Raw genomic sequence first — 56618 nt, 5'->3', positions numbered from 1 at the left:
GACCCGGGGACAGTACGCGGTGGGACGGGAAGGGGGACGGCATGGCTGGGGAGACAGCGCTGGTGGAGCGGATAGCTGACCAGCGGGCCGGGGTGAGCATTCCGCGGGCTGGAGAACATCCAGCCCGACCCAATTGGCCGCATCAACTCCGAGCCCAACCACAATCATTACTCGGCGGCACGACGGGAGGCCGCGGGTGAGGTGCTGGCCCGGAAGGCGGACGGAACGCCATTCGATGACATCAAGGACCTCGCTCAGGCACAGCAGACTGGAGAACGTCCGTAAGGTCCTCTGGAAGGATATGGAACGACCGCCAGAAGGGCTGACGGATCGAGGACTCGAAGTCCTCCTCTAGAAGCACGACGAAACGGTCTACCACCTGGGCCGTGTAAAGGGCTTCCTGCACCAGATCGAACAACAGTGACAACAGGGTCGGAACGCCAACCGCATGACCACTCCCCCCGGCATCCCGCACGAAGAGAGCCACGCAACCGAGTTGCGAAGGCGATGGACTCAGCCTTGGAACGCACCATTCCTGGTCGAGCTCCGGTCCGCCCTGACCAGGGGCACCGGCGACTGGCGCGCGATGGTGCGCTCATGGACGCAGCCGTGGGGCACCGAGAACGACCTGGGCGGCATCCCACTGGCCGGTGCGAATCTCTCGGGTCTGGACCTGGCAGGCGTCCACCTCGGCTACGCAGACCTGCGTGGCGCCACCCTCACCGGCTGCGACCTTACCGACGCCTTCCTGACCGGTGCCGACCTGCGCGAGGCGAGCCTCGCGGGCGCCGTACTCACCCGGGTGAACGCCGGCCTCTGCAACCTCGGTGACGCCGACCTGACGAGGGCTCGTGCCGACGACTCCGTCCTCTCCCGCGCCCGCCTGGCCGGTGCCGTCGCCTGCGGAGCCTCCCTGCGCGGCGCGAGGCTCGTCGGCGCGGACCTCACCGGCACCGACCTCACCGACGCCGACCTGACGGACGCTGTCCTCATCTCGGCGAAGACTGACGGGGCCGTGCTGACCGGCGCCCGCATGCAGGGCGTCCGCCGTGGATCCCTGCGTCCCTGACGCCCGAAAGCGGCGGTCATCCCCCTCTCGCTCACTCGCGACTACGTGGTGGAGGGCCCGGTCCTTGAGAACATCACGGGCGCACCGTCTCGGAGTTCTCCGCACAGGATTGCTCCCACTGATCGTGAGCGTGGGCGCGCACCGACATCCCCGCTGGCATGCCCATCGGTGCGCACCTCGACGTATATCCACAGCACCCCGCCACTCGTGCCCCATCCGTGCCCAGCCAGACGGACAACAGTGGTGAACACGGGGCCCGCGAGACCACACCAGGAGCACCTGCGCAGTGACGTATCAGCAGGTCAGGGCGCATGCGGCAACCGTAGGCACCGGTGATTCCCAAGCTCAGAGCGCGAGTTCGATTCTCGTTGCCCTCTCCACAGCTCGAAGGTGGAAGCCCCGGGCCAACGGGCAAGGGCTTCTCTGGTACCTGGACCACTCCCAGTCCGCCGTGCCCCTCGCGTGCCCCGAGTCACCCAAATCCGTAGCCGAAGGGGCAGATGACTGGCCGGTTCACGCGGCGACAGAAGCTGCCTGCGGACTCGTGTGGAAGGAGCAGGACAACTGCACGGCTCGGCCTCTTCAGCGGGCCACAGCAGACTGGTGCGGAGCGTGCGGTCTCCCGCGAGGCCGGTTCGGTGATCCGGCCCCGCGGGAGCGGGAGGTCAGAAGATGCCTCGGTAACCCTGCCAGCCCGTGGAGATCTGAGTACGGGAGCCGAAAGACCCCTTACCGTCACCGTTGTTCCTGTAGAGGCGGCCCGCGCTGTCGCGTTCGATCAGATCCGCCCTGCCGTCCCCAGTGAGGTCGCCGGGCCCGACGATGGTGTTGTAGGAGGAACCCCAGTCCTTGAAGACCAGGACGCGCTCCTTGAACTGGCCGCCGGCGGTGCCGTTGTAGCGCCACAGTTCGTTGGAGGAGTCCTTGGCCAGGAGGTCTCCGTATCCGTCGCCGTTGAGATCACCGACGCCCATCACCTTGGTGTAGGTCCAGTGGGTCCGGATCTTCTTCCCCGCTGACAGTGTTCCGTTGCCCGTCGACGCGAAGAGGTAGATGTCTCCCGTCGAGGTCTTCCAACCGAGCAGATCGGCGCGGCCGTCGCCGGTGAGGTCGCCGGGCGAGGTGAGGGTCTTGTACGCCTGGAAGCCCGTGCCGAGTTTCGTGTACGACGATGCGGGTGTCGGCGCGGCGCCGCAGCCGGGGCGGTATCCCCGCAGTGATCCGTCCGGCATGCGCACCAGAACGTCGTTGCAGCGGTCGCCGTCCAGGTCCCCGAACGGCACCGCGACCGAGGAGGTGGACCAGCCCCCGCTGTACGTCTTGCCCGACAGGACTCCCGTTCCGGTGCCGTGCTGGAAGGTGAACTCGCCCTTGGTGTTGAGGGTCAGCACATCGCCGACGCCATCCCCGGTGTGGTCACGGCGAACCGGCTGTGCCGGTACGCCCGCGTCCACCAGGTGGATCTGCTGTTCGGCATCGGCAAAGACGACGTGGCGTCCGTGCGGATCCAGGTTCCACAGGCTGCGGCGCTCCGACCCATTCGCTGCCGGAGCGAGGTTCTGTGCCAGGGGAAGGGATGCGAGGTCGTTGCTCACGGCCTTGCCGGAAGTGATGACGGTACGCACCAGCTTGCCGCGACCGGTGTCGTGGCGGACCAGATATCCGTCGGCGAGCAGTGCGTCACCGACCGGCACCGCGATCGAGATGCCCTTCGAGCGGTCGAACACCCCGGCCTTGTTCGCGGTGGCGCAGGACCAGTAGACCCAGCGGCCGACCGCTTGCAGTTCGTTCGGCAGGCAACCGGACCTGGTGTTGACGCTCACAGAAGCGGCGTCGCTGCCGAGAGTGGTCACGGACAGAACGCCCGCGGTTGAAGTAGTGGTCCACAGCCGGCCGTCGCCGACGGTGGCAGCCGCCGCGGTACGGGTGAGGACCACCTTGGACTGATTCCAGTCGATGACGTACTGATGGCGCTGTGGTCCGGAGAAGACGGCGTAACGCCCCGCCGCCGAAGTGAGGTCCCCACCCGGCTCCGGGTAGGTGAGGGTCTGACTCTGCCCGGCGGCCGTGCGCCGAACCAGCTCGGACCCATACCCCTTGTCGTAGACCACGGAACCGTCGCCGGCGCCGAAGGAGCGGGCGCAGACCTCGTTCACGACGCACATCTTGTTGTACCCCTCGCCCGGCAGTGCCTGTCCGACGACAGGCACTGCCGCCGAGGAGACGGTGCGGGTGTTGAACCTGACGTCGTAGCCGGGGTCGTCAGACGTCTGGTCCAGATAGGTCAGATTCCCGCCGGACAGGGCAATCCCGTCGACCGGTGCCGCGAGAGACGGAAGGTGTTGCAGCTTGTCGCTGATGACGCCGCCGGCTCCGGTGGCAGAGAGGCGCCAGGAGTCCCAGTCCTGAGGACCGCTGCCCCCGACGGCGAGCATGGATCCATCGGGGGCCGCGTACACGAAGCCGGACGTCCTGGGCAACAACTGACGCTTGGTGCCCCCGGACAGCGGAAAGGTGTACAGCCCTTCCGTGTCGGCATAGCCGGCCACGATGTTGTCACCGACGAGCCCGAACTCCGTCATGCCCTTGGTGACCTCGGGCGGCACGATCACCGGAGGAGCCCCCAGGTCGGCCCTGAGCAACAGCTGTGCACCCGTACCGGAGGACCACTCACCGACGTACTTGTCGCTCATGACGGCCTTGCGGCCCCAGGGGGCGGACAAAGGGGAAAGGATTTCGGAGAAGGTGCCGCTCCGGGCATCGACGAGTCCCCATTGGTAGAGGAACTTCTTCGGATCGTCGGTGGGCACGCGGTAACGCATCATCAGTGAGTCCGCGTCCCTGGGGCCATTCGCGTTCCACTGGGAGTTCTGGGGAAATCCCGTGACCGTCACATTCTCGGATCCCCCGCCCGCGACAGGCTTGAAGAGATGCACGACGCGCTCTCCACTGGCCCCTGGTGTGTAGGCGACCGCTGCCTCTCCCGCGGTCCCCGCCCAGCTGTAGCCCTTGGGGATCGTGACCGTTCCCCTGTCCGCGCCCGAAGGGTAGGCCCGGAACCGGATATCGAAGGGAGTGGTCGAACTCTGCCTCACGGCCACCGTGTCCGACTGGGCGAAGAACACCATGTCCGCCGCCGTGATGAACGCCGCGGCGTCCTGCGTCTCTCCCGTGGCGTACGAAGTCCACAGGTAGTGGTCGGAACCCTCCGGCCACGACAGATAGCCCGATGTGCCGGGGCTGACAGAGCCCGCGTTACGCGGCCAGTTGCGCACCGCCGCCGGCACGACCACCTCACCACCCGACGCCGCCTGCGCCGGCACCCCGCCGCCGAGCAGACTCCCGCCGAAAGCCAGTGCCGACACAGCCGCGAGAACTCCGCGCCACGAAGCACGTCTGGACATCACTGCATGACGGACCAAAAGAACCATTCCCCCAGGAAAGCGACTAAATTAGCCGATGCACATAAACGGCCGCATTCAACTGGCCTGCTCGATCGGATTCCGAACGATTGCCAGTACCCACCCCACGCGAGTCAGCGGATGCTAACAGCACCCATATGGGGGGCGGAAGCGATCTACGACAGAGCCGGTCAGTGCACCCGAAGTGGGTGCTGCAGTCTGAGTGGGTAACAGCACCTGTCCGGTTCGGCCGACCATGAGTTCTCTGCCTTTCCTGAATCGCCGAAGGACCGCGCCTGTCGTCCCGTCATGGATTGGGTGTCCACGGTCCGAACGCCTGCGACCGGGTAGCGGAGTTGCACGAGCCCACAGACAACATCTCCGGCTATGTGCTGGAAGCAGTGGCCCGCCACTTTCGGCGCCGACTGCTGGGCGACGACCTCCGACGCCACGAAGAGGAGCACAGCAGCCTCAGCGACGAGGAACTGGCAGAGGCCTGGTCGAAGATCATCGGTGCCCCCCGGGCCCGTAGGTCATGCACAGGTAAAGTGCTAAAGTCCGGCCATTCGCCTGGCGGGATGGCCGGACGTCATCTGTGCCACGCGTCCATGACCTGCGGCTCAACGGCGCACGCACAAGTCCCTCCAAGCCTTCGACTACCGTCCCCGGAGAGTCCTGCATGGGCAGACGTGCGCTCGTACGAGGCGCCACCGCCGCCACTGTTTCCTTCACGCTCGCCCTCGGGCTCGGCCCGCTCTCGGCCGGCAGTGCGCATGGGGAGACAGTCACCAATGAGGTGGTCGTGCCGGCCACCACGGCCATGGTTCCCCGGACGGGCCTGCTGGGCGCGGGGCCCTCGGGGTTCCTCCGGTACGAGGAGGGGCGGGGGCAGCTGTGGACGACGTACGACGGTGTCGACACCGTCGTCGATGCTTCGGGCACGGACGTGTACGGCGTCACGAGTGCCGGCGCGGGTTCGGACGTCGTCGCCCGCTACGACTACTCCGTCCGGACCGTGACGCTCCGGAACATGACGTCCGGCCAGGTCAGTACGGTCGCGCTCCCCGACGGACACTCGTACTTCAGCACCCTCGGGTCGACGGTCGTCACGACGGCGGGAGTCCCGGGTTCCGACTCCGTGTGGCATCTGTTGGACGCCCGGGCCGACGGCTCCGTCACCGACCGCACGGTGGAAGGCGTCCCCGCCGGCGTCTACCTGTGGTCCGCCGCCGGGCTGGGCGACGCGCACGGACAGGTCGTGCGGTACCGAAAGGGCGACGACGAAGTCACCGGATGGCTCGATGTCGAGCAGGGACGCTTCACCGCCCTGCCGTACACCGTGCAGTCGTGGTACTACCTGGTCGCGCTCAGCGCCACCCACCTGGTGTGGTTCTACGACGGCACCCTGCACGTCGCCTCCCGCCAGGACACGGCCGCCCCCGTACGGACCGTCCAGGTCGGCGACATCGCGCAGGTACTGGGCCTGGTCGGGGACACCGTCATCGTGTCCCGGTACGACTCCGCCCTGGGCCGCTACGAAACCGATCGCGCGGTCTCGCGGGTCGAGGCGGTACCTCTCAACGGCTCCGCGCCGCGGACGCTGCTGGCCAGGACGTCGCGGCAGGCCATGCCGACTCCGGGCGGCGGGCTGCTGGTCGCGGGCGGCGCCGACCCGGACCACTGGGGCGTCTCTCTCATCGAGGCCGCCGGGGGCGGCGGGGTCACCGTGCGGCGGATCGCGGACGCGTATCCCCGGAAGACCGCCCGCACGGTCTCCCAACTGACCCTCACCCAGGGGCGGTTGACCACCGTGGAGCAGGATCCGGTGGGTGACTGGACGTATCTCCACACCCGTGAGACCGGAGTGGCCGGCTCCCCCACGGCGGGGGCACGCACCACCCGGGGCCGTATCGCGCCGGAGAACTACTCGGAGGGCCGTCCGCGCCTCTTCGACACCGGTGACGGCCGGACGGTCATCTCCGGCTACGGCACGGGCGCCGCCCAGCAGCCCCAGCTCCTCGGGGCCGCCCAGGCGCTGCCCGGCACCCGGATCGACAGCTCCCGCAGCTACCTGACCGCAGCTGCCGCGGGCGGCCGCTTCGCCGCCCTGACCAGGCCGTACGACAGCACCGGCGCGGCGGAGACCCGGATCGTCGACCTCGACACCGGGCGCACGGTGTACACGACGACGGAGACCGTGCGGGCGATGTGGGGCACCACCGTGTGGGTGATGTCCGGCAACGACACCGTGGTCCCCTTCAACCTGCTGACCGGGCAGCAGGGCGAGCCGGTGTGGTTCGGGCGCGGCTGCCTGCTGAACGACTTCCAAGCGGTCGGCCGGTGGCTGCTGTGGAACTGCGTGCTCAACTCGGAGGGCCAGGGCGTCTACGACACCGTCACCAAGCGGAACCTGACCCTCGTCTCCGGCTCCGCCTGGGAGCAGGCACAGCTCGGCGACGGCTTTGTCGCGACAGTCGAGGCCGGCCGGCTGAAGGTGATCGACGTCCGCAGCGGGACGCCCGTGTCGCACACCGCCGGGGAGTTCGAGGGGAACGCCTGGGACGTCGACCCGTACACGGGCGTGATCGCCCAGCTCCGCTCCGACAACACCATCCGTCTGACCTCAAGCGATGTCCCCGTATCCGCACTCGTCCAGCGCGATGCCACCGTCGCCGCCTCGGTGGACTTCAAGGGTGGCGCCGCGCAGTGGAGCCCGAAGTGGTGGCTGAACAAGCCCGCGGCCTCCTGGAAGCTCGTGATCAACAACAGGGCCGGTACGGCCGTGCGCACCCTCTCCGGCGGCCTGGCACGCGGTGTGGTGTTCCCGGCCTGGAACGGCAAGGACGGCTCCGGCCGGCTGGTGCCCAACGGCACCTATACCTGGAAGCTGACCGTCACCCCCGCGGACGGGCAGGGCGCGGCGCTGACGAAGACGGGCACGGTCAAGGGCACCGGAGCCGCAGCGGCCCGCCGCGACTTCGTCGGATCGGACGGCTTCGGCGAGCTGCTGACGCTGAACGGCTCGGGCGGGCTGACGTACCAGTACGGGACGGGGAAGGGAACGTTCACCGGGAAGCGAACGGGCTCCGGGTGGCCGACCACGGTGAAGGCGGTGCCCTTCGGCGACCTGAGCGGTGACCGGTGCAACGACGTGCTCGTCCGGCTCAGCAGCGGGGCGTTGCGCGCCTACCGGCCCGCGTGCGGGGCGGCGGCGACGCCTTCCACCGCGTACACCTCGCTGGGCACGGGCTGGAACCAGTACGACGTGCTGACCTCGCCCGGGGACGTCAGCGGTGACGGCCGGGCCGACCTGATCGCCCGCCGGGCCTCGACCGGCGACGTCTACCTCTACAAGTCGACGAGCACGGGCAAGCTCTCCGCCGGTGTGAAGATCGCGTCCAAGTGGACGGGTTACAAGAAGATCCTGGGGGCGGGCGACCTCAACGCCGACGGTCACGGCGACCTGCTGGTGCAGGACAGGTCGAACGAGCTGTGGCGCTACGACGGCACCGCGACCGGCAAGTTCAAGAGCCGCGTGAAGGTCTTCGACAACTGGGGCTCGTCGTACAACGTGATCGTGGGCGTCGGCGACATCACCGGCGACGGCAAAGCCGACATCGTCTCCCGCGACACGTCCGGCACCGCCTGGCGCAACAACGGCAACGGCAAGGGCTCCTTCGGCAGCCGTACGAAGATCGCCACCGGATGGCAGGGGTACAAGGGCCTGTTCTGAGCCGGCCTTCGCCACTGCCCCGCGGGCCCGGACGACGTGATTCGTCCGGGCCCGTTCCATGCCGCATGCCCAAGACACTCCGGTTCCGGTCACCACTGCCCGGCGAACGAACCACGGGCGAATTCCGGCTCCGCCCCCGGTCCGGAACTCGAACTGCTCACCTGCGCGACGGGCAACGATCTGAAGAGCGCGCGCCTCCCCGCTGATCAGCCACACTCAAGCCCTTAGCCCGCAGGCCAATGCGGGTTCGGCATGCCGTCATCGCTCATGTGCGCTCGCTGCCAGAGCCCTTTCCAGTTGAACGGGGTCTCCGGGACGAACCGGTGCCGCTGCCCGCACGGACATGGCGCCAGCACCCACGCGCACCCACGGCACAGCTCCACCCAGCCGTGCCCGGTCGAGTTCGACACCAGCGGTCTCTCGTCCCCGCAGGCGGGACAGCCGGGGAGATCGGCGCCGTCCAGAATCGCGTTCTGTCGCCGGACGTACTCGGGCAACCGCAGCGACGGATGGCGAAACGGGTCTTCGTACCAGGCGCGGTCCGGGCCCTCCCACCAGCTCCGCAGCCACCACGGTCGCGGATTCACTACAGCCCGCCGCCCGGCCCGCTTCTCTGCCCGGCGGTGCGCGGCGTACTCCTCCGCCCGCGCGAGCCACAGGACCCGCGCCTCATGCAGTTCCTCCACCGCCCGCACAAGTGCGTCCGGGTCCGCCTCCAGATGCCGGGGGATCGCGGCGCTGAGCGTGAGGTGGTGGTACGTCGCCCGGAGGCCGTACGGAGCAAAGAGGGTGATGCAGGTCCGCAGCGCGCTGTGCCGGCGAAGGAGGGGAAGGCGGGCGTCGTGCACGTGCGCCCGGTGGGTCAGGAAACTGGTCATTGCGCGGGTGCCAGGTCCAGTGCCCGTGCCAGGGCGGCGGTGACGGCGGCAGCGTGTGCCGACAGGTGTCGTTCAGCCCAGGTTCCGGCAAGACCGAGGAAGTCCTGCAAACCCTGCTGGGCGCCGGCGACGAGCGTGCGTACCTGGTCTACCGACAGCTCGATCACCGGGCTGCCGTCCGTCCCGTGGGCGTCGAGCGTCAGCCGGACGATGTCGCCGACGCGTTCGGCCATCGACGACGGATCGTGGCCGAAGGAGGAGCAGCCGGTGCCGTCGAGCACCTCCAGCCAGTCCCGCCAGGTCTCCAGGCCGTTGCAGCACCCCGGCTCGACGAGGACGGTGTCGGTGGCGTTGTCGGTCACCCGGAAGCCACCGGCGGCGAACAGGTCGGGCATGGTGCGCAGCCCGTGCAGGAAGATGCCGAGTGGGTCGGTCGGGCACGGCCCGTGCTCCTCCTCCGGCTCGAAGTCGTTGCAGTCGGCGATCCGCATAACGGCCGTGCCGACCTCCGCCGGAGTCAGCTCCCCGTTCAGCACGAGGTAGCCATACGATTCCTGCTCGCCAATCGGCCAGAGCGCGAAGTCGTCGGCGGCGGAGATCTCCAGAACGGGTTGCATCACAATCACTTGGGGATGATGCCGGACCCACTGCTACACCGCCACGGGCTTTCAGCTGCTGCATCGGACTCGGAGGAGCGGGCCCCGCTCCCTGGGTAGTTGCGCGGTGCTCTCCGGGCAGGCTCGTGGCTCACCCCTTGAAACGCCATCGGCCCGCCCGGTGCAAATACCACGGGAGAATCCGGTCATCGTCAGCGGACAGTGGCGACCGGCACCTCTTGAGGCCCCGTCCATGAAGGGCTGTGGTCCACGTACGGATGTGGCCCGCGCGAAAGGAAGCTTCAGTTACCCGCGCTCTCCGCCCGGGGCGCCTGAAAGACGACCGAACCGGCTCCGGGCCGTCTGGCTTCCCCCAGCGCAGCAATCACGAGACCCGTCACGCATACTCCGGCATGCTTGCCGCAAGCTCTGCGGTAGCCAGGTCCGCATCATTCCTCTCTGACCCACCAACCCACCGATTATGCGGTTCGCTGTCCGTCGGTGGCGGGCCCTCTCCGGCTCACCGCCGCCGTCACGGTCCGGGCGCTAGCTAAGGGTGGATTCAAGCAGCAGTTCACTCAGGCCCGACGGCATGGTGATCATGCAGTCGTGTCCGGTCGGCAGTTCCCGTATCCGTGCCGGGGAGCCGTTGGGCTGTACCGCGGGGACGGGCCGCCGCACGATGCCTTCCGGCTCTGCGCCGACACAGTGAATGTGCGTGCGCGGAACCGAGTCCAGGGCGGGGTTGTCCAGCCGGACCGGTTGCTGCAGGCAGCGCACCGGCTGATCGGAGAGCGTCGCACGCAGCCATGCGATGTCCGCCGGGTCGGTGACCCCGAAAAGACCGAGGGGCGGAGGCATCTCGGGCAGTGGCGGGATGCGCCAGCCGTGGTCGGACCTGGCGGCCAGGTCGATCAGGTTCTGGGTCATGGGCTGCACGTCGACGGCGGTCTCGCCGTGCTCCGGGACCATCGCGTCCAGGTACACCAGATGCGCGATCCGTTCCGGCACCTCGTTGGCCACGGACGAGACGACCAGCCCCGCGTAGCTGTGACCCACGAGCACCACCTCGGTCAGGTCCTCCTCGTGAATCAGCTTCACGAGGTCCTCGACGTGCGTGTCGAGCCCCACCTCGGGGCCGAGCAGGTGCGCCTTGTCGCCGTAGCCGGTCAGCGAGGGCGCGAACACGCGGTGTCCGGCCGACTCCAGCAGCGGGACCACCCGCTCCCAGCACCGGCCGTTGTGCCAGGCACCGTGTACCAGCAGAAAAGTAGACATGAGGGCAATCCCCTTCGGGGCATGGAGGCACGGCGGTATTACGGTTCCTGTTGGTGCCTCAGTACTCTTCAGGAACCGAAATCATCGTGCTGCACCTGCCGCACTTCGATCAATAAGGCACATTTGGGTGCCTCGGTTCTCTGGAGGTAACCATGAGCGGCACAGTGGGCGGCGAGTCGCGGCCGGCACTGCCGGAGGACCCGTGCCAGGTCCGTGAAGTGCTCGGCATCGTCGGAGACAAGTGGTCGCTGCTGATCGTGCGCAACCTCAGCCAGGGGCCCCGCCGCTTCACCGAACTCAAGCGGGCCGTCGACGGAATCAGCCAGCGCATGCTCACCGTCACCCTGCGCGGCCTGGAACGCGATGGGATCCTCACACGGACCGTGCGCAATGTCATGCCGCCGCACGTCAGTTATGAACTCACTCCGATGGGCCGGGCCCTCCGCGGGGCCACCGCACCCCTGTTGGAGTGGAGCATCACGCACCTGACGGACATCGGCGCCGCCCGTGCCGTGTACGACGCTCGCCCCGACACCCCGCCCGCCTGAACACGCCCCGGCTGCACTCACCGGTCGGCAGGTACGGCTCGACGGGCTTCTCCTCTCGGCCTTCTCCGACGACTGGCCGGCCCGGACCGTCGTGTCCTCCGGGGTCGGCCCGGATCGGCACGCATCGCGCCACGTACCACCTCTGGTTCACGGACCCCCTGCCTGTGGCACCGGTGCGATCGCCCGCCTTGCGGCACGCGGTCCGAGCCCGCCGAGTGCAGGCGGCTGAAGGCCGAACTCGGCCGAGATCGCTGACCGGCTCTCTCCCGACCGGGCGTTCTCTGCGCATTTCGACGAATACGCCGCGCCGTTCAGGTGACAACCGTTCGCGCCGCCCCCGTCCGGCGCCCACCGGGGTCCATACCTGACCCCATGGACAGGAAACCGCCGAGACGAACGGTGCGTATTGCAATGCGAGGAAAAGATTTCGGATCCCTTCGGCATCGCGTTGTCGCCGGATGCGGTGCCCTGCTGCTCCTGGCCCTGACTTCGGGTGCGGCAGCCCAGGCGGCCTCGTCGCCCGACGGCCACGGTTCCGACCGGCTCGACCGGCTCGACCCGCGGATCACGGAGATCATGCGGAAGCCGGACTACCCCAACGCCCAGTGGGGTCTGCTCCAGCAGGACCCGGACAGCGGGCGGGTCGTCCACAGCCGGTTCGCCGAGCAGTTCTTCATCCCGGGGTCGGTGGCCAAACTGTTCGGCACCTCCGGGGCGTGGAACACCCTCGGCGGCGACCACCGCTTCAGGACGCCGGTCTACGCGGTCGGCGAGCGCCGCGGAAGCACGCTGGACGGCGATCTCGGCCTTGTCGCCCAAGGCGACCTCACCATGGGCGGCAGGACCCGTCCCGACGGCACGGTCGACTACACGGACCTCGACCACACGTACGCCAATGACTTCCCCGGCGCCACGCTCACTCCGGAGAACCCGCTCGCCGGGATCAACCAGATCGCGCAGCAGGTGCGGCGTTCCGGTATCACCCGCGTCGACGGGAACGTGATCGTCGACAACCGGCTCTTCCAGCCCGAGCCGGTCTTCGTCCCCGTTCCGACGCCGCTGATCATCAACGACAATCTCATCGACCTGCTGACCACCCCCGGCGCCCGCCCCGGCGCGCCCGCACAACTGGACTGGCGGCCGAAGGTCGCCCCGTACCGCGTCACGTCGACGGTGAAGACCGTGGCGGCGGGGAAGCCGACGAACATCGAGGTGACGACCTCCGACAACGGCACGCGGATCCGGCTTTCCGGCACCATCGCGGCCGGCTCCGAACCGGCTCTGAAGGTGTCGCCCATCGCCGATCCGGCGGCCTTCGGACGCACCGCGCTGATCGAGGCGCTGGGGCGGGCCGGCGTGAAGGTGACGGCGAAGCCGACCGGCGCCAACCCGGTCGGGCAGCTCCCCGGCTCGTACGAGGGCCGGCCGCGTGTGGCCCTGTACACCTCGCCGCCGTTCGCCCAGTACGCCAAGCTCATCTTCAAGGTCAGCCACAACCTGGGCGGCAACCTCGCCATCTGTCTGATGGCGGTCGCGGCCGGCAGCAAGGACTGCATGGACGGTTTCCCGGTGCTGGCCGGCTTCCTGGACCGCGCGGGCGTCGACCGCAAGCAGGTCCAGCTCCTGGACGGCCGCGGCGGCAACCCCGTCGACCGCACCACTCCCAAGGCCGTCGTGCAGTTGCTGACGTACTGGCAGCACACACCCGAGGCGAAGCGCTTCCGGAACTCACTGCCCATCCTCGGCGTCGACGGCCTGCTGGCCGACAACTGCACCGACTGCCCCGCCCGCGGGAAGGTGTTCGCCAAGACCGGTGCCGCCGTGGGACTGGACGCGCTCAACAACCGGCTGGCCGTCGGCGCCATCACGATCGCCGGGTACCTGGACAAGGGCAACGGCCGATTCGACGTCTTCTTCGCCGGCGTGAACGGCGCCTCCACCCCGACAACCGACGTCAACGGTGTGCTGGACATCGCCGATGACCTCGCCATGATCTCCGCGTACTTGCAGGAGGCGGCGGCGCGGCGAGAGAGCTGAGAACCGAGAGCCGCATGGTCAACAGTGGTGAACAAGTGCGCCGCGAGACCGGACCCGTCACGAGTTGAGGTGACGTAACACCAGGTCAGGGCAGAACAGCAGTGATTCCCGTGCCCGGAGCGCGAGTTCGACCCTCGCCACCCGCTCCGCCAGAAAGCCCCCGGCCGGTGGCCGTGTGGTGAGCTGTGCTGTCGGGCTGATCGTCGTGCTGATCGCGGTCCTGTTCTTCTTCGTGTGACGCGACGCGACGGAGCGGCAGAGGCCCACCGCCCGGTGGGCCTCTGTCCTGAGCCGGAGGCGCTCCGGGCTCAGTCCTCCCCCTCCAGATCGCCTTCCGTCTCCAGGTACGCCTGGCGCAGGGCGTCGAGCACGGCGGGGTCGGGCTTGGCCCACATGCCGCGGGACTCGGCCTCCAGGAGGCGTTCAGCGATGCCGTGGAGGGCCCAGGGGTTGGCCTGTTGGAGGAATGCGCGGTTGACCGGGTCCAGGACGTACGTTTCGGTGAGCTTGTCGTACATCCAGTCGGCGACCACGCCCGTCGTGGCGTCGTAGCCGAAGAGGTAGTCGACGGTGGCGGCGAGTTCGAAGGCGCCCTTGTACCCGTGGCGGCGCATCGCCTCGATCCACTTGGGGTTGACGACACGGGCGCGGAAGACGCGGGACGTCTCCTCGACCAGGGTGCGGGTGCGGACGGTCTCGGGGCGGGTGGAGTCACCGATGTACGCCTCGGGGGCACTGCCCTTGAGAGCGCGGACCGTCGCCACCATGCCGCCGTGGTACTGGAAGTAGTCGTCCGAGTCGGCGATGTCGTGCTCGCGGGTGTCCGTGTTCTTCGCCGCGACCGCGATGCGCTTGTACGCGGTCTCCATCTCCTCGCGGGCCGGCCGGCCGTCGAGTTCGCGGCCGTAGGCGTAGCCGCCCCAGACCGTGTAGACCTCGGCGAGATCGGCATCGGTGCGCCAGTCGCGGGAGTCGATGAGCTGGAGGAGTCCCGCTCCGTACGTTCCGGGGCGGGAGCCGAAGATGCGGGTGGTGGCCCGGCGTTCGTCGCCGTGGGCCGCCAGGTCGGCCTGGGTGTGGGCGCGTACGTGGTTCTGCTCGGCGGGCTCGTCCAGCGAGGCCGCCAGGCGGACCGCGTCGTCGAGGAGGCCGATGGTGTGCGGGAAGGCGTCGCGGAAGAAGCCGCTGATGCGGAGGGTGACGTCGATGCGCGGGCGGCCGAGTTCGGCTGCGGGGATCGCCTCCAGGCCGGTGACGCGGCGCGAGGCGTCGTCCCAGACCGGGCGGACTCCGAGGAGTGCGAAGGCTTCGGCGACGTCGTCACCGGCGGTGCGCATCGCGCTCGTGCCCCACAGGGACAGGCCGACCGAGGTGGGCCAGTCGCCGTTGTCGGTGCGGTAGCGCTCCAGGAGCGAGTCGGCCAGGGCCTGGCCGGTTTCCCAGGCAAGCCGGGAGGGGACTGCCTTGGGGTCGACGGAGTAGAAGTTCCGGCCGGTCGGCAGGACGTTGACCAGGCCGCGCAGCGGGGAGCCGGAGGGGCCGGCGGGGACGAAGCCGCCGTTCAGCGCGTGGACGCAGTGGTCGAGTTCGTCCGTGGTGCCGGCCAGACGCGGTACGACCTCGCGGGCGGCGAAGCCGAGGATGTCGGCGACGGACTTCGGGTGTCCGGCGGCGACCCCGGCGACGGCGTCCGCCGCCCAGCCGGCGTCCTCCATCGCCTGGACCAGGACGCGGGCCTGCTCCTCGATGTCGTCGGCCGCGGTGCGGGTGGCCGCCGACTCGTCCAGGCCCAGCGCCTCGCGCAGGCCGGGCAGGGAGGTGGTACCGCCCCAGATCTGGCGGGCCCGGAGGATCGCGAGGACGAGGTTGACCCGGGCGGCACCGGTGGGTGCGCCGCCCAGGACGTGCAGGCCGTCGCGGATCTGGACGTCCTTGATCTCACAGAGCCAGCCGTCGAGATGCATGATGAACTCGTCGAAGCCCTCGTCCTCGGGGCGGTCTTCGAGCCCGAGGTCGTGGTCGAGCCTGGCCGCCTGGATCAGGGTCCAGATCTGGGCGCGGACCGCCGGAAGCTTCGCGGGGTCCATCGCGGCGATCTGGGCGTGCTCGTCCAGGAGTTGTTCCAGCCGGGCGATGTCGCCGTAGCTGTCGGCTCGGGCCATCGGCGGTACGAGATGGTCCACGAGCGTGGCGTGCACGCGGCGCTTGGCCTGGGTCCCCTCCCCCGGGTCGTTGACCAGGAACGGGTAGACGAGGGGGAGATCGCCGAGCGCGGCGTCGGGGCCGCAGGCGGCGGACAGGCCGGCGTTCTTGCCGGGCAGCCACTCCAGGTTGCCGTGCTTGCCGAGGTGGATCATCGCGTCGGCGCCGAAGCCGCCGTCCTCGGCACCGGCGGCGATCCAGCGGTAGGCGGCCAGGTAGTGGTGCGACGGCGGCAGATCGGGGTCGTGGTAGATCGCGATCGGGTTCTCGCCGAAGCCGCGCGGCGGCTGGATGAGGATGAGCAGATTGCCGCGGCGCAGGGCGGCGAGGACGATGTCGCCCTCCGGGTTGCGCGAGCGGTCCAGGAACATCTCGCCGGGGGCCGGGCCCCAGTGCTGCTCGACGGCTTCGCGGAGTTCGGCCGGCAGTGTCGCGTACCAGCGCCGGTAGTCGGCCGCCGGGATGCGGACCGGGTTGCGGGCCAGCTGCTCCTCGGTGAGCCACTCCTGGTCGTGGCCGCCCGCCTCGATCAGCGCGTAGATCAGCTCGTCGCCGTCGCCGGAGGCCAGGCCGGGCACTTCCTCCGTACCGAAGTCGTATCCCTCTGAGCGGAGCCGGCGCAGCAGGGCGACCGCGCTCGCGGGGGTGTCGAGGCCCACCGCGTTGCCGATCCGGGAGTGCTTGGTCGGGTAGGCGGACAGGACGAGCGCGAGGCGCTTCGCGTCGTTCGGGATGTGACGGAGCCGGGCGTGCCGTACGGCGATTCCGGCGACCCTGGCCGCCCTCTCGGTGTCGGCGACGTACGCCGGGAGGCCGTCCTCGTCGATCTCCTTGAAGGAGAACGGGACGGTGATGAGCCGGCCGTCGAACTCGGGGACGGCGATCTGGCTCGCGGCGTCCAGCGGCGAGACGCCCTCGTCGTTGCTCTCCCAGTCGGTGTGGGAGCTGGTGAGGCAGAGCGCCTGGAGGATCGGTACGTCGAGGCCGCTGAGAGCGCCGGCGTCCCAGGACTCGTCGTCACCGCCGGCCGATGCCTCGGCGGGCCGGGTACCGCCCGCCGCGAGGACGGTGGTCACGATCGCGTCGGCGGCGCGCAGGGCGTCGATGAGCTCGGGCTCGGGGGTGCGCAGCGACGCGACGTACAGCGGCAGGACGCGGGCGCCCTTGTCCTCCACGGCCCGGCACAGGGTCTCGATGAACGCGGTGTTGCCGCTCATGTGGTGGGCGCGGTAGTAGAGCACCGCGACGGTGGGGCCGTCCTCCGCCTCACGGGGCGTGCGCTCCAGCGGCCCCCAGGAGGGTGCGGGCGCGGGCGGTTCGAAGCCGTGGCCGGTGAGCAGCGCGGTGTCGGACAGGAAGCGGGCGAGCTGCTCCAGGTTGGCGGGTCCGCCGTGGGCCAGGTAGGCGTGTGCCTCGGCCGCGATCCCGATCGGGACGGTGGAGGCGGCCATCAGCTGGGCGTCGGGGGCCTGTTCTCCCGTGAGGACCACGACGGGGCGCCCGGTGGCGAGGACTTGGTCGAGGCCGTCCTGCCAGGCACGGACACCGCCGAGAAGACGTACGACGACCAGGTCGGCGCCGTCCAGTAGCTGCGGAAGGTCCTGGAGCGGGAGCCGGGAGGGGTTCGCGTAGCGGTAGGCGACCGGGCCGCTGGAGGCGCGGGCGCTGAGCAGGTCGGTGTCGGACGTCGACAGGAGCAGAATCATGCGGCGTCTGGCCTTCCTCGGGGTGTCCACGCCCCGGGCGGTGTCGAAAGGGTCTCCCCTGCTCGACCTGCGCCGAGAGTGCGGGGAAGGGAGTTCCTGACTCGCCCGGCCGGTGGGACCAAGCTCACAGTGGCGGGACCGCGCCGGAATCGCACCGGGCTTCCTCCCCTGTCGCCGTGTGTGGCGACGACGTGCCGGATGGCGCGTCACTAGGCATAGTAAGGGTCCCTTGCCAACTGTGGGTCATACGGATCTGATGAGATGGTCGGTATGCTCGCCGCCATGCCCCCGCCAGCCACCACACCTGCACCGCCCGGAGACGCTTCCGTGCGGGCGCGTGGTGATGCCTGCCCCGGGACGCTGCGGCTGCACCGGGCGGACGACGGTGCGCTCGCGCGCATCCGCGTTCCCGGCGGCGTACTGACCGCGGACCAGGCGGACGTGCTGCGGGAGTTGGCCGGCCGCCTGGGCGACGGTGAGCTGCATCTCACTTCGCGCGGCAATGTGCAGCTGCGCGGTCTGGGTCAGGAATGCGGCGGTGAACTGGTCTCCGGGATGCGCGAGTCGGGGCTGCTGCCCTCCGAACGGCACGAGCGGATCCGTAACGTCGTCGCCTCCCCGCTGTCCGGGCTCGACGGCCGCGGGGAGCGGGACATCCGCCCGTGGCTGTCCGCGCTGGACGCGCTGTTGTGCGCGAGTGACGCGGCGGCGGGTCTGTCCGGGCGGTTCCTGTTCGCGCTCGACGACGGACGCGGTGATGTGGACGCGCTCGGCGGCGATGTGACCCTGCGGGCACGGAGTGACGGGGATGCGATTCTGCGGCTCGGCGCGGAGGAGTCCGTGGTGCGGATACCGGGCGCCGGGGCGCCGCAGGCCGCACTCGTCGCCGCCGAGGCCTTCCTGGACGCCTCGCCCGCTTCCGGCGCCTGGCGTGTGACGGATCTGCCGGCGGGTGCCGGGTCCCTCTTCGACGAGGTCGTACGGCGGTTGCGGCTGGCCGGAATGCGCACCACGCGCACCGTCGCCCCGGTGGGGCCGCGGGGTTCCACGGCTCCGGCCACGGCTCCGGCCCTCGGCGTGGTGACCGGCCCCCGCGACATGGTCGCGCTGTCGGTCGGCCTGCCTCTGGGGCGCATCGGCGCAGGGCAGTGGCGGACGCTGACGGACATCGCCAGGCACCGGGGTGACGGCGAACTGCGGCTGACCCCGTGGCGGGGCGTCGTCGTTCCCGGGATCGGGCGGGAGCCGGCCGCGGAGCTGCTGGACTCCCTGGACGCCGCCGGCCTGATCGTCGGGCCCCGCTCCCCCTGGACCGGCGTGGGGGCATGTATCGGTCGGCCGGGCTGCGCGAAGTCCCTGGCCGATGTGCGGGCCGAGGCGGCGGCCGCCCTGGGGCCCGTGGGCGCGCTGCCGGTGTACTGGTCGGGGTGCGAACGCCGGTGCGGTCATCCGCAGGGCGAGTGGATCGACGTCGTCGCCACCCCGGACGGCCATCAGGTCACCCTCGTACGGGCCGGCCGGCGGGACGCCCCGGTGAGCGTCGGCGACAGCCCCACCGCTCTCGCCGCCGCGGTGTCGGCGGCCCGCGGCACCCTCGGCTGACACCCTCGGCCCCACCCCGCGACACCCCAACCGTTCCATGCCCGATGAAGAGAGCGAAAGCACTGTGCACCAGTACGAGAAGGACGGACCGGCCATCTATCGCCAGTCCTTCGCCACCATCCGCGCAGAGGCGGATCTGACCGGCCTGCCCGCGGACGTGAGCCAGGTCGCGGTCCGGATGATCCACGCCTGCGGCATGGTCGACCTGGTACGCGATCTCGCCTTCACCCCGGACGTGGTGGCCCGCGCCCGCGAGGCACTCCGGGCGGGCGCCCCCATCCTGTGCGACGTGGCCATGGTCGCCAGCGGTGTCACCCGCAAGCGGCTGCCCGCGGACAACGAGGTCGTGTGCACCCTGTCCGACCCGGCGGTGCCCGGACTCGCGGCCGAACTCGGCACCACCCGCAGCGCGGCCGCCCTGGAACTGTGGCGCGACCGGCTCGACGGTGCGGTCGTCGCCGTCGGCAACGCGCCCACCGCCCTGTTCCGGCTGCTCGAAATGATCGAGGAGGGCGCACCGCGCCCCGCTGCTGTCATCGGGGTCCCGGTCGGATTCGTCGGCGCCGCCGAGTCCAAGGACGCCCTGGCCGTACACCCGTCGGGACTTGAGCACCTGATCGTGCGCGGCCGTCGCGGCGGCAGCGCCATCGCGGCCGCCGCCGTCAACGCGATCGCCAGCGAGGAAGAGTAACCGTGAGCGAGCAGAAGACGGGCCGGCTGTACGGAGTAGGGCTCGGACCCGGCGACCCGGCCCTGATGACCCTGCGCGCGGTGGAGATCATCGCCGAGGCCGATGTCGTCGCCTATCACAGCGCCCGGCACGGACGGTCCATCGCGCGGTCCATCGCGGCGAAGCACATCCGCGCCGACCACATCGAGGAGGCGCTCGTCTACCCCGTCACGACGGAGACGACGGACCACCCGGGCGGCTACCGGGGCGCGATGGAGGACTTCTACACCGAGGCGGCCGCCCGGCTGGCGGTGCACCTCGACGCCGGCCTCACGGTCGCCGTACTCGCCGAGGGAGACCCGCTCTTCTACGGCTCGTACATGCACATGCACAAGCGGCTCGCCGACCGGTACCCCACCGAGGTGATCCCCGGTGTCACCTCCGTCAGTGCTGCGGCCGCCCGGCTCGGTACCCCGCTCGCCGAGGGCGAGGAGGTGCTGACCATCCTGCCCGGCACCCTTCCGGAGGAGGAGCTGACCGCGCGTCTGGCCTCCACCGACGCCGCCGTGGTCATGAAGCTGGGCCGTACCTTCCCTGCTGTGCGCCGGGCGTTCGAGGCGTCCGGGCGGCTGCCCGAGGCCCGCTACGTGGAGCGCGCCACGATGGCCGGGGAGCGCCTGGGCGACCTGGCCGACACCGATGCCGCATCCGTTCCGTACTTCGCGGTCGCCGTCCTGCCCAGCAGGATCGACGCGCCCCGTCCCGGACGCACCCCGGGCGACGGCGAGGTCGTCGTGGTCGGCACGGGCCCGGCAGGCCCGCTGTGGCTCACGCCCGAGACCCGCGGCGCACTGGCCGCGGCCGACGACCTGGTCGGCTACACCACCTACCTGGAGCGGGTGCCCGTCCGTCCGGGGCAGGTGCGGCACGGCTCCGACAACAAGGTCGAGTCGGAGCGGGCCGAGTTCGCCCTGGACCTGGCGCGGCGCGGGCGGCGGGTGGCCGTGGTGTCCGGCGGCGACCCGGGGGTGTTCGCCATGGCGACGGCCGTCCTGGAAGCGGCCTCCCAGGAGGAGTACGCGGACGTGCCGGTACGGGTGCTGCCGGGCGTGACAGCCGCCAACGCGGCAGCCGCCCGTGCGGGCGCACCGCTGGGCCACGACTACGCCACGATCTCGCTCTCCGACCGGCTCAAGCCGTGGGAGGTCATCGCGGAACGGCTGCGGGCCGCCGCCTCGGCGGACCTGGTGCTCGCGCTGTACAACCCCGGTTCCCGCAGCCGGACCTGGCAGGTCGGCAAGGCCCGCGATCTGCTTCTGGAGCACCGTTCGCCGGACACCCCCGTGGTCCTCGGCCGGGACGTCGGCGGCCCCGCCGAAAGCGTACGCACCGTACGTCTGGCCGATCTCGACCCGGCCGAGGTCGACATGCGCACGATCCTGATCGTGGGGTCCTCGCAGACCCGCTGGGTGCGGCGGGGCGACGGACGGCAGATCGTGTGGACGCCGCGCCGCTATCCGGAGGGCTGAGCCCGGCACTGTCCGGAGGGCTGAGCCACCGGCACTGTCCGGAGGCTGAGCACCGAGGGCGGCCCCCAGGGTCTTTCGCCTCCGCGGCGCCGCCCTCCATGCACGGGACAGCCCTCAGGCCGGGTGGCAGCCGAGTGCCCGCAACCAGGCGACGGCCCCCTCCGGGGCGTCGGCCACCGCGACCCCTCCGGGGACCGGTGGCCGGCGCACCACGACGACCGGGATCCGTGCCTCGCGGGCGGCCGTGAGTTTGGGGGCGGTGGCGGCGCCTCCGCTGTCCTTGGTGACGAGGACGTCGATGCGGTGGCGGCGGATCAGCTCCCGCTCCCCGTCGAGTGTGAACGGCCCCCGGTCGAGGAGGGTCTCCATCCGCGCCGGGTGCGGAGGTTCGGGGGCGTCCACCGACCGCATCAGGAACCACAGGTCGTCCAGTCCGGCGAAGGCGGCGAGCCCCATGCGTCCCGTCGTGAGGAACACGCGCCGCCCCAGTGCGGGCAGCGCCCCGGCCGCCTCGGCCAGGGAACCGACCGGGTGCCAGTCGTCACCGTCGCCCGGCACCCATCCGGGCCGCCGCAGCGTGAGCAGGGGAACATGGGTGGCAGCGGCTGCGGTGGCCGCGTGGAAACTGATCGTCCCGGCGAAAGGATGGGTGGCGTCGATGAGCACATCCACCCGGTGCGTACGCAGCCATGCCGCAAGGCCGTCGGCTCCGCCGAAACCTCCGACACGGACCTCTCCCGGGGGAAGCCTCGGGCTGGCCACCCGGCCGGCGAGGGAGCTGGTCACCCTGGTTCCGGCGGGAAGCTCCGCAGTCAGCAGCTCGGCGAGACGGCGGGCCTCCGTCGTCCCGCCCAGTATCAGAACGTGCATCGGATCCATCCATGAGTGAAGCGAAAGGCGGGCGCAGCGCCCAACTCAAACACACCGGTCTGCGCCCCGGCTGGACGACCGGTGCCTGCGCCACCGCGGCCACCACGGCCGCGTACACGGCGCTGCTGAGCGGCGGCTTCCCCGACCCGGTCACCATCACCCTTCCCCGGGGCCAGACCCCGGCCTTCGCCCTGGCGGTGGAGGAACTGGCCGAGGGGCTGGCGATGGCCGGGGTGGTGAAGGACGCGGGCGACGATCCCGACGTCACGCACGGCGCTCTGGTACGGGCCACCGTACGGGCGCTGCCGCCGGGCTCGGGTGTGGTGTTCCGGGCCGGACCGGGGGTGGGTACGGTCACGCTGCCCGGCCTGCCGCTCGACGTCGGCGAGCCCGCGATCAACCCGGTGCCGCGGCAGATGATCCGCGAGCACATCGCTCGGGTCGCGGCGGCACACCGCGGTTCCGGGGACGTCGAAGTGACCGTCTCCGTGGACCACGGCGAGGAGATCGCCCGCTCCACGTGGAATCCTCGGCTCGGCATCCTGGGCGGGCTCTCGATCCTCGGCACGACCGGCATCGTGGTGCCCTACTCCTGCTCGGCGTGGATCGACTCGATCCGCCGCGGTGTGGACGTGGCCCGCGCGGCCGGACACACCCATGTGGCGGGCTGCACCGGCTCCACCTCCGAGAAGACCGTGGTGGCCGAGTACGGGCTGCCGGAGATCGCCTTGCTCGACATGGGGGACTTCGCGGGCGCGGTGCTCAAGTACGTCCGCCGCCACCCGGTGGAACGGCTCACCGTCTGCGGGGGTTTCGCCAAACTGTCGAAGCTCGCCGCCGGCCATCTCGACCTGCACTCCGGACGCTCCCAGGTCGACAAGACCTTCCTCGCCGGACTGGCCCGGCGAGGCGGCGCGGACGAAGCCCTCGCCGCCGAGGTGGCGGCCGCCAACACCGGCCTGGCGGCACTCCAGTCGTGCCAGGCGCGCGGTGTTCCGCTCGGTGACCTGGTGGCCGTCACGGCACGGGACGAGGCACTGTCGGTCCTGCGGGGCGCGCCGGTCGCCGTCGACGTCATCTGCATCGACCGGGCCGGCACGGTCGTCGGGCGCAGCAGCGTGCGCTGAGGACCAAGGACTGTCACGGCCGATGTGACGTCGCGGTCAGCAGCCGGTGCGACGTCGCTGTCAGCAGACGTGCCGCTCGCGTCCGGGCGAGTAGAGGTGGCTGTCACGGAACTGCTCGGCGCCCAGCGTTCGGCCCACCATGATGACGGCGGTACGGATCACACCCGCCGCCTTCACCTGCTCCGCGATGCCGTCGAGAGGGCCGCGCAGGATGACCTCGTCAGGACGGGAGGCCAGCGCCACGACGGCGGCCGGGCAGTCGGCCCCGTAGTGGGGCAGCAGTTCCTCGACGACGCGGTCCACGTACTTGGCGGCGAGATGCAGGACGATCAGGGCCCCGCTGCGCCCCAGCGTCGCCAGGTCCTCGCCCTCGGGCATCGCGGTGGCCCGGTTGGCCACGCGGGTGAGGATGACGGTCTGGCCGACCGTGGGCACGGTCAGCTCCCGCTTGAGTGCCGCCGCGGCGGCCGCGAACGCGGGCACTCCCGGCACCACTTCATAGGGCACGTCCGCCTCGTCGAGGCGCCGCATCTGCTCGTTGACCGCGCTGAACACCGACGGGTCGCCCGAGTGCAGCCGCGCCACGTCGTGACCCGCCCGGTGCGCGCCGACCAGCTCGGCGGTGATCTGGTCGATGTCGAGCTGCGCGGTGTCCACCAGACGCGCATCCGCGGGGCACTCGGCGAGCAGCTCGCGGGGCACCAGGCTGCCCGCGTACAGGCACACTCCGCAGGCGGCGAGCGTACGCGCACCACGCACCGTGATCAGGTCGGCCGCGCCCGGACCTGCGCCGATGAAGTACACGGTCATCTGTTGTCTCCTGAAGGTTCCGCGGGGGCTACGGCTGAGGGTTCGACGAGGGCTTCGGCCGAGCTTGCCGCGAGGGCTTCGGCCGGGCTTTCCCCGGTGGGGCCGGTGGGGCTTTCCCCGGTGGGGCTGGTAGGGCCGGTGGCGCTGGTCGAGGGTTTGCGTACGGACCACTGAGTGACCGGCATCGCCTGGCGCCAGCCGGTGAAACCACCGACCGGGACGGCGTGCGCGACTGCGAGGCGGACCAGGTCACCGCCGTGCCGGCGGTATCGCTCGGCGAGCAGCGCCTCGGACTCCAGGGTGACCGTGTTGGCGACCAGCCGCCCGCCGGCCGGCAGCGCGTCCCAGCAGGCGTCCAGCAGCCCGGACACCGTGAGCCCGCCGCCGATGAACACGGCGTCGGGCGTGGGCAGTCCGGTCAGACAGCCGGGTGCCCGGCCGGTGACCACGCGCAGGCCGGGCACACCGAGGCGTTCGGCGTTGTCCGTGATCCGCTGCGCCCGTACGGGGTCGCGCTCCACGGTGACCGCCCGGCAGGAGGGATGGGTCCGCATCCACTCGATCGCCACGGACCCCGAACCGCCGCCGATGTCCCACAGGAGCTCGCCGGGGGCGGGCGCGAGCACGCCGAGGGTGGCGGCCCGGACGTGGCGCTTGGTGAGCTGGCCGTCGTGCGCGTACGCCTGGTCGGGCAGGCCGGGGACGGCGCCGAGGCGCAGGACGCCGGGAGCGCTCAGGCATTCGATCGCGATGACGTTCAGAGGGTCGCCCGGGGGGCGCGTCCAGGCGTCCGCCGTACCCTCGGCGCACGCTTCGTTCTCACCGCCGAGCTGTTCCAGCACCCGCAACCGGCTCGGCCCGAAGCCGTGTTCCCGCAGAAGAGCCGCGACCACGCCGGGAGTGGTGGCGTCCGCGCTGAGGACCAACAGCCGACGGCCGTCGTGCAGGGCAGCGGCCAGCCGGGCCGCAGGGCGGCCGACCAGGGTGACGACCTCGGTGTCCTCCAGAGGCCAGCCGACGCGGGCGCAGGCGTAGGAGACGGACGACGGGTGCGGCAGAATCCGCAGCCCCGCGGACCCCAGCACTTCGGTGAGGGCACGCCCGATGCCGTAGAACATCGGGTCGCCGCTGGCCAGAACGGCGATGCTGCTTCCCGCGTGTGCGGCCAACAGGCCGGGAACCGCGGGCCGGAGCGGCGAGGGCCACGGCACGCGGCGCCCTGCGCACTCCGGTGGGAGCAGACCCAGTTGGCGCTCGCCGCCGATCAGGACCTGCGCACCGACGAGCTCCGAGCGTGCCGCTTCGGGGAGTCCCGCCCATCCGTCGGCTCCGATCCCCACCACGCTCACTGCAGGTGGAGCGGGGTGCACGGCGGGTTCGGGGCTCACGGACAGTACCTCGGGTCTTGGGGGGGCTGACGCACCCGAACTCTACTGTCCGGGCTGCGCCGGACAGCGGTCAGGTGGTCTCCGCCGTACCCTAGTTGCACATCACTTGCAATTAATCATGTAGTGCAGGAGGGCGATATGGAGTCTCCAGTGGTGCTCGGCATCGAGTCCTCGTGCGACGAGACCGGCGCGGGTCTCGTGCGCGAGGGGCGTCTGCTCGGGCATGCGGTGGCGTCGAGCATGGACGAGCACGCGCGGTTCGGCGGAGTGGTCCCCGAGATCGCGGCGCGGGCGCACCTGCACTCCTTCACGCCTGTCGTGCGGGAGGCCCTCGACCGGGCGGGGCTGCGGATGGCGGACATCGGTGCCGTGGCGGTCACCACCGGCCCCGGGCTGTCGGGGGCGCTCCAGGTGGGTCTGGCCGGGGCGAAGACCCTGGCGTTCTCGCTGGGGGTGCCGCTGTACGGCGTGCACCACCTGGCCGGGCACGTCGCCGCCGACACCCTGGAGCACGGGCCGCTGCCCGATCCCTGCATGGTGCTGATCGTCTCGGGCGGACACACCTCGCTGCTGCTCGTACGGGATCTGGCGAGGGACCCGATCGTGCACCTGGGCGACACCGTCGACGACGCGGCCGGCGAGTGCTTCGACAAGGTGGCCCGGGTGTTCGGGCTGCCGTATCCGGGCGGGCCGGCCATCGACCGCGCTGCCCAGGAGGGCGATCCGCGCGCCGTGGCGTTCCCGCGGCCGCTGTCCGGGCCGCGGGACTCTCGCTACGACTTCTCCTTCTCCGGGCTGAAGACCTCCGCCGCACGCTGGGCCGAGCGACACCGGCTGGAGGGCAGGGCACTGCCGCTCGCGGACGGCGCCGCCTCGCTCCAGGAGGCCGTGGCCGACGTGCTGACGCGCAAGGCGGTGGCCGCCTGCCGTGAGCACGCTGTCGGCACACTGGTCGTGGTGGGCGGAGTGGCCGCCAACTCCCGCGTGCGGGCCCTCGCCGGGGAACGCTGCCGGGCCGCCGGGATCACCCTGCGGGTCCCGCCGCTGAAGCTGTGCACCGACAACGGGGCGATGATCGCGGCCGTCGGTGACCTGCTGGTCCGGGCGGGAGCCGAGCCCGCCCCGCTGAATCTGTCCATCGATCCGTCCGCGCCACTGGAGTACGCCTCTCTGCACCCCGTCGCCGAAGCGACCAGGGCCGCGTGATAACCCGGCTCGTCCGCCCGGCTCCCGGCATGCTCGTTCAGGAGTTCGCCGACGGAGTACGCCGGGTCTACGCCGAGGCGTTCTCCATGCCGCCCTGGAACGAGGGCGAGGCGCAGGCCGCCCAGTACGTGGAGCGCCTCGCCCACGATGTCGCCCGGCCGGGGTTCACCGCGGCCCTCGCCGTCGAGGGTGACCATGTGCTGGGGTTCGCCACGGGGTGGACAACGGGCGCGGCGTTCCCGTCCGTACGCTGCTACCCGCAGGTCTCGGCCGCCCTCGGCGCCGACCTCACGGCCGCGTGGCTGTGCGGTGGCCGTGAGGTCGACGAACTCGCTGTCGCCGGCGCGGCGCAGGGCCGGGGGATCGGTGCCGCCCTCCTGGATGCCGTGACCGCGGACGCACCGGACGGCAGGTGCTGGCTGCTGACCTCCGTACGCGCGGAACCGACTCTGTCCTTCTACCGGCGCCTCGGCTGGACACAGGCCACCCACCCCGCTCCCGGCGGCGCCGGCCACGCGGCGTTCCTCGGCCCCCGGCACCCGGCCCGCACGACCGCATCCCTCGCCCTCTGAATCTCCCGGAACACCGAAACCTTCGCCGAGCCGGGCACGGGTGGGCCGTGCGGCCGGGGACACCGGCTCGTAGCGGGCCCGAAGGGGTGCCCCGGCCGGCAACCTGCGCGAGAGGCCCTGGGCCCTACCTGTCCGTCGGGGCCGGGGTAACCGAGGGGGCCTTCAGCGTGTCCTGCATGACGTGCGCGCCCTGCTCGACCATCTCGCTGATGGAGCCCGCGAGTTCGTCCGGCGTCACGTCGGTCGTCCAGACGAAGCGGCTGCGCCCTTCGGTGGCGTCGAAGACCTGCATCGAGGCGTGATGGCGCTTCGGCGCCAGGGAGCCGCCCACCACCGCGTAGGCCACCCGGCGGGCGTCCTCGTCGATGTCCACGATCAGCTCGTGCACGACGACTCCGTTCGCGAAGGTCACGATCCTGGTGTCCGCCTCCATGCGGGTGTCCGTGACGAAGCCAGGCACCAGGCGCCGGTGCACGGCCCCGACCTCGCGCAGGGCGTCCCAGACGTTCTCCGGGGAGTTGTCGATCAGGAATTCCTTGTGGATGTGAGCCATCCGGTCTTCTCCTGTCGGGTGATCGGTCAGGCGCCGGCGGCGAGGCAGAACGGGTGTCCCTCGGGATCGGTGAGGACGATCCACTCGTCCTTGCCCGGCTGGAACTCGGGCCTCGACGCTCCGAGGGCGACGATCCGGCCGGCCGCCTCCTCCAGGTCGGTGACCGTGAAATCGAGGTGGGCGTGGTTGTTCTCGTCGGGCCAGCCGGGGGCCCGGTGGCCCTCGACGCGTACGAAGGCCAGGCCGGGGTGGTCCCCGCCGACGAGGGACGCGTAGTCCTCGCCGCTTTCGGCGATCTCTTGGCCCGTGACCTTGCTGTAGAACTCGGCGAGCCGGGCCGGGTCGCCGCAGTCGATGACGACGGTGCTGATCCTGGCGGGAGCGGGCATGACGGGACTCCTTGATGGCAGTACGGGGTGAGGTGCGACGCCGCTCAGCCTGCTCGCCACACCCCTGCCCGGTCTTGAAGATCCTTGCGCGGGGCGGCTGTCAGACCTCCGGCGTAGCGTTCAGGAGTGCTCACCTCCACCGTCGTCGCCAGCCGGCCGGGCTTCTGCATCACCGCGGTCGACTGCCGGGACGACCACACCCGCTGGTCACCGGCGGAGGTTCGTGAGGACTACCGCTTGGTGCTCGTGCGCCGCGGCCGGTTCCGCAGGCAGACAGCCGGCACCCCCGCCGAGGTCGACCTGACGATGGCCTATCTCGGCGTCCCGGGCGAGGAGGAGCGTTTCGCGCACCCGGCCGGCGGGGGCGACGAGTGCACGTCGATCAGCCTGACGCCCGCGCTGTGGAGAGTCGTTGCGGGTGAGGACGCCCGCCCGGTTCGGCAGAGCGTGTACGTGGGCACCCGCCTCGACCTGGCCCACCGCCGCGTCCTCGCGTCCGCCCGCACCGGAGACGTGGACCACGCGGTGACCGAGGAGCTCCTCGGCCTGCTCTCCGCCACCGTCGGCCAGGCCGTCGACGGAACCGTTCCGGCCGGCGTCCGTCACGGCCGGGACGAGGCGGCGCTCGTCGCCGCGGCCCGGCACGCGATCGGCGAGTCCCACCCCGCCTCCGAGGGGCTGCTGCCGCTCGCGGAGCTCCTCGGCGTCTCGCCCTACCGCCTGAGCCGCTCCTTCACCCGTGAGCTGGGAGTCTCACTGACCCGCTACCGCAACCGGGTCCGTATCGGCCGTGCCCTCGACCGGCTGGACGCGGGCGAGGAAAGCCTCGCCGCCCTCGCCGCCGACCTGGGCTTCTCCGACCAGGCCCATCTCTGCCGGACCATGCGCGAGTACCTCGGCCACACACCGACGGCACTGCGCCGGCTTCTCACCCCACGGCAGTCTTGAGGAGACATCGCCCGGGCAGCTGGCCTGCCGAGGGCCTCCGCGCCCGGGCGAACAGTCAACCTCCCGGCCGAACGGTCAACATCCCGGCCGTACAAGCCAACATCCCTGCCGAACGGTCAGCAGAGGGAGAACCGGGGCACCGAGAGAGCGCCCCGAGCCTCATTCACCGCACGGGGAAGCCGAAGGAGTACCCCTGCTGCCTCAGCCAGGGCAGTACCTCGCGCAGAGCGGCCAGGGTCTGGGAGCGGTCTCCTCCCGCGTCGTGGAAGAGGACGGTCGGCCCGTTGGAGATCTCGCTCTTGACCGTGGCGACCATGGTGTCCACGCCGGGATGCTCGAAGTCCTTGGTGTCGACGTTCCAGCCCAGCGGCCGCATTCCCCGGGACGCGGCGAGGTGGCGGCTGTACGGGGTGAAAGCGCCGCCCGGGGCCCGGTAGTACTGCGGCCGGACGCCTCCGGACGCCTTGGTGATCATGCGTTCGGCGTCGAGGATCTGCTGGGACTGGTAGGCCTCGGACTTGGTGTCCATGGCGGTGTCGTGCGAGACGGTGTGGTTGCACAGCCGGTGCCCGTCCGCCACGACCGCCTTGACCAGGTTCGGGTACGCCTCGGCCTGAGTGCCCACCATGCAGAACGTGGCCTTCACGCCACTGTCCTTCAGGAGTTGCAGCACCTGCGGCGTCCAGACCGGGTCCGGTCCGTCGTCGATGGTGATGTTGACGCCCTTGGCGCCCCGGTCCGAGGCGTGCGCGATGTCCGCCGCCACCTTGGCCACCCGGTCCTTGGACTTGGCGTCCGGCGCAGAGATGGACGTCTGGGGCCCTCCTGCGACGGTGCCGGCCTGCGCGGTCCACAACGAGGTGGCAGCGGCCATCGCCGTCACCCCGAGCGCCGCCGCGAGAAGCTTGGTGTGCCATCCCCTTCCCTTGTGCTTCGCCATGTCCGCCCGCCCCTTTGTCGTTTCCGCCGATGCCCTGCTCTGCCCTGCCCTCATCAAGACATACGAACGCTCCTACGGGATCCCTCTGTTACCGATCGCAGACAGATCCGCAGGCGACCGGCGACATTCGCGGGAGCCCTGCTACGAATGACGCGCAGTCACCACCGGGGCAGTACACGGACGATGGCTGCGGCGCCGAACCACCGGGAACGCGTCGGGATGCGACGGCATACGGCGGCATGCGACGCACGAGATTATTGACCGATCGTTCTGCTTGGGGTTACAGTCTTCACTGTGGCCAGGACCAAGGAATTCGATCCGGAAGCCGCGCTGCAGGCGGCCCTTGAGCTGTTCTGGCGGCGCGGCTACGAAGCAACATCGATGGCCGACCTCGTCGAGCACCTCGGCATCGGCCGCGCCAGCATCTACGCCACCTTCGGCAACAAGCACGAGCTGTACCTGAAGGCCGTGGACCGGTACTCCGAGGGGCGCGATCCGCTCCTCCTCGCCGAGCTGTCCCAGCCGGGACCCACCCTGCCCGCCGTCCGCGCGGTGGTGCGACGCTTCGCCTCGGAGGCCGCCTCACCCGAGGACCGGCTGAACGGCTGCCTCATCACCAACACCGCGGCCGAGCTGGCCCCGCACGACCCCGCGGCCGCGCGTCGGGTCGAGATCAGCTGGGACCACCTCGAAACCCCGCTGCACTCCGCACTCGTACGGGCCCGGGCCCAGGGCGAGCTGCCCGAGGACCGCGACCCTCGCGCACTGGCCCGCATGCTGCTCGTCCTGCTGCAGGGCGTACGGATCGTCGGCAAGGCGTCCAGTGATCCCGCACGGGTGCGGGACGCGGTCGAGCAGGCGCTGACCCTGCTCGACTGAATCACCCGCACCGGACGCCGCCGGAGCCGCCGCACTCCTGCCTGCACTCCATCCCGCACCCCACCCGCACGCCCACATAATGGACCGATCGTTCAAGATGCGATGGAGGGTCATGACCGTCGAGGGAGCCACCACCCCCGTCGTCGACGTGCGGCACCGGTACGCCTTCGCCGTGCTCGGCAGCATCCAGATCACCCTGATCTTCACGCTCTCCGCGATCGCTGTGCCGCTGCCTCGCATCGGGCGGGAGTTCGGCTTACAACGGCCCGACTTGATTCTGCTCAGCGCCGCATACGGACTGACCTTCGCCGGACTGCTGCTCCTGGGCGGCAGGCTGGCCGACCGTTACGGCGGACGGCGCACCCTCACCGCGGGTCTTGCCCTCTTCGCCGCCGCCTCCGCCGTCGCCCCGTTCTCTCCTGGCATCGGAACCCTGATAGCGGCCCGCTTCGCGCAGGGCGCCGGCGCGGCCGTCGTCGCGCCCGCCGCCATGGCGGTGCTGCGCGCCACCTTTCTCTCCCCCGCCGCGTACCGCAGGGCGATAGCCACCTGGGGCGGGCTCTCCGTGCTCGGCGCGACGGCCGGCAATCTGCTCTCCGGCGTCATCCTGTCGCTGCTTTCGTGGCGTTGGACCTTCGCGCCGCCGCTCGCGGTCGCGGTCGCAGCCCTCTTCCTCACCTCCCGGTCGCTGCCGCCCACCGCTCCGGACCGGGGCAGGGCGCTCGACCTGACGGGGGCCCTGCTCGCCACCGCCGGGATCGTCCTCACCAGTTACGGGCTCGTCGTCACCGACACCCGTCCCTGGTCGTCGGCGGGAGTGTTCGTGCCACTGCTCGGCGGCACCGCGCTGCTCGTCGCGTTCCTGTGCGCCGAGCGTCGCGTCCGCGACCCGCTGCTGCCGATCGCCTTCCTGCTCGACCAGCGGCGAGCTCTCGCCCTGGCGGCCATCGCGTTGAGCGCCTGCGGGACCGCGATGACCTTCGTGGTCCTCTCGCTCCACCTCCAGCAGGCCCGCGACTGGTCACCGCTGCAGACATCGGCCGCCTTCGTGCCGTTCGCCGTCGCGCTGATCGCCTCGGGCCGGGCGGCAGGACCACTGATCATTCGGTACGGGGCCAAAGCCGTCACGACCGCCGGGCTCGGCACCGGCGCGGCCGGGCTCGCTCTCCTCGCCCTCACCGGACTCGATGCGCACATCCCGTACGTGTACGGGCTGCTGCCGGGCCTCGTGCTGCTGCCCGCCGGTGCCGCGGCCTCCTTCGGGGGAGCCGCCGTACTCACCGCCGAAGGCGTACCGCAGCAGCGGACCGGGCTCGCGGGCAGTGTGCTGAACAGCGCGATGGAGCTCGGCCCGACCGTCCTGTTCGCCGTGCTGCTCACGCTCGGCAGCGACGCCCGGTCCCTCGGCGCGACGGGAATCGCCCTTGCCACCCTCGCCCTCCTGAACCATCGCAGCACCAAGTAACAGTCCATTCAAAGGAGTTGTCGACATGCAGCGCTTCGCTGGAAAGACCGTGCTCGTCACGGGCGCGGGATCCGGTCTCGGCCGCGCCATCGCGCTCGCCTTCGCCGCCGAGGGCGCGTCCGTGGTCGCCGCGGGTCGCACCGCGGCCTCACTGGACGAGACGGTCGGCCTCATCGAGGCGGCCGGCGGCACGGCTGCCGCCATCACCGCCGACGTCACCGACTCCGGCCTTCTCCGCGACCTCGTACACGCCACCGTCACCCGGTTCGGCGGCCTCGACATCGCGGTCAACAACGCCGGGATACTCCGCGGCACCGTGCCCGTCGCCGAGGTGAGCGAGGAGGACTGGGACGCGGTGCTGCGGACCAATGTCACCGGTGTCTGGCTGGCCATGAAGCATCAGATCGCACACATGAAGGAGAACGGCGGCGGGGTCATCGTCAACATCTCCTCCAACCTGGGCGCACACCTGCGCATCCCGAACGCCGCCGCGTACATCACCTCGAAGGCGGCGGTCTCCGCGCTGACCCGAGCCGCCGCTCTCGACCACATCCACCAGGGCATCCGCATCAACGCGGTCAGCCCGGGCGCCTCCGCCGCTCCCATGTCGCTACGGCCCGGCGAGACCGAGGCCGACCGTACCGAGCGGGTGAAGTCGGAGAACCCGCTCGGCCGGGTCGCGGAGGCCGGGGAAGTGGCGGCCGCCGTGCTCCACCTCGCCTCGCCCATGGCCGGCGCGATGGTCGGCACCGACCTGGTGATCGACAGCGGCGCATCGGCCTGATGGTGCCCGCTCAGGGGCGACATCCCCGGACGGGGCTCCCCCTCGACGCCGACGGCGATGACTGGTCAGCAGGCAACGCCGACGCCAGTGGCGGTGACGGTGGCGGTGGCGGGTCAGCGGGTGATGTCGACGGAGGCGGCGTGGGGCAGGAACAGCGTGTCCCCGTCCTCGGCCGTCGCCAGGGCCGAGATGTACCAGGTTCCCCGGTCCAGCTCGGCGGCCTCCTTCTTCGTCACCGTCAGCCGGTAGGTGCACCGGGAGGTCTCGTCCGAAAGGCTCCGGCAGGTGGCGTCGTCCACCTCTCGGAGCTCCGCCTCCGTGGGGTCGAGCTTCGAACTCGCGGGCCAAGCGATGACCTTCAGGCCTCGGATGCCCGAGTCGTCACTGACCTTCGCGGTGAAGGTGAACGTGCCCGCGACGGTGTCGGTCGGGGCGGTGTAGCGGACCGAGCCGTCCTTCAGGACGGGCTTCCGGTCGACCGTGTCGGCCATGGCGAAGCTGCCGACGGCCACGGAGCCGATGGCGACGGCACCGATGAGGGACGGGACGAGAGCGCGCTTGGACATGGGAGATCCCCCTGGATCGTGGATGAGGAGCGGGCTCGGTGCCCGCGGGCCGTGGTCGGACGCGATGCAGCACAACGCGTGGAACAACCGCTGGTGGAGAGGGTGAGGGGCCTACTGCGGATTCCTAGGCGGATCCGTCGGCGGGCCGCTTTCCCGACGTGATCGAGACTAGGGGCCGGAGCGTGGCGCGGGCCTCGGGCGCCGGGATGACTGCCCCGTCCAACCAGAGGTAGAGGACCGCCCCCGGAGTCGTCCTCGGCCCTCGTCTGCACCTCAGGTAAGAGACCGGAATCCGCCTTCAGCCGGAGCCGGTCCGTCGGAGTGCGGCCCTAGCCTTTACCTGTCATGAAACGAACCGACGACCGGCTGATCCCGGTACTGCTGATCTGCGTCCAGGCCCTGGTGTGGCCGGGGGGTGCGCTGCTGCGCGGGGACCTTCCGTCCTCGTCCGACCTCCTCGTGGCGGCCCTGGTCGCCGGACCGGTGACGGCCGCGCTCGCCCTGCGCCGCGAGCGTCCGGTGGCCACGCTCGTCCTGACCGCTGCCGCCTGCGCGCTGGGTGCCGGTCCGCTGCCCGCCGGGGCGATGGCGGTGCTCGGGACCGCGGGCGTCGCGCTGGCCCTGTTCACGGTGGCGGTCGAGCGCGACACCTTCACCGCCGTGCTGTGCGTAGTGGCGCTCGCCATCTGGCAGTTGTTCCAGGGACTGAGCCTGCACGGACTGCGCGAAGGCGACGGACTCGACCTGGTCCTCACCGCCCTGTTGTACGCGGCCGCCTGCGGTGGCGGCCTGCTGGTACGCCGGAACCGCCGTGCGCGGCGGGCGGCCGAGCAGCGGCTGAAGCGGGCCGAGGCCGAACGGCACCGGCTCCCCGCAGCCGAACGGCAGCGCATGGAAAGGGAGTTGCACGATGTCAGCGCCCACCACCTGACGGCCGTGGTGGTCACGGTGGGCGCGGCGGTCGGACTGCGCGACCGCCGTCCCGAACTCGCCGCCGAGGCAGCCCGGTTCGCGGTGGAGACCGGCCACGAGGTCACCCGGGCGCTCGGCTCGGTACGGGCACCCGCACCGTCGCGTACGCAGCAGCCCTCGCCGCGGGAGCGGCTGCTGGACCTGGTCGCGGGGGTCCGCCGGCTGGGGCAGCAGGTGGACTGCGAGATCGACGCTCTGCCGGACGGCAGCATCGCGGACGCGGCGTACGGCATCGTGCGCGAGGCGCTGACCAACGTGGCACGGTACGCCCCCGGCGCACACACCACGGTGCTGTGCCTGTACGGCGACGCCCGTACGGATGTCGTGGTCACCAGCGGGGCACCCCTGCCCGGCACGGTGGCGCACGGCGCGGGCCTCGGCGGGGGACGCGGCCAGGGCCTCCTGCGGTCCCGGGCGCGGGAGGCGGGCGGCACCCTGACCACCGGACCGACCGCGGAGGGCGGCTGGGAGGTGCGCGCGGCGCTGCCCGGACGGGCCACCGCCACCGCCGACCCGTCCGTGCCGCGAAGCTACCGGGCGGCGCAGGTGACGGCTGCCGTCGGCCTGATCGTGCAACCCCTGCTGCCGGCGCTCGTCATCAGGGCCGAGACCGCGTCGGCCGGTGCGCAGGTGTCCGCCGGTGTGTTCTTCGCGTTGCTGGCCGCGGCCCAGGCGGTCACGCTCCTGTGGCTGCGCCGGGCGCCGCGTACCGCCCAGGGTGTCCTGTGCGCTCTGGCCCTGCTCTGGCCGGTGGCGACGGCCACGGGTGACTACTCAGGACCGGTCGTCCTCCCTCCGGCGTTGAGCCTGCTCGCCACCTGCGTGGCGCTCGCGGGGGCGGCGGCCGGCACCCCCGGCGGCCGCCTCCGCCCTCTCCTGCCGGTCGTGGCCGTGACCGTGCACGTGGTGGCCGCGACCGCCGTCGTCCTGCAACGGGGCACGGTGCTTCCCCTCTGGGCGGTCGCCGCACTGTCCGCGGCCGGGGTGACGTCGGCCGTCTGCGCGGCCCGGTGGGCCGGAACCCTGCGCGGGCGGCGGGACCGGGCCGCCCGCCGCGCGCGGGAGGAACGGCTGGCGGGCTGGACCGGAGAGGCCGTCCGGGACGCGTGGGGCGAGCGCCGCCGGATCGCCGCCGGTCTTGAGACCACCGTCCTGGCGCGCACCGCCGACATGGTGGTGGAGGCGCAGGCGGGCCGGCTCGAGGCGACGGCGGAACGCGCCCGTGAGGCCCTGGCCGCGATGCGCGCCCTGCTCGACACGGCCCGCGAGGACGAGTCCGGACAGCAACTGCGGCCGCAGCCCACGCTCCAGGCTCTCGATCTGCTCGCCCGCCAGTGCCGGGCCACCGGCCGCGAGGTGGAGATACGGCTGACCGACCGCGTGCCGGAACGCCTGCCCACCGCTGTGGACCTGGCCGCCTACTACGCCGCCGAGACGGTACTGGCCGCAGGCGGCGAGGAGCCGGCCGTGATCGAAATCGACGCCCTCGACGGTACGTTGGTCCTCACCGCCACAGGGGTGTCGCGTGCCGCCCACTCCGCCGTGCAGGAACGGCTGGCTGCACGGGTCGCGGCCCTCGACGGCACCGTGACCACCCGGCCGGCAGGCACGGTCGGCCTCCGGCTGCCTTTCGCTCCGAGCCCGACGGTCCGGGCCGCCACGGACACACCACCGGCCGTCGCCGAGCAGGGCGACGGGGAGCAGAGGACGCCATGAGCATCAGCGTGCTGGTCGCCGACGACCAGGGCATCGTACGGGCGGGGTTCGCCGCCGTGATCGACGCCGAGGAGGACATGACGGTCGTCGGCGAGGCGGCCGACGGTGCCGAAGCGGTGCGGCTCGCCCAGGAACTCGTACCCGACGTGGTCGTCATGGACGTCCGGATGCCGGAGCTGGACGGGATCGCCGCCACCCGCATCATCACCGCCCACCCGGACGCGCCCCGTGTCCTGGTGCTGACCACCTTCGACCTCGACGCGTACGTCTTCGACGCCCTGCGCTCCGGGGCGTCCGGTTTCCTGCTGAAGGACGTGCACGCCGGCGAACTGCTGGACGGTATCCGGGTGGTGGCCGCCGGTGAGAGCGTGCTCTCACCGTCCGCGACCCGCCGGCTCATCGGCCACTACGCCTCCGCGGCGGACATCGGGCCCGGTGCCGGAAGTGCCGTGACCGAGCTGGACAGCCTGACCGGCCGCGAACGCGACGTTCTGGCCCTGGTCGCGTCCGGACTCACCAACGCGGAGATCGCCGACCGGCTCGGTATCACCGTCGGCACGGTGAAATCCCATGTGAACGCGCTGCTGCGCAAGCTCGGGCTGCGGGACCGGGTACAGGCGACGATTCTCGCGTACGACCTCGGCCTCGCCCGCCCGAACCCGCCCGGCCACCACCGATAGCCAGCCACTGCGGATCACTTCCGGGTCACCTCCGGAGGTGACCCGGACGACCGAGGAGTCCACCGCCATGCCCGCTTCTTCCGACCGGCCCCCCGCCCGTCGCCCGCGCCTCGCCGCCGGCGACGTCATCGCCCTCGTCTACCTCGTGGTCTGCGCCGCCCTGCTCGTCTGGGCGTTCGTGGTGTCCGCCGGTGACGAATCCGGCGAATCCATGGCGGGAGTGATACCGCTGCTCGCGACGGCCCCGGCCAGTCTGGTCCTGCTGATGCTGCCGGGGGGTTCCGTGGTGATCGTCGCCGCTGTCGCCCTCGGCGCCCTGGCCAACGCCGCGGTCATCCGGTGGTGCGGCCGCGCACTGCGGCGCGGCACCAAGCAGGACCCTGCGCCCTGAAGCCGGGATGCCCGTTCGGCATCCCGGCCCATGCGTCAGACGCGGGAGCCGGCCTTGCGACGGCGTACGGCGAACATCGCGCCCGCGCCGATCGCCACGGCCGCGCCGCCCGCGAGGGCGAACTGCGGCGTCGCGGAGGACGAGCCCGTGGCGGCGAGGCTGCCGTTCACGGGACCGGCCGACGAACCGCTCTGCGGCGTGAGGTCCGAGGTGTCCGGCCCGGTCGTGCCGGGCTTGGTGTGGCCGGGCTTCGTGTGGCCCGGCTTGCTTCCCGCAGTGGCGATCACGAAACCGGGCCCCTGGTTGTTGGCGGTCGTGCCACAGGTGCCGTCGACGTTCCAGTAGCTGCCGGAGACGAGGGGGACGCCGTTGCCCGCGGGGGCCGACGCGTCGATCGTGAAGCGCATCTTGACGTCGACGTGAGCGCCGGCCTTCAGCGGGCTGATCTTCTCCATGTAGTGCTCGACGTCGACGTTCTTCCACTTCGAGGCGGCGGGGGACCACCGCTGCAGGTGCACGAGGTGGTCGAGGGGTTTGTGTCCGCTCCGGGAGGTCGCGCGGATGTAGACGGACGGAAACAACCGATCCATCGCCTTGTCGGTGCCGTTGGTCACCCGGAACGTGAAGTCGACCCTCTTGCCGGCGACGACCGTCGACGGCAGACCTCTGATGACCGCGGTGAGCTCGGTCTCTGAGACGCAGGTGTCGAAGTAGTCGCCTCCGTGGAGCTCCTTCGCCTCGGCCAGCGCCTCGTCGGCGGCGGTCTTGGCGGCGAGCGCCTCCTTGGTGACCGCCCGTGCCAGGGACAGGTCCCGGGCCGCGCCGACCCGCTCGTCGTCACGCGCGTCGTCGGCCTCCACCGCCTTGGCATCAGCGGCGGTCTTGGCCTCGCCGGCGGCGACGGCTGCGGCTTCCGCCTTGGCGAGCGTGGTCGCCGCGGCGGTCCTCTCCGCATCCGTTGCCGTCGCCGGGAGACCGTCGACCGCCGCCTTGGCGTCGGCGGCCGCCCGGTCGGCCTCGGTCTTCGCGGTGCCGGCGTCGGTCGCCGCGGTCTCGGCGGCCTTCGCCGCCAAGGCCAGAGGAGTGGTGTCGGACATGACCACCTTCAGAGACGCGAGGGTGGCGGCCTCGGCCGCTACGGCGTCGTCGTACGCCGTCTTCGCCGCGGCGGCGGCCTTTTCCAACTCCGCGACGGAGGGCTTGTGCTGGGTCTGCTCCGCCGGTTCGCCGTCGGCGAACGCGGGGGTGACCGACAGCAGGAGAGCAGGCGTGGTCACTGCGGCGGCAACAGCTGTGGCAAGAATCCGGCGAATCTTCACAAGAGCCCTCCGGGGTCCGAAAGCGAGAAGAAGAGTCACTGCGGAATGGGACACGCAGATGCGACTTGAGGCGATCGTATGGCCGGGACGGCAGTTGGCCCTCACACCTTCTTCACCGGCTCCGGCCGGCACCGGAACACCGGGCCGGACACACGAGACGAAAGGGCGCAGTTGCTTTCCCTGCCGAAGCTTTCACTGTGAGGAAAGCCACATGCCGCCGCTGTGAGCGTCTCGTTCCACGACGCTCACAGCGGCGGGGGGTCACCGGCGGCCGTTGAGGCGGGCGCGCAGCAGGTTGGGGTCGGTGTCCGTGGTGTAGGCGGCGCTGAGGACGTACACGTTGTCGTGGCGCAGGGCGACGGAGGTGGGGCCCTGGAGACCGTCGGTGGCGTCGAGAAGGGTGGTGCTGGTGCCGTCGGGCCGGATGCGCACGACCTCGTTGGGGCCGTTGAGTGCGGCGAGCACCTGGTTGCCGTGACCGGTGAAGGCGAAGTCGTCGATGCCGACGAGGCCGGATGCCCGGGTCTGCGGTGTGCCTGCGCGGTTGCCGGGGAGGACGGGGATGCGCAGGAGAGTGCCCCGGTCGAGGTTGCTCACCCACAGCGCGCCGTTGTGCACCTTCGCGCCGTTGGCTCCGAGGAAGCCGGTCGAGGCGAGTTCGGGCGCGGTGGACCAGGCGGTGGGGGTGCCGCCGGCGGTGGGGACGGTCCACACGGTGCCGAGGACCGAGTCGGTGATGTAGAGCCGCTTGGCGCGCTCGTCCAGGGCGAGTCCGTTGGGCAGGCCGTCCGCGGGGAGTGCGGCGATGCGCTGCGGGTCCTGCCCGGGGCGGATCCGCCACAGGCCCGTCAGGTCGGATGTGCCGGTGGCGTACAGCACGTACACGGTGCCGTCCGCGCTGCGGACGATGCCGGTGGTCAGCGCGAAACCGAGGACGGGCGTGTGGACTCCGTCGTCGGCGGGTGCGGGCAGCGTGGCCAGGATGCGGGTCGCGCCGCGGGGGGTGATGCGCGCGACCTGACGGGCCTTGGCGAAGGTGACGTACGCCGTTCCGTCGGGCAGCAGCGCGACGTTCTCCGGCATCTGGCCTGCGAACAGGTCGAAGTGACCGGCGATCCGGACATCGGTCAGCGGCCTGCCGCTCCCCGTCGCGTCGGCCGGTGCGGCCGCGGTGAGGGCTGCGGCGGCCACGAGGACGGCCGACAGGGTGGTCATGAGGGTTCGCTTGGACATGGTTCCTTCTCCGGTTTCGGGCATGCGGCAGCCACGGTGCGGTGCGGTGCCTGGGTCATGGGGGCGCGTCCCGGGGGCGGTTGTGCTGCCGGCCGGTGGGCGCGGGAGTGGGGCGAGCGGTGCGCGGCGGCCGCGCTTCGGCAGTCGGGGGGGGGGCCCGGGTCAGCCGGTGGTGCGGGGGTGCGCCTCGCGCCGGGGCCGGGCCGCTTCCTGCGGTGCGACGGCGTGGGCGAGCAGGGTCAGCGCGGTCGCGGAGGGCGAGCCGGGGGTGGCCGTGGCCACCACAAGGACCGGACCGTCGCCCTGTGGACTCTGCAGCGTCTGCTGGGTGACGGTCAGCGTGCCGACCAGCGGGTGGCGCATCTGGTAGTCGGCGGTGTCGCAGGCCAGGATCCGGTGGTCCGCCCACATCGTGGCGAACTCCCGGCTTTGCATGGTCAGTTCACCGATCAGCCCGGCCAGCTGCGGATCGTCCGGGTACCGGCCGGCCGTCAGGCGCAGGCTGCCCACCACGGCCCCGGCCTTGGCGGTCCAGTCGGTGTAGAGGTCGCGGGTGTGTGCGTCGAGGAACACCAGCCTGGCCATGTTGGGCCGTTGGCCCGGGTCGTCGGGACCGCCCGGATCGAGATGGCCCGCGAACAGTGCGTGTCCTTGGCGGTTCCAGGCCAGGACGTCGCTGCGGCGGCCCAGCACGATGGCGGGTGTGCCGTCGATGGCGGCCAGCAGGGCCCGGGTGGCCTCGGAGATCCGCTCGGGCCTCGGCCGGCCGGCGGGTCTGCCTCCTCTCGGTGCGCGGGCCAGGGCGTGCAGGTGGGCTCGTTCCGGCTCGTCCAGCCGCAGCGCACCGGCGAGGGCGTCGAGCACCTGGGGGGAGGCGTTGTGCGACTGCCCCTGTTCCAGGCGGGTGTAGTAGGGGGCGCTGATCCCGGCGAGCATCGCGAGCTCCTCCCGCCGCAGCCCCGGCACCCGGCGCCGCTCACCGTACGTCTTCAGCCCGACTTCCTCGGGCCGCAGTTGGCCCCTGCGCGCCTGGAGGAAGTCGGCGAGTTGCCCGTGCTTCTTCATGTGACCGAGTATGCGCACCTTCGGCGTTCGCTACCTCACCCTGCTGGGGTACGGATCCGTGGGGTGCGTCGCGGCACCCGGAGGGCCGTACCCCGCGCGTTCAGGCGCGCCCGTCCAGCCACGGCCTGCGGCCCGGACCGGTCGGGTGGGTTCCCGTCACCCCCATGACGACCGAGTAGAGGCTGGTCTCCGCGGTGATGAAGAGACGGTTGCGCTTCACCCCGCCCCAGGAGATGTTCGCCACCGCCTCCGGGACGTCGAGCCGGCCGATCAGGGTGCCGTCGGGGTCGTAGCAGTGAACTCCGTCGTTCATGGCGGCGGCCCAGAGCCGTCCGCCGTCGTCGAAGCGGAGGTTGTCGAAGCGGGCCGCCTCGCGCGCCCCGGCGGCCGCGAAGACCTCACCGTCCGACAGGGTGCCGTCTTCCCGTACGTCGAAGACACGGATGAAGCCCGCCCGGGTGTCGGAGACGTACAGCTGCTGCTCGTCGGCGGAGAAGACGAGCCCGTTCGGTGCGCCGAAACCGTCGGCGACCAGGCGCACTTCGCCGGTGGACGGGTCGATGCGGTACACGTTGTTGGAGCCGATCTCGCTCTCGGCGCGGTAGCCCTCGTAGTCGCTGGTGATGCCGAAGTCCGGGTCGGAGAACCAGATCGAGCCGTCGGACTTCACCGTCGCGTCGTTGGGACTGTTCAGCCGCTTGCCCTGCCAGTGGGCGGCCAGCACCGTCAGCGTGCCGTCGTGCTCGGTCCGGGTCACGCGCCGGTTGCCCTGCTCGCAGCTGATGAGCCGGGCCTCGCGGTCGAGCGTGTTGCCGTTGGGGTGGCCCGCGGAGCGCCGGAAGACGCTGACCGCGCCGGTCTCCTCGTCCCAGCGCAGCAGCCGGTCGTTCGGGATGTCGCTCCAGACCAGCTGCCGCCAGGCGGGCACGTAGACCGGCCCCTCGGCCCAACGGCAGCCGGTGTACAGGACTTCGAGGCCGTCGTCGCCGTTCATGCACCGCCCGGTACGGAACCGGTCGTCGAGGACCTCGTACAGCTCAGTCCGCTCGGTGCTCATGGATATCCATCCCTTCCGACAGGAGCCGAATACCTTTCGGCTCCGATCGCAGATTGCCGGATGAGATATGGTCACTTCAAGTACCTGCCGAATGGAGAGTCGTGGATCACATCGACCGGGCACTGCTGGAGCAGCTCCAGCAGGACGCGACACAGTCCTATGCGGCACTGGGGCAGGCGGTGGGTCTTTCCACCGGTGCGGCACACGAACGGGTCCGCAAGCTGCGGGAGCGCGGCGCGATCCGCCGGACCGCGACCGAGGTCGACCCGGCGGCGCTGGGATTCGGCGTACTGGCCTATGTGACCGTGGACTCGACCCGCTGGATGGGCGACACGGCGGAGGAGTTCGCGGCGCTCCCCGAGATCGTCGAAGCCCACATCATCGCCGGCAACGCCTCGGTGCTGGTGAAGGTCAGGACCGCCACCACCGAGCAACTGCAGGACGTACTGCGCCGGATCCACGCGATCGACGGCGTCAACGGGACCCGGGCCACTGTCGTGCTGGAGTCGCTGTTCGAGCGTCCCGTCTCGCCGTACGGTGCCGGGCCGGCGCAGCAGCCCGCAGGCCCCGCGCCCGGCTGATCACCCCGCCCCTGACGGACAGTCGGGAACGAGGCTGCGACAACCCGGCTTCGCGTGGCGACGCGACTACGAGCGGCGCCTGTTGCGCCACAGCCACCCGGTGCCCACCAGCGTCAGGATCAACACCAGGACGACGAGCGCCCAGCGCGCCACCGGTCCCGCCGCGCTGCCGTGGTGGGGAACGGGGGAGAAGTACCAGGCGATGTGCGCGACGACCGGGACGATGACACTCAGGGTCAGGCCGGTCCACTTCTGGGCCACCGTCCAGTGGCGCGCCCGGCACACGATCACGACGGCGGCGACCCTGGCCGCGAAGCTGATCCAGGTGAGGGCGATCCCCCCGAGGTACGGCAGCACGTCGCCCAGCACCAGAAGCACCAGCGGCAGCCAGGCCGGGGAGCGGCGGCGGCCGGGCTTGCGGGCCGGCCCGTCCGCGGTCCCGCCGAGCTCCTGGAGTGCCGTCGCGGCGATGACGCGCGGGTCGCCGACCTCCCGCAGGATCTCGTGCACGCTGCCGGGCCGTTCGGCGAGTGCGACCTCTATGTGTTCGCCGAGGTCGGCGATGAGCTCCTGACGGGCCGCGGCCGGCAGCGTCGACGTCTCGCGTTCGACTGCCGCCAGATACTCGCGCGTCAGCGTTTCATCGGTCTTCAAGGTGGTGCCCTTCCCTATGCGCACCGGGCTCCTGGCCCGGCATGACGAGGTCGTCGACGGCGTGCCGGAATCCCGGCCAGACTGCGGCGAACCGGGCGAGCGCGGCATGACCGGCCTCCGAGAGCGCGTAGTAGCGCCGCGGCGGCCCGGACGTCGACTCCTGCCAGGTGGTGACGACGAGCTCCTCCCGCCGCAGCCGTGACAGCAGGGGATAGACCGTGCCCTGGCCGGTCGCCAGAGCGCCCGTCGCCTCCAGTTCGCGCAGCAGCTGGACCCCGTACTTCGGCTCGTCACGCATCAGCGCGAGCACGCAGTACTCCAACACCCCTTTGAGCAGCTGGCTTTCGATCCTGCCCGTGGCCGGGCCGTCCGCCTGACCACTTGCCTTACCGGGTTCCATGCAAAGCAAGGTAGCAGACGGAAGTGGTGCGCTCACCGGTCCTTCACATCCCTCCCCCACCGGTGAGACTTCGGCAACCTCCGCGCAATGAAATGCGCCGGAAACACCTGGGTCCCAGTTACGAAACGCGCACCGGTCACGCTCTCAGACGCCCGCACCGCACGCGCCCCGAGGAGGACTCCCCCGTGACCCCCGTGACCGTGGCCGCGGCCGGCATCGACACAGGTGACACCGCCTGGCTGCTCGCCGCCACCGCACTCGTTCTGCTGATGACACCCGGGCTCGCACTCTTCTACGGCGGCATGGTCCGTACGAAGAACGTACTCAACATGCTGATGATGAGCTTCGTCTCGATCGCTCTCGTCACCGTCGTCTGGCTGCTCGCCGGGTACTCGCTGGCCTTCGGGGACGATGCGTACGGCGGGCTCGTCGGGGACCTGCGGCACGTCGGCATGGCCGGAATCGGGCCCGACACCGTGACCGGCAGCGTGCCGACCCTGCTGTTCACCACGTTCCAGCTGACCTTCGCGATCGTCACCGCGGCACTGATCAGCGGTGCGATCGCGGACCGTACGAAGTTCGCCGCGTGGCTGGTCTTCGTGCCGGTGTGGACGCTGCTCGTCTACGCCCCCGTCGCCCACTGGGTATGGGGTCCGGGAGGCTGGATCAAGGACTCGCTGGGCGCGCTCGACTTCGCCGGCGGGCTGGTCGTGGAGATCGCGTCCGGGGCGTCCGGGCTGGCGCTCGCGCTCGTCGTGGGGCCGCGCATCGGGTTCAGGAAGGACGCGATGCGCCCGCACAACCTGCCCATGGTGATGCTCGGTGCCGGGCTGCTCTGGTTCGGCTGGCTCGGCTTCAACGGCGGTTCCGCGCTCGGCGCCAACGGGCTGGCGGCCGCCTCGGTCCTCAACACCCTGGTCGCCGGGTGCACCGGGCTGCTCGGCTGGCTCTTCGTCGAGCAGAAGCGCGACGGCCACCCCACCACGTTCGGCGCCGCCTCGGGCGCGGTCGCAGGACTGGTCGCGATCACCCCGGCCTGCGGCACCGTCGGCATCCTGGGCGGCGCCGCGGTCGGACTGACGGCGGGCGTCGTCTGCTCGTACGCGGTCGCCTGGAAGTTCCGCTTCGGTTACGACGACTCGCTGGACGTCGTCGGCGTGCACTTCGTCGGCGGCATCGTCGGCACTCTGCTCATCGGCCTGTTCGCGACGGCCACGATGACCGGCGGTGCGGAAGGGCTGCTGTACGGAGGCGGGTTCGGCCAGCTCTCCCGGCAGGCCGTCGCCGTACTGGCCGTGGCGGCCTACACCTTCCTCATGACGTACGGGATCGGCAAGGCCGTCGACCGGTTCATGGGCCTTCGTGCCTCCGCGGACGAGGAGCTCACCGGCCTGGACCAGACGCTGCACGCGGAGAGCGCCTACGATCACGGCGCCCTGGGTCATGGCGCTCCGCAAGCCGTGCCCACCCGGCCGACGCCGCTCTCCAAGGACAGGAACTCCGCCCCATGAAGCTCATCACCGCCGTCGTCAGACCGCACCGCCTCGACGAGGTGAAGACCGCGCTGCGGGAACTCGGCGTGCAGGGGCTCACCGTCACCGAGGCCAGCGGCTACGGGCGCCAGCACGGCCACACCGAGGTGTACCGGGGCGCCGAGTACCGGGTCGACCTGGTCCCCAAGGTCCGGATCGAGGTCGTCGTCGCCGACCCGGACGCGGACGCGGTCATCGACGCGATCGTCCGCGCAGCCCGCACCGACCGGATCGGCGACGGCAAGGTGTGGATGCAGCCGGTCGAAACGGTGGTGCGGGTCCGCACGGGCGAGCGGGGCCCGGACGCGCTGTAGTCGGTGTCGTCGGCCGCAGTGACGCAGTAGCCGCAGTAGGCCTGGTCAGCGCAGGATCTTCAGCGGCACCGCCTGCGCCATCGCCTCGGCGCCCGCGTCGTTCGGGTGGAGATGGTCGCCGCTGTCGTAACGGGCCTGGAGACGCTGCGGGTCGGACGGGTCGCGCAGGGCCTTGTCGAAGTCGATGACACCGTCGTACTCGCCGCTGGTACGCAGCCAGTGGTTGAAGGTGGTGCGCGCGGTCTCGTTCGCCGGGGAGCAGAAGCCGAGCGTGTCGTCCTTGAACGGCAGGATCGTGCCGCCGTACGCCTTCAGCCCGCGCTCATGGGCCCGGGCGATCAGCTGGCGGTGTGCGTCGACCAGGTCCGCCGCCGACACCCGTACGGCGATACGAGCAGGGCCCGGGCTGCCCGGATGCTCCAGGGCGGGCGCCCGCCCCGGCTCATGGACCGCTGTGGATCAGGGAGGCCCACAGATCGGGCTGGTCGGGGTGACGACTGCGCAGTTCGAGCATCGTCCGGCGCAGAGCACCGGACGCGTCGTCGGCAGCGCCGGAGAGCTCGCCGTAGAACATGCGGGACGCCACCGCGCCGAAGTCGTCGTTCAACGGCCACAGACTTGCGATGACGTGCCGAAAACCGGCCAGTTGGAAGGCAGATGCGAGGTTGAGCGATTCGTCGACGTGCTCCAGGTTCCGGTACCCGGTGGAACATGCCGACAGGTAGGCAAGCTGAGTGTCGGCCAGGGCCAGGCGGCTGATCTCAGGGATGGTCAGCACGCCATCGCTCAGGCAAAGCCCGCCGTTCGAGGGCGCGCTGTAGTCGGCCAGCGCGTGGCAGGCGAAATGCGCCCAGGTAGCGGTCGACAATCCCGCGGCGACCTGTCCGACGGTGGCGTCCTCGTCGAGCAGCGCCGGCTGGTCGGGGTGGCGGCGGTGCAGGTCGAGCGCTTCGGCAAGGGTGCCCGGCAGGCTCGGCAGGCCCGGCGTGTTCGGCAGGGCCACGGTCAGCTGCCGCCGCGCTGCCGCCGAGGGACGGTCGCGGGCATGCGCGAGAATCCGCAGCGTCGGAGTGTAGGAGGAGACGAACGCGTCCAGGGCGCCCGGGCGTCCGGGGTGCCCGGCGGCATGGAGGGGGAACAGGCCGAGCAGCCCGATCGGAAGCCACCAGACGCGATGCGGGGTGTCGCCCGGGGGAAGGGCATCCCTCACGGGCCGTACGACCGTGTCCCACAACCATGCGAGCCGGTCCGCCATCGCGTGGTCGCGTCTCCCCGTGTGCGCGGAGTCGACCATCGACTCGGCCCGGGCCTCGACGTCGTCGGAGGACAGCTCGGGCAGCGGTACGTGCCGGATGTCCCCCTCGGATCCGACCAGGACGGCGTCGGCCCGTTCCCGGCCGCAGTTGACGAGGACGACCGTCCCGCCCGCGGCGGCCCGCCGCAGCTCCTCCACCTGGGGTGGCATCAGAAAACGGGTGAAGCCGGGATGTTCCCGGATGCGCGCGACCAGGTCCTCGTACCGGTCCCAGAGAACGGACCGGGAGGCCGGTGAACTCGCCAGCTCCTTGCGAACCTGTCGGAACGGGCGTGCCAGGGCGGGAAGTTCACGATCCAGACCGGCGAGGTCGTCGTGCGCGTCGAGTACGGTCGCCAACTGCATGCCGCGGCCGAGTTCGGACTGCTGGACGGCTCGGAGCGGATCCAGGAGAGCGCAGTGCGCGGCAAACGCCTGGCTGACCAGACCACGCTGTTCGCCGAACCGGCGTTCCCGGTCGCTCCAGTCCGTTCCGCGCAACGGTACGGCGGGCATCAGCCCGACCGCGCCGTCCAGCACCCGCGCAGCCAGGCCGTACTGCCCGCACGCGTTGGCGAGGGTGCCGAGGTTGCGGCCGGCCAGGGCCCGGTCGCTCGGGGAGGCACCCCGCGCCGACTTGAGCCTGGCCTCCCACGCCTCCAGCGTCCGTAGGTCCGGTCTCAGGGCATCGGCGCCGGGGGCGAGGTGCGCTCTGGCGATCTGGGCAACCACGGGAGCCACCTGCGGATGGCCGTCAGGCGTGCTGTCCAGGGCATTTCCCAGGTCCTTGATCGCACGTTCGAGCTCGCCACCCGCCCGATCGGTCAGGTAGCGGTCCAGCCGGGCGCCGCCGCGAATGGACAGCCGGATGGGCAGCGCCGGGCTGTCGCCCGGGGTCGCGGCGACAGCCCGGTCGGCCAGGTCCAGAGCCCGGTCCAGGTCGGCCCTCCGGCCGTCCTTCTCAAATCGCGCCTCGTAGGAAACCGCGAGGTTGGCCATCCGCCCGGCGTAGCGGGAATGGCCGGAGGTGGTTGCCTCAAGGACGGGGATCTGCAGCTCGATCGAACGGTCGAGGTCGGCCGGGTCACCGCCGAGCCGGAAACGGCGCTGGTAGAACAGCCCGGCACTCGCCATGGCGGCCAGGCGTTGGCCGGGATCCTGGGCCGGGGTCGCCATCGCCCTCTCCAGGAACTCGATCGCCCGCTTCAGATCTGCTGCGACCCCGCTGAGCTCGCTGCGGGCCCCATAGGCCAGGCCGAGGTTCGAGAGGATCATCATCCCCTCGGTGCCGTCGGCACCAGCCTGGTCGAGCGCCTGTTCATGGCAGTCGATCGCGTGGTCGAGATCTGCGGGCAAGCCGTGGCAGGTGGAGCGTCGGCGGTAGGCGGTGCCGAGTTCGGTGAGCCGCAGGGGGCGTTCACCGTACGGGGCGGCGGCCGCGGCAAGCTCGAGGTACGTGATGGCGTCGTCGATGTTGTGGGGACCGCCATGGTCGACGTAACGGTCAAGGTGTCCACGGGCGACTTGGGCCACCTCTTCGCAGGGCAGCGATATGCGCGAGCGGTAGTCATCGGCCCGCAGATGCGCCCACGACCATGTGCGCGGCCGGGGCGCGCTGATCGACCGTGGGATGCCGGCGCAGGTGTCGCAGCCTTCGCCCTCCGGCCGGACCGGGCCGCCGCAGTCCGGGCAGTACGCCAGGCCGAGCCGGTCCAGCATGTCCGGCGCCTGCGGGTTCCCGACGTATGCCGCGTGCGCGAAATGGAGGGCGGCCTGCTCCGGCTGGCCGAGGTGCCGCAGAGCCGTGCCGAGGGCGAACCGGCCGCTGCCGTGGTCGGGTTCGAAGTACACGCACAGCGCCAGTGGATACAGCGCACCGGCGACGTCGTCACTGTTCATTCTGCTGGCGCCGAGCATGAACTGGCAGGCGGCCGAGGTCGGGACGAGGTCGGCTGCTGCGGCCAGTACCTCCGCCGCGCGGGCGTACTGACCGCGCAGGAACATGTCCCTGCCCTGCTCGAACAGCTTCTCGGCACGAGCCAGGTCGGATCTCACCGACCACCTCCTGCGCGCTCCGCCCTGGCCACTACGCGGTTCAGGCAGATCAAGCAGGCCAGCCAGCCGCCCTGGCCGTCGCGGGGCGGGCACAGTGGCGGGCTGTCCAGGACACCGGACGCCAGGTGTCGCTCGGCCGTCCCGGCCTCGATCCGGCCGACGAACTCGCCCCGGTAGATCTTCTTCGCGCAGAAGTCACAGCTGTCGCCGACCGTCGGCTGCTGCACGTTGGCCGGCCAGCGCCCGAAGACGTACTCCCACGCGGCTGCGGCGAACTGAACGCATTCTTCCGGGTCGACTGCGCCCGAACCCTCCGGAACGGTGCGGCGCAGAGCGTGTTCTCGCGCCGCGACACGGTCGAAGGCGAAATGCTCGCTGCAGTCTTCACAGATCAGCCAGGGGGTGGCGCTGCCTGCGGCCTGGCGGACCAGTCCGTCGAATACGTTCCCCAGACTGCGTTCGGCCCCGCCGAAGGCACGCACCACGTCGGTCGCGATCCGGAACTGAGCGCGCCAGTACGCCTCCGACAACACTACTTTCGTGGTCGTCAGGCAATAGCTGCGGGCTCGTTCGGTACCTGCGTTGCAGGTGTCACACACTGCTTGCTCGGCCATCGGTATCCCTGCCTCTCTGACGTTCGGTCACGTGCTCCGCGGAACCCATGTTCCGGTGGCGTTGTCCCAGTGCAGCTCTGCTCCCTGCACGCCCTCGGCGCCGAGGTCCAGGTCGATGGCCGCCAGCCGCGCGGCGTCGTCGAAGTTCTCGGGGAGAACCAAGGTCGTCCGCTGTGAACCGGGCGTGAGCACATCCAGATCCCTGCGACCGTCCCCGTGATCCCACAGCAGGCGCAGCCGTCCGGCGGCGGCCACCGCCGACTCGCCCAGCCCTTCGCCCAGCTTGGTGGCGAAGGCTTCCACGAATGGCCCGAGGAACTTCACGGCAACGAATCCGGAGGCGAGTACGACGGCTGCGGACTGGCTGATCCGGAAGGCGTCATCGGGGCGTCGGCCCGTCCGGTAGGACTCGCCGGAACGCGCGGCGGCCAGACTCGGAAAGTGCTCGGTCTCGTCGCCACCCTCCAGCAGGACGGCACGCCACCGTTCCCCGAGCCCCTCGAACTGGGCGAGGCTGTAGCCGAGTGAGGTCAGGGCCACGTCCTCGATCTCCCGCTCGCCCAGCTCTTCGGCGAGACCTACGGCTCGACGGAACAGGTACCTGCCTTCGCTCGCCCTGCCGACCTCCATCAGTGCCGCAGCCAAGTCGCACAGAGCCTGTGCCTCTCCCCTGCGGTCACCTGTCGCCGAAGCGCCGGCCAGGGCGGCTGCGGCCAAGTCTGCGGGTGGGAGGTCCACTGTCATCCTTGCTCTTCTCACTGATCGGGCCACGCCCGGTCCGTCACGGCGGACGTGGATGCTGGATGACGGAGAGGCCGGATCCGACGCGTGACAGCCACGAGGTGGGCAGGCGGTCAGGGAGCCGACATGCTCGGTCGTCATTCGGTCGTCATGGGGACAGGCGTCTTTCGCGATGCCGGACGCTGGAGCGCGCGTGAGTGTGCCGAGCCCGGCAGCACCGACCGTTCCGATTCATCGGCGCCGCAGCCCGTTCGCGCTCGGGGTCACGGCATCCGGGATGTTCAACGAAGGCGGGAAGCAGCCCGAATCGGCCGGGAGACGGGGGGCGACGGGTGTACGTCGGCACGGGCGAGCCGGGATCACACGACGGAGTCATGCACACCCCCTCAAAGGAACAACCCTGTCTCCTCAGTCGGATTGAACCAGAACACGACCTCGGTCCGCCAGGCGAACCGGAGAACTTCACACGTGCAGGATCCGACGGCGGAGAGGCCTTCGTGGAGCGGACGCAGCCCTGGTTCCGGACCTTCACACCCCGCCGGGGCGTGCCCTAACTCCTGTGCAGCAGACCCGCGTTCATGGCGACCACCACCGCGCGCGTGCGGTCGTTGACGTCGAGCTTGGCGAAGATCCGCAGCAGATGCGTCTTCACCGTGGCCTCGCCGATGAACAGCCGGCGGCCGATCTCCACGTTCGACAGCCCGTCCGCGACCGCCCCGAGCACCTCGGACTCGCGGGGGGTCAGAGTGACGGGCTCGGGCCGGCGCATCCTCGCCACCAGGCGCTGGGCCACCCGCGGGGCCAGGACCGTCTCGCCCCGCGACGCCGAGTGGATCGCTTCCACCAACTGCTCACGGGTGGCGTCCTTGAGCAGATAGCCGGTGGCGCCCGCCTCGACGCCCCGCTCGATGTCCGCGTCGGTCTCGTACGTCGTCAGGATCAGCACCCGGGTGGCGGCCTCGCCCGCGACGATCTCCAGGGTGGCGCCCACCCCGTCCAGGACCGGCATCCGCAGGTCCAGCAGCGCCACATCGGGCCGGAGCCGCTCGACGAGGCGGACCGCCTCGCGGCCGTCGCCCGCCTCGCCGACGATCTCGACGGTGGGTTCCGAGGACAGCAGCGCGACGAGTCCGGCGCGCATCACCGTGTGGTCGTCGGCCAGGATGATCCGGAGCGGTGGGGTGGCGGTGGTCGTGCCGGCTGTCATGTCACACCTGACCGTCGAAGGCGAGCGGGATGGTGGCGAGGATCCGGGTGCCGTCACCGAGCGAGCTGGTGACGGTGAGGCCGCCGCCGAACTCGGCGAGCCGTTTGCGCATGCCGTCCAGACCGAAGCCGTGGGAGTCCTCGACGACGAACCCGCGGCCGTCGTCGGTGATCTCCAGCTCGACGGTGTCGGGTCCGTGCGCCAGCACCACGCCGACCGTGGTCGCCACCGCGTGCTTACGGATGTTGGCCAGGGACTCCTGGGTGCAGCGCAGCAGGGCGATCCGGGTCGGCTGGTCGCACTCGATGTCGGACAGGTCCGCCGACACGTCGAGTCCGGTGTCCTCCATGAAGCGGTCCAGCGTGCGGCGGAGCGTCACGGCGACCGATCCGGGCGCCACGCCGCTGCTGGGGGCGGCGCCGACCAGGACCCGGGCCTCGGCGAGGTTCTCCCGGGCCGTCTGCTCGATGGACTGGAGCTGCTGGGCGCTGCGGTCGACGTCCACGTCCAGCTGGGACCTGGCCGCCTCGGCGAGCACGATGATGGAGGCGAAGCCCTGGGCGAGGGTGTCGTGGATCTCCCGGGCGAGGCGTTCGCGTTCCTCCGCCGCGCCCTGGCGCTGGTAGACCTCCGCCAGTTCGAGCTGGGTGCTCTTCAACTCGGCGCGCAGGGCGGCCCGTTCGTCGCGCTGCGCCAGCGCCCTGGGCGTCAGCAGCGCCATCACGACGGCCACCGCCCAGACACCGGCGGAGGAGATGGTGTTGGTGAGGAAAACGTCCCCCTGCCCGCCCTCGCGCACACTGCCGCCGATCGTGATCGCGAGGGCCCCGAGACCGCTGAGCAGGATCGCGCCCCGGGGGCTGTCCGCGAAGACGATGAACTGTGTGAGCGTCACGGCGTAGAAGACCCCGAAGCCGTCACCGAGATACGAGAGCAGCCCCAGCACGACGACGAGGACGGACAGGTAGCCGTATCCCCCCGGCACCCGAGCAGCGGGGCGCATGCCCACCCGTACGTAGCAGAGGGCGAGCACGGCCGTCAGCGCGAGGATCCCGAGTTTGCGGTCCGTCGGGGTGCCGCCCAGCATCGTGATCAGGGTGACCAGGGCGATCAGCCCCCAGGAGAAGACCTCCCACCCGTGGAGCACCCAGATCCAGACGGGATCGCCGCGCTGCGGCTGTTGAAGCATGCCCGTCAGCCTACGTGGGGGACGGACGGGGCAGCGGGGGCGGACGAAGGGGCTCCGGCGCCCCTGTGGCGCGACGGCCGCAGCGGACGCCAGGCACGCTCGCCGAGGAGGAGCAGGGCGGCGGGAAGGATCATCATCCGGATGACCACGGCGTCCAGCAGGACCGCCACCGCCAGGCAGAAGCCCATCTGCTTCATCTCGGTGAGGTGCAGGAAGACGAACGCCGCGAAGATCGTGACCATGACCAGGGCCGCGCTGGTCACCACCTTGGCGGAGCGTGCGATGCCGTCGAGTACCGCCTCACGGGCCGTCATCCCGTGCTCCATGGCCTCCTTGATCCGGCTGACGACGAACACCTGGTAGTCCATCGACAGGCCGAAGAGGAGCACGAAGAGGAAGAGCGGCACCCTGGACGCGATGGCACCGAGGGAGTCGAAGTCCAGCAGGCCCTCGGCCCAGGTGCCTTGGAAGACCAGGACGAGTGCGCCGAGCGCGGCGGCTGCGGAGAGCAGGTTCAGCACGACTCCGAGCAGGCCGACGATGACCGAGCGGAATGCCACTGCGGTCGTCAGGAAGGTGAGCAGCAGGAGGAATCCGATCACCAGCGGCAGTTTGCTCCGCTCGTGGTGCACGTAGTCCTGCCCGCGAGCCACGTCACCGCTGACCGCCACGTCTACGGACGTCAACTCAGCGACTGTCACGGGGATGTAGCGGTGGCGCAGGTGATCGAGCGATGCGATCGCCTCGTCGGAGGGTGCCGGGTGCGGCACCGCCAGTTCCAGCACGCTGGTCCGGCCGTCGGCGGACGTGCGCACCACGGGCTCGCCGGTGCGGGCGAAGAGCGGGTCCGCCTGGGCGGTCCTGCCGAGTTCGGTCAGCGCCTTCCTGACCCCGGGGGCCTGTTCCGGGGTGCTGCGGGTCACCACTTCGTGCTTGACCAGGAGTTCGGGGTAGGCGGCGGTCAGCCGGTCGTAGACCTGCATGGCCGGGATGGAGCGGGAGAAGGTGTCCTTGCCCGGGTCGATGAGCTTCAGGCCCAGCGCGGGCGCCGCCACGGCGAGCATGACCAGGACCGATACGCACAGGGTGATCGCGGGGTGGCGCTGCGCGGGGCGCATGAGCGCGCCGAAGATCCGGCCGTTCTCGGGCTTCGCCGCCTTCGTACGGGCCGGAGCTCCGCGCCTCGCCCGCCGGGCGGCCTTCTTCACGGCGCGGCGTTCGGCGCGATGGCCGAGCTTCACGAGCAGTGCGGGCAGCACGGTGAGCGAGCTGAGGACGGCCACGGCGACGACTAGGACGGTGCCGGTCGCCAGCGAGGAGAAGATGACGTCGGTGGCCAGGTAGAGGGTGGCGGTGCAGACGATCACGGCGAGGCCGGAGACCACGACGGCCCGGCCCGCGGTCGCCGCGGCGAGCTCCACGAGCGCCTCGGGGCTGAGCCGGCCCGCCGCGCGGGCCCGCTCCTCGCGTTCGCGCTTGAGGTAGAAGAGCGTGTAGTCGACGCCGACCGCGAGCCCCATGAGAAGGATCATGTTGGTCCCGACGCCGGGGTCGGGCATCAGGTGCGAGGCCAGCATGGCCAGGCCCATCGTCGCGGCGATGGAGGAGAGCGCCAGCAGCAGGGGCACGCCCGCCATGACGACCGAGCCGAACACGACCAGCAGGATGACGAGCGTCACCGGCAGGGAGAGACGCTCGGACAGCGCGAGGTCCTCGCCGCGCTGGTCGTTGACTCCCTTGCTGATGGCGGGTGAACCGGTCTCCTCCACGACGAGGTCCGGGTGGGCGGCGGCCACCTCGGCGGTCCGGTCGAGGAGCGGGACGACGTTCTTCCTGGCGTCCAGTTCGGCACCGTTCATGACCACGGTCACGCGCAGCGCCGTGCCGTCCTTCGAGCGGACGGGCGGCGCCACACGGTCCACCTCGGGCAGGGCGTCCATCCGGGCGGTGAGGTCGCGGGCCGCGGCGGTGGCCCGTTCCGTGTCCAGGGGGCCGGATCTGGCGCGGATCAGGACGTGTTCGGTGGGCCGGCGCTGGAGGCCGCCGTCGGTTGCCATCGACTCGGCGCGGCCCGCCTCGCCGACCCAGAAGTCCTCGGTGGTGGCGGGGTTGTTGCCGGCGGCGATGCCCGCGGCGAGGCAGAGCAGCACGAAGACGAACCAGCCGACGATCGCGCGCCACGGATGCCGGGCGCTCCAACGGGCCATACGTACGGGTCGCATTCTCATGCGTCCATGCTGGTTCGCGGGCCCCTTCGCCCGGCAGCCCCGCCCGGTGGAACCCCGGGTCCACCGGTCGGTGGACCCGGCCCCGGGGGCTTGCCCCCCCCGTACGGCCGCCGTCAGCCGGCGGGTACGGATCGGCGAGGGGTCAGAGACGCGCTTCCAGGCGCGCCTTCGCCTCGGGCCATTCGTCGGCGAGCAGTGAGAAGTAGACCGTGTCGCGCCAGGTCCCGTCGGGGCGGCGACGGTGGCGCCGCAGCACCCCTTCGCGCCGGGCGCCGAGCCGGGCGATGGCTTCCTGAGAGCGGACGTTGAGGTGGTCCGTCTTCAACTGCACGCGCCCCATGCCCAGTTCATCGAAGGCGTGGCCGATCAGGAGCAGCTTCGTCTCGGTGTTGACGGCCGAGCGCCAGTGGGCGCGGCCGTACCACGTCCATCCGATCTCCAGGCGTTCGTGGGCCGCGTCTACGTCCAGGTACGTGGTCCAGCCGACCGCCCGGCCGCTCGCGCGGTGGATGACGGCGAACGGGACGTAGACCCCGCGGCGCGCTGCTGCGAGCAGGTCCGTAAGCTTCGCGCCGAGCTCCTCCCGGGTCTGCGGGGTCGGTCCGCCCTGCCAGCGCCAGACCTCGTCGTCTCCGCCGCCGGCGGCGAAGAGGTCGTCGAGATGATCCTGGGACAGCGGCTCGACGCGGACGTGGCGGCCGGTCAGGGTCACGGGAAGCGGGGTCGTGGCAGGCATGCCGGAATGCTAACCCATTTCGAACTAGGCAGAACAGCCATATGCACTAGTACGAAACTCAGTGAGGGCTCTCCGCATCCTCCGTGCCCGTCCGCGCCTGGCGCAGGGCCGCCGCCGCGGCCCGGATCGCCGGCAGTTTCCCGTACAGCGCCTCTCCGGGACAGTTGGTCTGGTAGGCGTCGCGGTGGCCCGAGATCACGTGCAGCACGGCCGCCCGGCCCTTCGCGTACCTGCTCGCGTCATTCGTCGAGACCAGCCGCACCGTGCCGCGCGGGTCGGACCCGGGCCGCAGCTTCCAGGCGGCCACCTCGGCGAGAGCCTTGACGATGACCTGTGGCACCTCGGCCCCGCGCCCGTAGTTGCCCAGCACGGCTATGCCCACGCTGTCGGCGTTGAAGCCCGTGGTGTGCGCCCCTCGGACCTGCCGCGTGATGCCGCCGGCCCGGCCCTCGTAGATCGTCCCGCACCGGTCGACGAGGAAGTTGTATCCGATGTCGTCCCAGCCGTTTCCCTTGATGTGGGACTCCTCGACCGCCCGCAGCATGCGTGGCACGTCGGCGCAGTCGTAGGTGTTGGACTCCCCCGTGTGATGGATGAAGACCGCCCGCACGGCGCCCGTGTAGACCGCGTGCTCCCGCACCATGCTCTCGTCCGCGTGCCAGCCCGCCCTGGTGACGATGGTGGGCTGCGGCACCCCGCGCGCCCGCTGGTGCACCGGGGCTTCCGGCGGGGGCAGCACGAGGCGCACCGGGGCGTCCCGCAGCATCAGAAGGGTGAGCGGGAGGACCGCGGCAGCCGGCCAGAGTCGGTGACGGAGCCACATGGGACCACCCTGCGGCCTCTCCGCCCGGCGCGCAGATACGGTGGCCGATCGGGTGAAACCGCTGGTCCGGC

At 71.1% G+C, this 56618-nt stretch carries 47 protein-coding genes, 2 pseudogenes and 1 riboswitch; of the genes and pseudogenes, 22 read left to right on the top strand and 27 right to left on the bottom strand.

All coding sequences use genetic code 11. The features are described 5' to 3' along the window. Positions 1 to 108 precede the first annotated feature (108 nt). Together ACIOEW_RS15910 and ACIOEW_RS15905 are read left to right on the top strand one after the other, a co-directional pair. A pseudogene (locus ACIOEW_RS15910) lies at positions 109 to 355 on the top strand (polymorphic toxin type 28 domain-containing protein). Positions 356 to 448: 93 nt separating this feature from the next. After that, complete coding sequence (locus tag ACIOEW_RS15905) at positions 449 to 1069, top strand: pentapeptide repeat-containing protein (protein WP_401964312.1); 621 nt, start codon at positions 449 to 451, stop codon at positions 1067 to 1069. A 665-nt stretch (positions 1070 to 1734) separates the two neighbouring features. Here the strand turns inward: ACIOEW_RS15905 and ACIOEW_RS15900 are convergent. Further along, positions 1735 to 4434, bottom strand: coding sequence for an FG-GAP repeat domain-containing protein (locus ACIOEW_RS15900; protein WP_401964311.1), 2700 nt, complete (start codon positions 4432 to 4434; stop codon positions 1735 to 1737). A gap of 350 nt (positions 4435 to 4784) precedes the next feature. On the opposite strand from ACIOEW_RS15900, the pseudogene ACIOEW_RS15895 reads away from it, so the two are divergent. Beyond that, positions 4785 to 4988 (top strand): annotated as a pseudogene (locus ACIOEW_RS15895) (hypothetical protein); the annotation flags it as partial. A gap of 161 nt (positions 4989 to 5149) precedes the next feature. Continuing rightward, complete coding sequence (locus ACIOEW_RS15890) at positions 5150 to 8203, top strand: FG-GAP-like repeat-containing protein (RefSeq protein WP_401964310.1); 3054 nt, start codon at positions 5150 to 5152, stop codon at positions 8201 to 8203. Positions 8204 to 8427: 224 nt separating this feature from the next. Here the strand turns inward: ACIOEW_RS15890 and ACIOEW_RS15885 are convergent, their stop codons facing one another. The 3 genes from ACIOEW_RS15885 to ACIOEW_RS15875 all read right to left on the bottom strand — a co-directional run bounded on the left by ACIOEW_RS15885 (position 8428) and on the right by ACIOEW_RS15875 (position 10955). Next, entirely contained in the window at positions 8428 to 9081 is a 654-nt protein-coding gene (locus ACIOEW_RS15885) for a hypothetical protein (protein WP_401964309.1), read from the bottom strand. Further along, complete coding sequence (locus ACIOEW_RS15880) at positions 9078 to 9698, bottom strand: hypothetical protein (protein WP_401964461.1); 621 nt, start codon at positions 9696 to 9698, stop codon at positions 9078 to 9080. The genes ACIOEW_RS15885 and ACIOEW_RS15880 overlap by 4 nt, the downstream gene beginning before the upstream one ends. Before the next feature lie 525 nt (positions 9699 to 10223). Then, a complete protein-coding gene (locus ACIOEW_RS15875; protein ID WP_401964308.1) occupies positions 10224 to 10955 on the bottom strand; it encodes an alpha/beta fold hydrolase in 732 nt (243 codons plus the stop codon). Positions 10956 to 11107: 152 nt separating this feature from the next. Here ACIOEW_RS15875 and ACIOEW_RS15870 point away from each other — a divergent pair, with 152 nt between their 5' ends. After that, the gene (locus tag ACIOEW_RS15870) at positions 11108 to 11503 is read left to right on the top strand and encodes a winged helix-turn-helix transcriptional regulator (protein WP_401964307.1); all 396 of its coding nucleotides are present in this window, start codon (positions 11108 to 11110) and stop codon (positions 11501 to 11503) included. A 411-nt stretch (positions 11504 to 11914) separates the two neighbouring features. Beyond that, positions 11915 to 13540, top strand: a complete 1626-nt coding sequence (gene dacB / locus ACIOEW_RS15865; RefSeq protein ID WP_401964306.1) for a D-alanyl-D-alanine carboxypeptidase/D-alanyl-D-alanine-endopeptidase — start codon at positions 11915 to 11917, stop codon at positions 13538 to 13540. A gap of 308 nt (positions 13541 to 13848) precedes the next feature. On the opposite strand, the gene cobN is transcribed toward dacB, so the two are convergent. Beyond that, positions 13849 to 17448, bottom strand: coding sequence for a cobaltochelatase subunit CobN (gene cobN, locus ACIOEW_RS15860; RefSeq protein ID WP_362539484.1), 3600 nt, complete (start codon positions 17446 to 17448; stop codon positions 13849 to 13851). Positions 17449 to 17538: 90 nt separating this feature from the next. Continuing rightward, a riboswitch (cobalamin riboswitch) is annotated at positions 17539 to 17614 on the bottom strand. A 104-nt stretch (positions 17615 to 17718) separates the two neighbouring features. Here cobN and cobG point away from each other — a divergent pair. From cobG to ACIOEW_RS15845, 3 genes are all read left to right on the top strand, one after another. After that, the gene (cobG, locus tag ACIOEW_RS15855) at positions 17719 to 19050 is read left to right on the top strand and encodes a precorrin-3B synthase (RefSeq protein WP_362540543.1); all 1332 of its coding nucleotides are present in this window, start codon (positions 17719 to 17721) and stop codon (positions 19048 to 19050) included. Between the two features lie 64 nt (positions 19051 to 19114). Next, positions 19115 to 19741 (top strand): precorrin-8X methylmutase, encoded by a 627-nt coding sequence (locus tag ACIOEW_RS15850; protein WP_362540546.1) that lies wholly within the window; start codon positions 19115 to 19117, stop codon positions 19739 to 19741. Between the two features lie 2 nt (positions 19742 to 19743). Next, entirely contained in the window at positions 19744 to 21249 is a 1506-nt protein-coding gene (locus tag ACIOEW_RS15845; protein ID WP_401964305.1) for a precorrin-2 C(20)-methyltransferase, read from the top strand. A 114-nt stretch (positions 21250 to 21363) separates the two neighbouring features. Here ACIOEW_RS15845 and ACIOEW_RS15840 read toward each other — a convergent pair whose 3' ends face one another. Continuing rightward, positions 21364 to 22119: a cobalt-precorrin-6A reductase gene (locus ACIOEW_RS15840; RefSeq protein ID WP_401964304.1), complete on the bottom strand. Its 756-nt coding sequence runs from the start codon at positions 22117 to 22119 to the stop codon at positions 21364 to 21366. Between the two features lie 11 nt (positions 22120 to 22130). On the opposite strand from ACIOEW_RS15840, the gene ACIOEW_RS15835 reads away from it, so the two are divergent. After that, positions 22131 to 23246, top strand: a complete 1116-nt coding sequence (locus ACIOEW_RS15835) for a cobalt-precorrin-5B (C(1))-methyltransferase (protein WP_401964303.1) — start codon at positions 22131 to 22133, stop codon at positions 23244 to 23246. A 60-nt stretch (positions 23247 to 23306) separates the two neighbouring features. Here the strand turns inward: ACIOEW_RS15835 and cobM are convergent, their stop codons facing one another. Continuing rightward, positions 23307 to 24056: a precorrin-4 C(11)-methyltransferase gene (cobM, locus tag ACIOEW_RS15830; RefSeq protein WP_362539496.1), complete on the bottom strand. Its 750-nt coding sequence runs from the start codon at positions 24054 to 24056 to the stop codon at positions 23307 to 23309. Then, complete coding sequence (gene cbiE, locus ACIOEW_RS15825) at positions 24053 to 25450, bottom strand: precorrin-6y C5,15-methyltransferase (decarboxylating) subunit CbiE (RefSeq protein WP_401964460.1); 1398 nt, start codon at positions 25448 to 25450, stop codon at positions 24053 to 24055. Before cbiE ends, cobM begins: the two co-directional genes overlap by 4 nt. 132 nt (positions 25451 to 25582) lie before the next feature. Here cbiE and tsaD point away from each other — a divergent pair, with 132 nt between their 5' ends. Then, the gene (tsaD, locus tag ACIOEW_RS15820) at positions 25583 to 26650 is read left to right on the top strand and encodes a tRNA (adenosine(37)-N6)-threonylcarbamoyltransferase complex transferase subunit TsaD (RefSeq protein WP_401964302.1); all 1068 of its coding nucleotides are present in this window, start codon (positions 25583 to 25585) and stop codon (positions 26648 to 26650) included. A 29-nt stretch (positions 26651 to 26679) separates the two neighbouring features. Beyond that, positions 26680 to 27222: a GNAT family N-acetyltransferase gene (locus ACIOEW_RS15815; protein ID WP_401964301.1), complete on the top strand. Its 543-nt coding sequence runs from the start codon at positions 26680 to 26682 to the stop codon at positions 27220 to 27222. Between the two features lie 124 nt (positions 27223 to 27346). Here ACIOEW_RS15815 and ACIOEW_RS15810 read toward each other — a convergent pair whose 3' ends face one another. Next, on the bottom strand, positions 27347 to 27775 hold the full coding sequence (locus tag ACIOEW_RS15810; protein ID WP_401964300.1) for an SRPBCC family protein: 429 nt from the start codon (positions 27773 to 27775) through the stop codon (positions 27347 to 27349). 26 nt (positions 27776 to 27801) lie between these two features. Further along, positions 27802 to 28164, bottom strand: coding sequence for a VOC family protein (locus ACIOEW_RS15805; RefSeq protein WP_401964299.1), 363 nt, complete (start codon positions 28162 to 28164; stop codon positions 27802 to 27804). Positions 28165 to 28290: 126 nt separating this feature from the next. Here ACIOEW_RS15805 and ACIOEW_RS15800 point away from each other — a divergent pair, with 126 nt between their 5' ends. Further along, positions 28291 to 29112, top strand: a complete 822-nt coding sequence (locus ACIOEW_RS15800) for a helix-turn-helix domain-containing protein (RefSeq protein WP_401964298.1) — start codon at positions 28291 to 28293, stop codon at positions 29110 to 29112. 163 nt (positions 29113 to 29275) lie between these two features. Here ACIOEW_RS15800 and ACIOEW_RS15795 read toward each other — a convergent pair whose 3' ends face one another. Continuing rightward, positions 29276 to 30052 carry a polysaccharide deacetylase family protein gene (locus ACIOEW_RS15795; protein ID WP_401964297.1) on the bottom strand — a complete coding sequence of 259 codons (777 nt, stop codon included), beginning with the start codon at positions 30050 to 30052 and terminating at the stop codon, positions 29276 to 29278. Positions 30053 to 30346: 294 nt separating this feature from the next. On the opposite strand from ACIOEW_RS15795, the gene ACIOEW_RS15790 reads away from it, so the two are divergent. The 3 genes from ACIOEW_RS15790 (at position 30347) to ACIOEW_RS15780 (ending at position 33180) form a co-directional block, all read left to right on the top strand. Beyond that, positions 30347 to 30931 (top strand): TetR/AcrR family transcriptional regulator, encoded by a 585-nt coding sequence (locus tag ACIOEW_RS15790; RefSeq protein WP_401964296.1) that lies wholly within the window; start codon positions 30347 to 30349, stop codon positions 30929 to 30931. 112 nt (positions 30932 to 31043) lie between these two features. Continuing rightward, on the top strand, positions 31044 to 32396 hold the full coding sequence (locus tag ACIOEW_RS15785; RefSeq protein ID WP_401964295.1) for an MFS transporter: 1353 nt from the start codon (positions 31044 to 31046) through the stop codon (positions 32394 to 32396). A gap of 25 nt (positions 32397 to 32421) precedes the next feature. Beyond that, positions 32422 to 33180, top strand: coding sequence for an SDR family oxidoreductase (locus tag ACIOEW_RS15780; protein ID WP_362539518.1), 759 nt, complete (start codon positions 32422 to 32424; stop codon positions 33178 to 33180). 113 nt (positions 33181 to 33293) lie between these two features. Here ACIOEW_RS15780 and ACIOEW_RS15775 read toward each other — a convergent pair whose 3' ends face one another. Then, complete coding sequence (locus ACIOEW_RS15775; protein ID WP_401964294.1) at positions 33294 to 33746, bottom strand: DUF5707 domain-containing protein; 453 nt, start codon at positions 33744 to 33746, stop codon at positions 33294 to 33296. 345 nt (positions 33747 to 34091) lie between these two features. Here ACIOEW_RS15775 and ACIOEW_RS15770 point away from each other — a divergent pair, with 345 nt between their 5' ends. From ACIOEW_RS15770 to ACIOEW_RS15760, 3 genes are all read left to right on the top strand, one after another. After that, positions 34092 to 36434, top strand: a complete 2343-nt coding sequence (locus ACIOEW_RS15770; RefSeq protein ID WP_401964293.1) for a sensor histidine kinase — start codon at positions 34092 to 34094, stop codon at positions 36432 to 36434. Next, positions 36431 to 37114 (top strand): response regulator, encoded by a 684-nt coding sequence (locus ACIOEW_RS15765; RefSeq protein ID WP_401964292.1) that lies wholly within the window; start codon positions 36431 to 36433, stop codon positions 37112 to 37114. Before ACIOEW_RS15770 ends, ACIOEW_RS15765 begins: the two co-directional genes overlap by 4 nt. Before the next feature lie 67 nt (positions 37115 to 37181). Continuing rightward, entirely contained in the window at positions 37182 to 37505 is a 324-nt protein-coding gene (locus tag ACIOEW_RS15760) for an SCO4225 family membrane protein (protein WP_401964291.1), read from the top strand. 35 nt (positions 37506 to 37540) lie between these two features. Here ACIOEW_RS15760 and ACIOEW_RS15755 read toward each other — a convergent pair whose 3' ends face one another. The 4 genes from ACIOEW_RS15755 to ACIOEW_RS15740 all read right to left on the bottom strand — a co-directional run bounded on the left by ACIOEW_RS15755 (position 37541) and on the right by ACIOEW_RS15740 (position 42179). Next, positions 37541 to 38782 (bottom strand): LAETG motif-containing sortase-dependent surface protein, encoded by a 1242-nt coding sequence (locus ACIOEW_RS15755; protein ID WP_401964290.1) that lies wholly within the window; start codon positions 38780 to 38782, stop codon positions 37541 to 37543. 303 nt (positions 38783 to 39085) lie between these two features. Beyond that, on the bottom strand, positions 39086 to 40057 hold the full coding sequence (locus ACIOEW_RS15750) for a hypothetical protein (protein WP_401964289.1): 972 nt from the start codon (positions 40055 to 40057) through the stop codon (positions 39086 to 39088). A 162-nt stretch (positions 40058 to 40219) separates the two neighbouring features. Then, a complete protein-coding gene (locus ACIOEW_RS15745; RefSeq protein WP_401964288.1) occupies positions 40220 to 41122 on the bottom strand; it encodes a helix-turn-helix domain-containing protein in 903 nt (300 codons plus the stop codon). Positions 41123 to 41222: 100 nt separating this feature from the next. Continuing rightward, positions 41223 to 42179 carry an SMP-30/gluconolactonase/LRE family protein gene (locus ACIOEW_RS15740; protein ID WP_401964287.1) on the bottom strand — a complete coding sequence of 319 codons (957 nt, stop codon included), beginning with the start codon at positions 42177 to 42179 and terminating at the stop codon, positions 41223 to 41225. Between the two features lie 101 nt (positions 42180 to 42280). Here ACIOEW_RS15740 and ACIOEW_RS15735 point away from each other — a divergent pair, with 101 nt between their 5' ends. Beyond that, positions 42281 to 42760 (top strand): Lrp/AsnC family transcriptional regulator, encoded by a 480-nt coding sequence (locus ACIOEW_RS15735; protein WP_362539544.1) that lies wholly within the window; start codon positions 42281 to 42283, stop codon positions 42758 to 42760. 66 nt (positions 42761 to 42826) lie between these two features. On the opposite strand, the gene ACIOEW_RS15730 is transcribed toward ACIOEW_RS15735, so the two are convergent. Next, positions 42827 to 43414 carry an HAAS signaling domain-containing protein gene (locus tag ACIOEW_RS15730; protein WP_401964286.1) on the bottom strand — a complete coding sequence of 196 codons (588 nt, stop codon included), beginning with the start codon at positions 43412 to 43414 and terminating at the stop codon, positions 42827 to 42829. Next, on the bottom strand, positions 43401 to 43814 hold the full coding sequence (locus ACIOEW_RS15725) for a PadR family transcriptional regulator (RefSeq protein WP_401964285.1): 414 nt from the start codon (positions 43812 to 43814) through the stop codon (positions 43401 to 43403). Before ACIOEW_RS15725 ends, ACIOEW_RS15730 begins: the two co-directional genes overlap by 14 nt. 185 nt (positions 43815 to 43999) lie before the next feature. Here ACIOEW_RS15725 and ACIOEW_RS15720 point away from each other — a divergent pair, with 185 nt between their 5' ends. Both ACIOEW_RS15720 and ACIOEW_RS15715 read left to right on the top strand, forming a co-directional pair. Beyond that, positions 44000 to 45325 carry an ammonium transporter gene (locus ACIOEW_RS15720; RefSeq protein WP_401964284.1) on the top strand — a complete coding sequence of 442 codons (1326 nt, stop codon included), beginning with the start codon at positions 44000 to 44002 and terminating at the stop codon, positions 45323 to 45325. Further along, a complete protein-coding gene (locus ACIOEW_RS15715; RefSeq protein ID WP_401964283.1) occupies positions 45322 to 45660 on the top strand; it encodes a P-II family nitrogen regulator in 339 nt (112 codons plus the stop codon). The genes ACIOEW_RS15720 and ACIOEW_RS15715 overlap by 4 nt, the downstream gene beginning before the upstream one ends. 45 nt (positions 45661 to 45705) lie before the next feature. On the opposite strand, the gene ACIOEW_RS15710 is transcribed toward ACIOEW_RS15715, so the two are convergent. The 9 genes from ACIOEW_RS15710 to ACIOEW_RS15670 form a co-directional block, all read right to left on the bottom strand. Then, complete coding sequence (locus ACIOEW_RS15710) at positions 45706 to 46083, bottom strand: GDSL-type esterase/lipase family protein (protein WP_401964459.1); 378 nt, start codon at positions 46081 to 46083, stop codon at positions 45706 to 45708. A gap of 19 nt (positions 46084 to 46102) precedes the next feature. Continuing rightward, entirely contained in the window at positions 46103 to 49009 is a 2907-nt protein-coding gene (locus ACIOEW_RS15705) for a CHAT domain-containing protein (RefSeq protein WP_401964282.1), read from the bottom strand. Beyond that, the gene (locus ACIOEW_RS15700) at positions 49006 to 49539 is read right to left on the bottom strand and encodes a hypothetical protein (protein ID WP_362539562.1); all 534 of its coding nucleotides are present in this window, start codon (positions 49537 to 49539) and stop codon (positions 49006 to 49008) included. The genes ACIOEW_RS15705 and ACIOEW_RS15700 overlap by 4 nt, the downstream gene beginning before the upstream one ends. A gap of 111 nt (positions 49540 to 49650) precedes the next feature. Beyond that, a complete protein-coding gene (locus tag ACIOEW_RS15695; RefSeq protein ID WP_401964281.1) occupies positions 49651 to 50367 on the bottom strand; it encodes a hypothetical protein in 717 nt (238 codons plus the stop codon). 547 nt (positions 50368 to 50914) lie between these two features. Beyond that, positions 50915 to 51571, bottom strand: coding sequence for a response regulator (locus tag ACIOEW_RS15690; protein ID WP_401964280.1), 657 nt, complete (start codon positions 51569 to 51571; stop codon positions 50915 to 50917). 1 nt (position 51572) lies between these two features. Continuing rightward, the gene (locus ACIOEW_RS15685) at positions 51573 to 52760 is read right to left on the bottom strand and encodes a sensor histidine kinase (protein ID WP_401964279.1); all 1188 of its coding nucleotides are present in this window, start codon (positions 52758 to 52760) and stop codon (positions 51573 to 51575) included. Positions 52761 to 52765: 5 nt separating this feature from the next. Next, positions 52766 to 54988 carry an MMPL family transporter gene (locus tag ACIOEW_RS15680; protein WP_401964278.1) on the bottom strand — a complete coding sequence of 741 codons (2223 nt, stop codon included), beginning with the start codon at positions 54986 to 54988 and terminating at the stop codon, positions 52766 to 52768. Between the two features lie 142 nt (positions 54989 to 55130). Continuing rightward, positions 55131 to 55724 carry a GNAT family N-acetyltransferase gene (locus tag ACIOEW_RS15675; protein WP_401964277.1) on the bottom strand — a complete coding sequence of 198 codons (594 nt, stop codon included), beginning with the start codon at positions 55722 to 55724 and terminating at the stop codon, positions 55131 to 55133. 58 nt (positions 55725 to 55782) lie between these two features. Continuing rightward, positions 55783 to 56547, bottom strand: a complete 765-nt coding sequence (locus ACIOEW_RS15670; protein WP_401964276.1) for a peptidoglycan recognition protein — start codon at positions 56545 to 56547, stop codon at positions 55783 to 55785. Between the last annotated feature and the right edge of the window lie 71 nt (positions 56548 to 56618).

Origin of the sequence: Streptomyces sp. NPDC087901, assembly GCF_044742205.1 — a bacterium.
Lineage (GTDB): Bacteria > Actinomycetota > Actinomycetes > Streptomycetales > Streptomycetaceae > Streptomyces.
This window is presented reverse-complemented; position numbering and strand designations above follow the sequence as displayed.

What these genes read in the sequence shown, in the direction of transcription:
- ACIOEW_RS15745 (WP_401964288.1), bottom strand. Translation starts at nt 41,122, where the DNA reads ATGAAGAAGCACGGGCAACTCGCCGACTTCCTCCAGGCGCGCAGGGGC.
- ACIOEW_RS15815 (WP_401964301.1), top strand. Translation starts at nt 26,680, where the DNA reads ATGCTCGTTCAGGAGTTCGCCGACGGAGTACGCCGGGTCTACGCCGAG.
- cobM (WP_362539496.1), bottom strand. Translation starts at nt 24,056, where the DNA reads ATGACCGTGTACTTCATCGGCGCAGGTCCGGGCGCGGCCGACCTGATC.
- ACIOEW_RS15810 (WP_401964300.1), bottom strand. Translation starts at nt 27,775, where the DNA reads ATGGCTCACATCCACAAGGAATTCCTGATCGACAACTCCCCGGAGAAC.
- ACIOEW_RS15840 (WP_401964304.1), bottom strand. Translation starts at nt 22,119, where the DNA reads ATGCACGTTCTGATACTGGGCGGGACGACGGAGGCCCGCCGTCTCGCC.
- ACIOEW_RS15670 (WP_401964276.1), bottom strand. Translation starts at nt 56,547, where the DNA reads ATGTGGCTCCGTCACCGACTCTGGCCGGCTGCCGCGGTCCTCCCGCTC.
- ACIOEW_RS15750 (WP_401964289.1), bottom strand. Translation starts at nt 40,057, where the DNA reads ATGTCCAAGCGAACCCTCATGACCACCCTGTCGGCCGTCCTCGTGGCC.
- ACIOEW_RS15885 (WP_401964309.1), bottom strand. Translation starts at nt 9,081, where the DNA reads ATGACCAGTTTCCTGACCCACCGGGCGCACGTGCACGACGCCCGCCTT.
- ACIOEW_RS15785 (WP_401964295.1), top strand. Translation starts at nt 31,044, where the DNA reads ATGACCGTCGAGGGAGCCACCACCCCCGTCGTCGACGTGCGGCACCGG.
- ACIOEW_RS15880 (WP_401964461.1), bottom strand. Translation starts at nt 9,698, where the DNA reads ATGCAACCCGTTCTGGAGATCTCCGCCGCCGACGACTTCGCGCTCTGG.
- ACIOEW_RS15685 (WP_401964279.1), bottom strand. Translation starts at nt 52,760, where the DNA reads ATGCTTCAACAGCCGCAGCGCGGCGATCCCGTCTGGATCTGGGTGCTC.
- ACIOEW_RS15795 (WP_401964297.1), bottom strand. Translation starts at nt 30,052, where the DNA reads ATGGCGAAGCACAAGGGAAGGGGATGGCACACCAAGCTTCTCGCGGCG.
- dacB (WP_401964306.1), top strand. Translation starts at nt 11,915, where the DNA reads ATGCGAGGAAAAGATTTCGGATCCCTTCGGCATCGCGTTGTCGCCGGA.
- ACIOEW_RS15690 (WP_401964280.1), bottom strand. Translation starts at nt 51,571, where the DNA reads ATGACAGCCGGCACGACCACCGCCACCCCACCGCTCCGGATCATCCTG.
- ACIOEW_RS15875 (WP_401964308.1), bottom strand. Translation starts at nt 10,955, where the DNA reads ATGTCTACTTTTCTGCTGGTACACGGTGCCTGGCACAACGGCCGGTGC.
- ACIOEW_RS15740 (WP_401964287.1), bottom strand. Translation starts at nt 42,179, where the DNA reads ATGAGCACCGAGCGGACTGAGCTGTACGAGGTCCTCGACGACCGGTTC.
- ACIOEW_RS15870 (WP_401964307.1), top strand. Translation starts at nt 11,108, where the DNA reads ATGAGCGGCACAGTGGGCGGCGAGTCGCGGCCGGCACTGCCGGAGGAC.
- ACIOEW_RS15890 (WP_401964310.1), top strand. Translation starts at nt 5,150, where the DNA reads ATGGGCAGACGTGCGCTCGTACGAGGCGCCACCGCCGCCACTGTTTCC.
- ACIOEW_RS15770 (WP_401964293.1), top strand. Translation starts at nt 34,092, where the DNA reads ATGAAACGAACCGACGACCGGCTGATCCCGGTACTGCTGATCTGCGTC.
- ACIOEW_RS15775 (WP_401964294.1), bottom strand. Translation starts at nt 33,746, where the DNA reads ATGTCCAAGCGCGCTCTCGTCCCGTCCCTCATCGGTGCCGTCGCCATC.
- ACIOEW_RS15780 (WP_362539518.1), top strand. Translation starts at nt 32,422, where the DNA reads ATGCAGCGCTTCGCTGGAAAGACCGTGCTCGTCACGGGCGCGGGATCC.
- ACIOEW_RS15905 (WP_401964312.1), top strand. Translation starts at nt 449, where the DNA reads ATGACCACTCCCCCCGGCATCCCGCACGAAGAGAGCCACGCAACCGAG.
- ACIOEW_RS15695 (WP_401964281.1), bottom strand. Translation starts at nt 50,367, where the DNA reads ATGACAGTGGACCTCCCACCCGCAGACTTGGCCGCAGCCGCCCTGGCC.
- ACIOEW_RS15760 (WP_401964291.1), top strand. Translation starts at nt 37,182, where the DNA reads ATGCCCGCTTCTTCCGACCGGCCCCCCGCCCGTCGCCCGCGCCTCGCC.
- tsaD (WP_401964302.1), top strand. Translation starts at nt 25,583, where the DNA reads ATGGAGTCTCCAGTGGTGCTCGGCATCGAGTCCTCGTGCGACGAGACC.
- ACIOEW_RS15835 (WP_401964303.1), top strand. Translation starts at nt 22,131, where the DNA reads ATGAGTGAAGCGAAAGGCGGGCGCAGCGCCCAACTCAAACACACCGGT.
- cobG (WP_362540543.1), top strand. Translation starts at nt 17,719, where the DNA reads ATGCTCGCCGCCATGCCCCCGCCAGCCACCACACCTGCACCGCCCGGA.
- ACIOEW_RS15680 (WP_401964278.1), bottom strand. Translation starts at nt 54,988, where the DNA reads ATGAGAATGCGACCCGTACGTATGGCCCGTTGGAGCGCCCGGCATCCG.
- ACIOEW_RS15805 (WP_401964299.1), bottom strand. Translation starts at nt 28,164, where the DNA reads ATGCCCGCTCCCGCCAGGATCAGCACCGTCGTCATCGACTGCGGCGAC.
- ACIOEW_RS15715 (WP_401964283.1), top strand. Translation starts at nt 45,322, where the DNA reads ATGAAGCTCATCACCGCCGTCGTCAGACCGCACCGCCTCGACGAGGTG.
- ACIOEW_RS15675 (WP_401964277.1), bottom strand. Translation starts at nt 55,724, where the DNA reads ATGCCTGCCACGACCCCGCTTCCCGTGACCCTGACCGGCCGCCACGTC.
- cobN (WP_362539484.1), bottom strand. Translation starts at nt 17,448, where the DNA reads ATGATTCTGCTCCTGTCGACGTCCGACACCGACCTGCTCAGCGCCCGC.
- ACIOEW_RS15725 (WP_401964285.1), bottom strand. Translation starts at nt 43,814, where the DNA reads ATGGAACCCGGTAAGGCAAGTGGTCAGGCGGACGGCCCGGCCACGGGC.
- ACIOEW_RS15765 (WP_401964292.1), top strand. Translation starts at nt 36,431, where the DNA reads ATGAGCATCAGCGTGCTGGTCGCCGACGACCAGGGCATCGTACGGGCG.